The 57,671-nt window shown below is 41.4% G+C and carries 42 protein-coding genes (1 of these 42 cut by a window edge); 14 read left to right on the forward strand and 28 right to left on the reverse strand.

Features of this window, described 5'->3' with window-relative positions:
* Entirely contained in the window at window positions 1-621 is a 621-nt protein-coding gene (locus tag WA1_RS13150) for a Uma2 family endonuclease (RefSeq protein ID WP_017745210.1), read from the reverse strand.
* Between the two features lie 370 nt (window positions 622-991).
* Here WA1_RS13150 and WA1_RS13155 point away from each other — a divergent pair, with 370 nt between their 5' ends.
* Window positions 992-2,956, forward strand: a complete 1,965-nt coding sequence (locus tag WA1_RS13155; RefSeq protein WP_017745211.1) for a heavy metal translocating P-type ATPase — start codon at window positions 992-994, stop codon at window positions 2,954-2,956.
* Window positions 2,957-3,128: 172 nt separating this feature from the next.
* Here WA1_RS13155 and rpsU read toward each other — a convergent pair whose 3' ends face one another.
* The 4 genes from rpsU to mnmG all read right to left on the reverse strand — a co-directional run bounded on the left by rpsU (window position 3,129) and on the right by mnmG (window position 7,704).
* A complete protein-coding gene (rpsU, locus tag WA1_RS13160) occupies window positions 3,129-3,338 on the reverse strand; it encodes a 30S ribosomal protein S21 (protein WP_017745212.1) in 210 nt (69 codons plus the stop codon).
* A gap of 244 nt (window positions 3,339-3,582) precedes the next feature.
* Entirely contained in the window at window positions 3,583-3,876 is a 294-nt protein-coding gene (locus WA1_RS13165) for an RNA recognition motif domain-containing protein (RefSeq protein ID WP_017745213.1), read from the reverse strand.
* 254 nt (window positions 3,877-4,130) lie between these two features.
* The gene (locus WA1_RS13170) at window positions 4,131-5,471 is read right to left on the reverse strand and encodes a hypothetical protein (RefSeq protein ID WP_017745214.1); all 1,341 of its coding nucleotides are present in this window, start codon (window positions 5,469-5,471) and stop codon (window positions 4,131-4,133) included.
* Window positions 5,472-5,778: 307 nt separating this feature from the next.
* Window positions 5,779-7,704: a tRNA uridine-5-carboxymethylaminomethyl(34) synthesis enzyme MnmG gene (gene mnmG, locus WA1_RS13175; protein ID WP_017745215.1), complete on the reverse strand. Its 1,926-nt coding sequence runs from the start codon at window positions 7,702-7,704 to the stop codon at window positions 5,779-5,781.
* Here mnmG and WA1_RS59695 point away from each other — a divergent pair.
* The 3 genes from WA1_RS59695 to WA1_RS13185 all read left to right on the forward strand — a co-directional run bounded on the left by WA1_RS59695 (window position 7,703) and on the right by WA1_RS13185 (window position 10,411).
* A complete protein-coding gene (locus tag WA1_RS59695; RefSeq protein ID WP_017745216.1) occupies window positions 7,703-7,828 on the forward strand; it encodes a hypothetical protein in 126 nt (41 codons plus the stop codon). The genes mnmG and WA1_RS59695 overlap by 2 nt on opposite strands.
* A gap of 119 nt (window positions 7,829-7,947) precedes the next feature.
* Window positions 7,948-8,823: a D-alanyl-D-alanine carboxypeptidase family protein gene (locus WA1_RS13180; RefSeq protein ID WP_017745217.1), complete on the forward strand. Its 876-nt coding sequence runs from the start codon at window positions 7,948-7,950 to the stop codon at window positions 8,821-8,823.
* A 484-nt stretch (window positions 8,824-9,307) separates the two neighbouring features.
* Window positions 9,308-10,411, forward strand: coding sequence for a hypothetical protein (locus WA1_RS13185; RefSeq protein ID WP_017745218.1), 1,104 nt, complete (start codon window positions 9,308-9,310; stop codon window positions 10,409-10,411).
* A gap of 27 nt (window positions 10,412-10,438) precedes the next feature.
* Here WA1_RS13185 and WA1_RS13190 read toward each other — a convergent pair whose 3' ends face one another.
* Window positions 10,439-13,519, reverse strand: coding sequence for a response regulator (locus WA1_RS13190; protein ID WP_017745219.1), 3,081 nt, complete (start codon window positions 13,517-13,519; stop codon window positions 10,439-10,441).
* 307 nt (window positions 13,520-13,826) lie between these two features.
* Between WA1_RS13190 and WA1_RS13195 the strand changes: the two genes are divergently transcribed.
* Together WA1_RS13195 and WA1_RS13200 are read left to right on the forward strand one after the other, a co-directional pair.
* A complete protein-coding gene (locus tag WA1_RS13195; RefSeq protein ID WP_017745220.1) occupies window positions 13,827-14,390 on the forward strand; it encodes a TIGR04376 family protein in 564 nt (187 codons plus the stop codon).
* Window positions 14,391-14,791: 401 nt separating this feature from the next.
* Window positions 14,792-15,118, forward strand: coding sequence for a hypothetical protein (locus WA1_RS13200; RefSeq protein WP_017745221.1), 327 nt, complete (start codon window positions 14,792-14,794; stop codon window positions 15,116-15,118).
* Window positions 15,119-15,200: 82 nt separating this feature from the next.
* On the opposite strand, the gene WA1_RS13205 is transcribed toward WA1_RS13200, so the two are convergent.
* Window positions 15,201-15,518, reverse strand: coding sequence for an RNA recognition motif domain-containing protein (locus tag WA1_RS13205; RefSeq protein ID WP_017745222.1), 318 nt, complete (start codon window positions 15,516-15,518; stop codon window positions 15,201-15,203).
* 566 nt (window positions 15,519-16,084) lie between these two features.
* On the opposite strand from WA1_RS13205, the gene WA1_RS13210 reads away from it, so the two are divergent.
* Window positions 16,085-17,110, forward strand: coding sequence for an AraC family transcriptional regulator (locus tag WA1_RS13210; RefSeq protein WP_017745224.1), 1,026 nt, complete (start codon window positions 16,085-16,087; stop codon window positions 17,108-17,110).
* A gap of 29 nt (window positions 17,111-17,139) precedes the next feature.
* Here the strand turns inward: WA1_RS13210 and WA1_RS13215 are convergent, their stop codons facing one another.
* Together WA1_RS13215 and WA1_RS13220 are read right to left on the reverse strand one after the other, a co-directional pair.
* Window positions 17,140-20,361, reverse strand: coding sequence for a response regulator (locus WA1_RS13215; protein ID WP_017745225.1), 3,222 nt, complete (start codon window positions 20,359-20,361; stop codon window positions 17,140-17,142).
* A gap of 152 nt (window positions 20,362-20,513) precedes the next feature.
* Window positions 20,514-21,473: a hypothetical protein gene (locus tag WA1_RS13220; RefSeq protein ID WP_017745226.1), complete on the reverse strand. Its 960-nt coding sequence runs from the start codon at window positions 21,471-21,473 to the stop codon at window positions 20,514-20,516.
* 192 nt (window positions 21,474-21,665) lie between these two features.
* On the opposite strand from WA1_RS13220, the gene WA1_RS13225 reads away from it, so the two are divergent.
* From WA1_RS13225 to WA1_RS13235, 3 genes are read left to right on the forward strand one after another with little or no spacing between them, the layout of a single operon-like run.
* Window positions 21,666-23,144: a sensor histidine kinase gene (locus WA1_RS13225; RefSeq protein WP_017745227.1), complete on the forward strand. Its 1,479-nt coding sequence runs from the start codon at window positions 21,666-21,668 to the stop codon at window positions 23,142-23,144.
* A gap of 6 nt (window positions 23,145-23,150) precedes the next feature.
* Window positions 23,151-24,323, forward strand: coding sequence for a sigma-54-dependent transcriptional regulator (locus tag WA1_RS13230; protein ID WP_017745228.1), 1,173 nt, complete (start codon window positions 23,151-23,153; stop codon window positions 24,321-24,323).
* Entirely contained in the window at window positions 24,320-25,699 is a 1,380-nt protein-coding gene (locus WA1_RS13235; RefSeq protein WP_017745229.1) for an RNA polymerase factor sigma-54, read from the forward strand. The genes WA1_RS13230 and WA1_RS13235 overlap by 4 nt, the downstream gene beginning before the upstream one ends.
* Window positions 25,700-26,170: 471 nt before the next feature.
* Here the strand turns inward: WA1_RS13235 and WA1_RS13240 are convergent, their stop codons facing one another.
* The 3 genes from WA1_RS13240 to WA1_RS13250 form a co-directional block, all read right to left on the reverse strand.
* Window positions 26,171-27,436, reverse strand: coding sequence for an MFS transporter (locus WA1_RS13240; protein WP_017745231.1), 1,266 nt, complete (start codon window positions 27,434-27,436; stop codon window positions 26,171-26,173).
* 146 nt (window positions 27,437-27,582) lie between these two features.
* Complete coding sequence (locus tag WA1_RS13245; RefSeq protein ID WP_017745232.1) at window positions 27,583-28,782, reverse strand: ABC transporter permease; 1,200 nt, start codon at window positions 28,780-28,782, stop codon at window positions 27,583-27,585.
* Window positions 28,779-30,248 carry an efflux RND transporter periplasmic adaptor subunit gene (locus WA1_RS13250; protein WP_081402884.1) on the reverse strand — a complete coding sequence of 490 codons (1,470 nt, stop codon included), beginning with the start codon at window positions 30,246-30,248 and terminating at the stop codon, window positions 28,779-28,781. Before WA1_RS13250 ends, WA1_RS13245 begins: the two co-directional genes overlap by 4 nt.
* Window positions 30,249-30,825: 577 nt before the next feature.
* Between WA1_RS13250 and WA1_RS13255 the strand changes: the two genes are divergently transcribed.
* The 4 genes from WA1_RS13255 (at window position 30,826) to WA1_RS13270 (ending at window position 37,134) form a co-directional block, all read left to right on the forward strand.
* Window positions 30,826-32,358, forward strand: coding sequence for a SulP family inorganic anion transporter (locus tag WA1_RS13255; RefSeq protein WP_026134863.1), 1,533 nt, complete (start codon window positions 30,826-30,828; stop codon window positions 32,356-32,358).
* A gap of 152 nt (window positions 32,359-32,510) precedes the next feature.
* The gene (locus WA1_RS13260; protein WP_017745235.1) at window positions 32,511-34,343 is read left to right on the forward strand and encodes an NAD(P)H-quinone oxidoreductase subunit F; all 1,833 of its coding nucleotides are present in this window, start codon (window positions 32,511-32,513) and stop codon (window positions 34,341-34,343) included.
* A 128-nt stretch (window positions 34,344-34,471) separates the two neighbouring features.
* Complete coding sequence (locus WA1_RS13265) at window positions 34,472-35,950, forward strand: NADH-quinone oxidoreductase subunit M (RefSeq protein WP_017745236.1); 1,479 nt, start codon at window positions 34,472-34,474, stop codon at window positions 35,948-35,950.
* Window positions 35,951-36,003: 53 nt separating this feature from the next.
* Window positions 36,004-37,134, forward strand: coding sequence for a CO2 hydration protein (locus WA1_RS13270; protein ID WP_017745237.1), 1,131 nt, complete (start codon window positions 36,004-36,006; stop codon window positions 37,132-37,134).
* A 209-nt stretch (window positions 37,135-37,343) separates the two neighbouring features.
* Here WA1_RS13270 and WA1_RS13275 read toward each other — a convergent pair whose 3' ends face one another.
* The 16 genes from WA1_RS13275 to WA1_RS13350 all read right to left on the reverse strand — a co-directional run.
* A complete protein-coding gene (locus WA1_RS13275) occupies window positions 37,344-40,622 on the reverse strand; it encodes a type 2 lanthipeptide synthetase LanM family protein (protein WP_017745238.1) in 3,279 nt (1,092 codons plus the stop codon).
* A 189-nt stretch (window positions 40,623-40,811) separates the two neighbouring features.
* A complete protein-coding gene (locus WA1_RS13280; RefSeq protein WP_017745239.1) occupies window positions 40,812-41,165 on the reverse strand; it encodes an NHLP leader peptide family RiPP precursor in 354 nt (117 codons plus the stop codon).
* A 30-nt stretch (window positions 41,166-41,195) separates the two neighbouring features.
* Window positions 41,196-41,582 (reverse strand): NHLP leader peptide family RiPP precursor, encoded by a 387-nt coding sequence (locus WA1_RS13285; protein WP_017745240.1) that lies wholly within the window; start codon window positions 41,580-41,582, stop codon window positions 41,196-41,198.
* Window positions 41,583-41,729: 147 nt separating this feature from the next.
* A complete protein-coding gene (locus tag WA1_RS13290; RefSeq protein ID WP_017745241.1) occupies window positions 41,730-42,155 on the reverse strand; it encodes an NHLP leader peptide family RiPP precursor in 426 nt (141 codons plus the stop codon).
* 287 nt (window positions 42,156-42,442) lie between these two features.
* Window positions 42,443-42,856, reverse strand: coding sequence for an NHLP leader peptide family RiPP precursor (locus WA1_RS13295; protein WP_017745242.1), 414 nt, complete (start codon window positions 42,854-42,856; stop codon window positions 42,443-42,445).
* A gap of 359 nt (window positions 42,857-43,215) precedes the next feature.
* Complete coding sequence (locus WA1_RS13300) at window positions 43,216-44,643, reverse strand: radical SAM family RiPP maturation amino acid epimerase (RefSeq protein WP_158516636.1); 1,428 nt, start codon at window positions 44,641-44,643, stop codon at window positions 43,216-43,218.
* A gap of 455 nt (window positions 44,644-45,098) precedes the next feature.
* On the reverse strand, window positions 45,099-45,617 hold the full coding sequence (locus WA1_RS13305) for a hypothetical protein (RefSeq protein WP_017745244.1): 519 nt from the start codon (window positions 45,615-45,617) through the stop codon (window positions 45,099-45,101).
* A 284-nt stretch (window positions 45,618-45,901) separates the two neighbouring features.
* Complete coding sequence (locus WA1_RS13310) at window positions 45,902-46,927, reverse strand: aldo/keto reductase (protein ID WP_017745245.1); 1,026 nt, start codon at window positions 46,925-46,927, stop codon at window positions 45,902-45,904.
* A gap of 105 nt (window positions 46,928-47,032) precedes the next feature.
* Complete coding sequence (locus WA1_RS13315; RefSeq protein ID WP_272819127.1) at window positions 47,033-47,656, reverse strand: hypothetical protein; 624 nt, start codon at window positions 47,654-47,656, stop codon at window positions 47,033-47,035.
* A 122-nt stretch (window positions 47,657-47,778) separates the two neighbouring features.
* Window positions 47,779-51,798 carry a Pls/PosA family non-ribosomal peptide synthetase gene (locus WA1_RS13320; protein ID WP_017745247.1) on the reverse strand — a complete coding sequence of 1,340 codons (4,020 nt, stop codon included), beginning with the start codon at window positions 51,796-51,798 and terminating at the stop codon, window positions 47,779-47,781.
* 98 nt (window positions 51,799-51,896) lie between these two features.
* Window positions 51,897-53,363 carry a radical SAM family RiPP maturation amino acid epimerase gene (locus WA1_RS13325; RefSeq protein ID WP_017745248.1) on the reverse strand — a complete coding sequence of 489 codons (1,467 nt, stop codon included), beginning with the start codon at window positions 53,361-53,363 and terminating at the stop codon, window positions 51,897-51,899.
* A gap of 253 nt (window positions 53,364-53,616) precedes the next feature.
* Complete coding sequence (locus tag WA1_RS13330) at window positions 53,617-53,919, reverse strand: NHLP leader peptide family RiPP precursor (RefSeq protein ID WP_017745249.1); 303 nt, start codon at window positions 53,917-53,919, stop codon at window positions 53,617-53,619.
* Between the two features lie 75 nt (window positions 53,920-53,994).
* The gene (locus tag WA1_RS13335) at window positions 53,995-54,297 is read right to left on the reverse strand and encodes an NHLP leader peptide family RiPP precursor (RefSeq protein WP_017745249.1); all 303 of its coding nucleotides are present in this window, start codon (window positions 54,295-54,297) and stop codon (window positions 53,995-53,997) included.
* Between the two features lie 522 nt (window positions 54,298-54,819).
* Entirely contained in the window at window positions 54,820-55,851 is a 1,032-nt protein-coding gene (locus WA1_RS13340) for a hypothetical protein (RefSeq protein ID WP_272819128.1), read from the reverse strand.
* 309 nt (window positions 55,852-56,160) lie between these two features.
* Window positions 56,161-56,688: a tetratricopeptide repeat protein gene (locus tag WA1_RS13345; protein ID WP_017745251.1), complete on the reverse strand. Its 528-nt coding sequence runs from the start codon at window positions 56,686-56,688 to the stop codon at window positions 56,161-56,163.
* Between the two features lie 385 nt (window positions 56,689-57,073).
* On the reverse strand, window positions 57,074-57,671 hold the 3' end of the coding sequence (locus WA1_RS13350; protein ID WP_017745252.1) for an MBL fold metallo-hydrolase. The gene runs 884 nt beyond the window's last position; 598 of the gene's 1,482 nt are visible here — the last part of the coding sequence; its start codon lies beyond the right edge, outside the window; the stop codon is at window positions 57,074-57,076.

Genomic DNA, 57,671 nt, shown 5'->3' on the forward strand with positions numbered 1-57,671 from the left:
TTATGGCAGCAAATTTTGCACGGAAACACGACCAATTTCACATCCTGCAATAAATAATGGAATCGTTTCTGTGATTTGGTAGTCGTGGCGCTGCTGATAAGTTGGTTCTTCCGACAAGTTGACAGGTTCCGTGTAAACCTCTACTTGTTGCTCTATAAGGTTAACTATCCAATAAACAGGAATATTCGCACGAGCGTATATACGTTTTTTGAGAGTTCGGTCTCGCTCAAGTGTGGAATCAGAAACTTCAACAACCAAGGCAATATCTTTTGCACCAAGATGTTGGTCAAGGTAATCGCGAGTGTCACCTCGAACGATAACAACATCGGGTTCTGGCTCACTATTATCTAAAGTAATCGGTTCTTGTGTATCTACATACCATCCATCGGGTACAAGTTTCTCCAAAATATTCCGAGTCAACTTCGTAGCAACACGGTGTGGTGGATTTTTTGGCATTTTGGGTATGAGCCATCCTTCCAATAATTCTACTGGATCATCTTCAGTAAGGATGCCCTGACAAATCATTTGATGATACTGTTCAATACTGAAGCGCCAAATAGGCTCAGTCGGTACAGCCGGAATTTGCTGGAAATCTATGGCTTCGTTTTGAGTCGAGAACACAAGTTGTTAACTTGACTGCGTACTTTTGCTCCTTATTATAAGACTTTCCAGAGTACCGTTGCTTTTGATAGTTAAAATCTAACTTAAATTGTATGCCCTCTCATCTCTTCCCTCTGCGTCCTCTGCGTCTCAGCGGTTAAATAAATTACTTTTGAACCGAAGAGAACACAGAGAGCGCAGAGAGCGCAGAGAGTGAAGATGAGGAATTGCTCACTCTACGCTCATAAATAATCTTCACAGCACCGAAGGGAGTTTCTCAATCCAAAATCCAAAATCTAAAATCCAAAATGCTATGATTCCACAGATTGGGATTGACATTGACATTAATGTTAAGGTTTAGCGTGAGAGAGTCTATGTGGATTTCACTCTCATGCTTTACCCCCAGCGTTTAACCGAACTGACCAGGAAACATACAGATACCCTACCTGCAATCCTTTGCGGAGTCTTGTTATTTTTCGGATGGTTCGCCCTGCATCTCGGCTTTTTGGGATGGGCGTTGTTGCTGCTACCTGCAGCATATGTCATCGGTGGTTACGAAAGTGCGAAGGAAGGACTGACGACTCTTATTAAAGAAAAGGAACTTGATGTCGATTTACTGATGATTGTGGCAGCATTAGGTGCTGCTGCTCTGGGATTATGGCAAAGAGAGTATCACTTAATTATTGATGGAGCCGTCTTAATTCTGATCTTTGCCATTAGTGGTGCTTTAGAAAGCTATGCTATGCGACGAACAGAACGAAGCATTAAAAGTTTGATGAAGCTCGCTCAAGATACAGCAACTGTTTTGCGTTTTGGCAAAGAAGAAGTGGTTTCCATCAACCAGTTAAAGGTGGGAGATGAAATTATTGTCAAACCAGGAGAGATTGTTCCTACTGACGCATTGATAGTTTCTGGCTACAGTACTCTCAATCAAGCAGCTATTACGGGTGAGTCGATACCTATAGAGAAGACGGTGGGAGATGAAGTCTTTGCGGGTACACTCAACGGTTATGGTGGGCTGAAACTCCAAGTCCACCAACCACCTGAAAGTAGTTTGATTCAGCGCGTGATTCGTTTGGTAGAACAAGCACAAGACTCAGCGCCCCCTTCCCAACAATTTGTTGAGGGATTTGAACGGGGATATGCAAGGTTTATTGTCATAGCTGGATTGTTGCTAGCTATTTTGCCACCATTTATCTGGGGCTGGAATTGGGAAATTACCATTTATCGTGCTCTGACTTTTCTCGTTGTCGCTTCTCCCTGTGCATTGATGGCAGCAATTATGCCTACTTTGCTTTCTGGAATCGCTAATGGAGCAAGACAAGGTATTTTGTTTAAAAATGGTGCTCAATTAGAAATGATTAGTAAAGTCAGAGCGATCGCTTTTGACAAAACTGGTACGCTTACAACGGGACAAGTACAAGTGTCTCAGGTTATGCCTGCTCGTGAATACTCGGAAGCTGATGTCTTAAAAATAGCTGCATCTGTAGAAGCCTATTCCGAACACCCTATTGGAGAAGCGATTGTACAAGCAGCAAAAGAGTTAGATTGGTTACGTGCAACTGAGGTGAGAGCTATTCCCGGAAAGGGAATCGTGGGGATATTGAAGCCCTTATATGGGGCGGGGTTAGAATCTCAAGCGATCGTCGGGAAAGAAAAGTTTATACACCAGTATGTGTCTGACTTACCTAATGAATTGCAAGAATTAGCTCGCATTTCAGAGCAAGAAGGGAAAACAGTGGTTTGGGTAGCAATGGTTCCTACGATGAGTGTTTCCCCCACTCCCTCCCAACCCAAAATTATTGGTGCGATCGCAATTGCAGATGAAGTCAGATCGGAAGCAGCAACAGCAATTTCCCGTTTGAGAAAGCTAGGAGTTGAACAAATCGTCATGTTAACTGGTGACAACGAAGCGACTGCACGCAGTGTCGCTCGAGCAGTTGGAATTGACCAAATCCATGCAGAATTACTCCCAGAAGATAAACTCCACATTATTCGCCGTCTTCAACAAGAGTATCAGACAGTGGCAATGGTAGGGGATGGCATCAACGATGCACCAGCTTTAGCTCAAGCATCTGTAGGTATTGCCATGGGGAAAGTAGGTACAGATGTAGCTTTGGAAACCGCAGATATTGTGTTAATGGCAGATAGGTTAGAGAAGATTGAAGTCGCAATCCGTTTGGGTAAAAGAGCGCAGGCAATAGTTCGACAGAATATTGCGATCGCTCTTACGTCCATTGCCTTGCTCTTAGTTGGCAACTTTTTGGGAAGCATCAACTTACCCATTGGCGTGATAGGACATGAAGGTTCTACTGTAATTGTTACCTTAAGTGGTTTACGGTTGCTGAGAAAGTGACACCATTTTGGATTTTAGATTTTAGATTTTGGATTGAGAAAATCATGTCTAGACTTGATTTCGGCTAACTATCTGTCTGGGATGAAGGATAAAGGATGAAAAAAATTGGACACAAAACTCTCTAGTTTTCTCTGATGTCCACTTCACACTTCATCCTTCATACTTTATCCTTCTAGGTTTCTTTACTACTAGACTGATAGCGGTTACGGCGGCGGCGTTGATTGCGTAAAGCTTCCGCTTTGCGTTTCCGCTTTTCGATAGGTGTTTCAAAGTGTCTTTTTTTCCGTAAATCCGGCAAAATTCCTGCTTTGGAAACTTGTCGCTTAAATCGACGTAGGGCTGAATCGATCCCTTCTGTTTCTCCCAGGATGACTTGAGTCATTGGTTCTCCTATACCATTGTCTAACTTCGCGGTTTGAGTGATGGCGAGTTACTTAATTCGCCAGATAATAGAGCCAAATAGGCATTGAGTTGACCTCTCAGCCCCAATCTATAATAAAATTTTTTATGACCAGTCACGGATACCGTACTTCCACCATTATTATATTTAATGAAAAAAAGAAATTGATTCATTATTCATCAATCATCTGGTCACTGGTCACTGGTCACTGGTCACTGGTCAGATGTTAATAACGACTGCGGAAATTGTTCCGGTTACCACCAAAAGGTTTCTTCTCTTCACGCGGTCTTGCTTTATTAACTTTCAGGTCACGCCCCATCCATTCAGCACCGTCAAGACCTTCGATCGCTGCTGTTTCTTCAGCTTCGCTTGACATTTCTACAAATCCAAAGCCGCGCCGCCGACCGGTTTCGCGATCGGTAGGAATTTGAACGTCTTTGACTGTTCCATATTCTGCAAACACCTCTTTCAAGTCATCTGGTGTAACTTCGTAGGAAAGGTTGCCTACATAAATTGACATGATTGTCTCCAAAATCATCAAGTTGTAAAGAGCAATATTTCGGAGACAAGGCTGTAAAAATCAAGAGGGCAAAGCCTGTAAATTCTAATAACAAACATTGCAACCGAAATGACACTCGCTTATTAGCCTAGCATAAACTAAAACTTACAAAGGTCACATGGAGTGCTAAAATAAAACCAAAAATCAGACCCCCCAAACCCAACATCTGCACAAAATGCTTGGGGGATCGTGTTTTTTCTGTTTCATGACAACGACTAGAATGTTTGCCCAGCATAAATCGAGCGAACTTCACCGTTACGGCGAATGACAGCTTCTCCGTTGGCAACTTCCACAAGTGTCCAACCACTATAACCGATTGCTTCACCGACTTCAATGCGTTTAGTCACACCATTAATTTTAAATAAAGCGGCAGATTTGTTGCCTAATTCCATCAAACCTTCTAAAGTATGAGCACCAACAGCAGCATTTGGAGCAGAGACAGTTGCTACGATTTCTTGCTCTGCAATTGGGGCAGTAGCTGCGGGTAATTTTGATGGTGCAACGTTAGAGGGAGTGACAGATAGTATAGGTAAAGCAGGCTTTGAAACTTGTTGTACGGTGACTGGGTTTGTTTGTATTGCTACAGGCTTAATGTCATTGCGTACAGCTGCAAGAGCCGTGACAGTCATGGGCTTGGCAGCTAAGTGCGTTTTGATTGCGGCTGTTTTTACAGGTGCGGGTTTAGAAGCATAACCTAAAGTCTTTTTAGGATATGTTGCAACTGGCACTTGTGGCAAGGATCTCAGATTGGCAAGCATAGGTGAGGGTACATAGCGCATGGGCTGTGGCGCTTGGTACACCGGAATGTAAATTCGCTCGACAATAGTGGTTGAGCGACTGGGGGCTTTGTAAGTGTTATTAGCCGTAACAGGTATTGGCAAATTACCACCCAGGGGTTGATAAGCAATGTTTGTTTGGTTAGATGGAATTGCAGCAATTGTCGCTGGTTTGGTAGACCTAAGATTGCTCTTTGCTTCCTGTCTCTCAATCGCTGACAGCGCCCCTAGCATATAGCGAACCAAATCTTCTTCAACTTGTGCTCTTGTCGGTAACTTCGGCTGAACTTGCTGCGGCAATAGACTTTTCTGAAGGGATGTGGAAACCAAACGGTTGACTAACCCAGAGTTTAACATCCAAACCAAACTCGCGATCGCAGCACCTACACCAACTCCCAACCACAGCATGATGCTGAGCAGGTGACGGGATTTTTGTTGGCTGGGTTTATTAACTGGTTGGTGTGTAGCTGTAGCACCCACGACTACAGTACTGAGTGGGTTATGCCTAACTTTAGGAATAGGTTGTTGTGTCGGTTGGTTTTGTCTCTCTTGAAAGACAATTTGTGGTACTGTAATTGTTTGTACTCGGTGTGTATGCCCTCCATGCTGAACCGTTTGGCTCTGAAGAGTTTCTTGACCATACAAAATGTTGTCGATTTCAGCAAAGAGTTCATCCATCAAGCCATCAGCGTAGGTCTCGATTGACCAAGGCTGTTCGCTGACTATTAAATCTTCTGATGGTTCTGGAAGTATAAGATAAGTACTAGCTTTTTCTGACATGGCTATTTTTAATTGTGATTAGTGATTAGTGGTTAGTGGTTAGTAGTTAGTGGTTAGTGGTTAGTGGTTAGTGGTTAGTGGTAATTACTTTGACTGGTAAGCATTTTCCTACTAACAACCAACTACTATCTACTAACAACTAACAACCAACTACTAACAACTAACAACCACTCAACTTTAATCTGAATTGATGATGCCTATTAAATCATGCCGTTTATCATATCAGCCTCCATAATTTCACCAAAGTTTTCAGAAAATCTAAACGATGAAGGATGACAGTGACCAGTGACCAGTGACCAGTGACCAGTTAATTCGCTAATACTGACAACTCACTTTTGTTTTTATTTTTACGTATTTCTAAGTAGATTAGCAAGGCATTGACATCAGCTGGATTGACGCCGCCAATACGTGCGGCTTGACCGATTGTCAGGGGTTTGACTTTGTTGAGTTTTTCCCGTGCTTCTTTGGAAAGCGTCTCAATGGCATCATAATCCAAATCTGCGGGTAACTGGCGATGCGCCTGACGAGCAATTTGGTCGATTTGAGTTTGCTGTCTGTGCAGATAACCGGAATACTTGATGTCAATCTCCACCCCTTCTTGTTCGCTGCGATCGAGATTGGAGTTTGCCAAAGAGTGCCTGTTAAGATCTACGTAGTGGAATCCCGGACGGCGCAACAAATCTGCTAAGGTTATGGAACCTTTGATTGCTTGACCGATTGCTTCTGCGATCGCCCGCCCGATTTCATCGTGTTCTTTCACCCGTGTTGCATACAACCGTTCTTTTTCTGCTGCTATGTTCGCTTGCTTGCGAGTAAACAGATCCCAACGACGGTCATCAATCAAGCCAATTTCCCGTCCTAAGGGAGTCAACCTCTGGTCTGCATTATCGGACCGCAGTACTAATCTATACTCAGAACGACTCGTGAGCATCCGGTAAGGTTCCCGTAAATCCTTAGTACACAGATCGTCTACGAGTGTACCGATGTAACTTTGTTCTCGTGGAAAAACAATCATATCCTGACCGCGAACAAAGCGAGCTGCATTAATTCCTGCGACTAATCCCTGAGATGCTGCTTCTTCATAACCTGTTGTTCCGTTAACTTGTCCGGCACAGAACAGTCCTTCGATCTTCTTCGTCATCAATGTAGGATAACACTGAGTGGCAGGTATATAATCATACTCAACAGCATAAGCTGGGCGAAGCATGGTACAGTTTTCCAAACCGGGAAGACTGCGTAACATTTGCAGTTGTAAATTTTCCGGTAGCCCCGTGGAAAATCCTTGAATGTAAAGTTCGGGAATATCCCGTCCTTCTGGTTCAATAAAGATTTGGTGGCTTTCTTTGTCAGCAAAGCGCACAATTTTATCTTCAATACTGGGACAATAACGAGGTCCCTTAGCATCCACCCAACCCCCATAAACAGGTGACAGGTGCAAATTTTCCCGAATCAAGCGATGGGTTTCGGCTGTGGTGCGGGTAATATAACACGGTATCTGTTCCCGTCTTACCCATGCTTGTGGGTCAAAGCTGAACCACCGAACGTCTTCATCTCCAGGCTGGGGTGCCATCTTACTAAAATCGACTGACCGCTTATCCACTCGTGCAGGAGTTCCTGTTTTCAATCGTCCTGTTTCAAATCCCAGACGATTGAGGGTTTCTGTCAAACCTTCGGCTGGAAATTCTCCTGCGCGTCCGGCTGCCATGGATTTGTTACCAACCCAAATCCGTCCTCCCAAGAACGTACCTGTCGTCAAAATCACCGCTTTGCATTGGAAGGTAACACCAAAGTAAGTCTGAAGACCAATGACTTCATCATTAGCACCCAAGACTAAATCTGTGACCATAGCTTCACGAATCGTCAAGTTCTCCTGGTTTTCAACGATCCCCTTCATCACTGCAGCGTATTCTCTTTTATCTGTCTGAGCGCGTAATGCCCAAACTGCGGGTCCTCGTGAAGAGTTGAGAATGCGCTTTTGCAGATAAGTTCTGTCTGCCATTTTGCCAAGTTCCCCACCCAAGGCATCCACCTCATGAGTCAACTGGGATTTTGCCGGACCACCAACTGCTGGGTTGCAGGGCTGCCAAGCAATTTTATCTAAGTTGAGGGTTAACAGCAGGGTGCGACAGCCAAGGCGTGCGGTCGCAAGGGCTGCTTCGCAACCGGAGTGACCGGCACCGACAACAATAACGTCAAAAGCGTCTTGGAATTCAATGGAAGTGTGCAGGGTCATGGACTTAACAGAGCAGCAAGAACTCATACCTATTCTAGCTGTTATCAACAGTTCTGTTGATTATTGGTATTTGAGCTTAAAAGTCTCTCAATTCCGACAAGCGCTCTTTCGTAATATATATTAAGAAGGGGTTGCCAGACGTAGCTGTTGTTTACTCACGCAGTGTCTTCTTTTTCAAAAAATTTAGTCCGTTAATTACGCAAGAACCACTTTATTTGTGACGCAAGTTCAACATTATTCTAAATGAAGCGAAGTATAAAAAATTTAGCCTTTATCGCTATAATTACTTTCCTAGCTTGTACTCTGGTTGCAAGTCATGGAATTAACCGATATCAGTTGCGTGCAAGCCGTCAGTCTATAGAAAGTTGTGCGATCGCACCATCAAGCGATCCCAGAGAGCAGAAGCAATCTTGTCCAAATGCTCCTCCACTCAAGGTATCTCCTACCATTGTCCCTCCGCCTACTCCCAATCTCAGCTTGCCTGAAAAAGATCGGTTTTTAGCGCTAGTAACATATAAGTTGCCAACACTTCCTACACCCAATACATATGAATACACCTTATTACGTGCATATGGTGCTGCATTCGTAATTCAAGAAGCAGGGATTAAACTTCCGTCAAAAGTGGTATTTACAAGCGAGCAAGAAACCAAACAGTTTCAATCTAATCTGAACATGAGTAAAGTAAACAATACCAATAACTGTTATTTACAAAAATCAGCAGCAGATGCTTTAAACAGAGCAAGAGCAGAAGTACACATTTCTTTAAAATCTGGTTACGGCGCGAGTGATTGTACTCGCAGTTTTGCCACCAATTTAAGATTTTGGAACAAATATGCCACTGCCACAACTTTACAACGAGTGCGACAGGGTGCAGAAACAAATATTCTTGGTGTTGTTGCGCCACCTGGATCGTCACAGCATCTTTGGGGATTGGCGATCGACTTAGGTGTTAGTAATGCCTTCCAAGAATACACTTTAAATCAAAATGGTTGGTTTCGGACAGTAGAAAAAGATTCACCTCATTGGACTTATCTTGGTTTGCCTCCAGAAAAGTTAGCTGAGTTTGGTTTTATGAATAAAGTGGTTGGGGGCGTCGCCTATTGGTTGACACCCCTCTAACCGGATTCAGTTTGTGAGAAATCCGGGCTTTGATATTAAACCGCAACAGATAGTTCTTTGCGTGGCTTACTTTGACGTCAAAGCTATGCTGGTTAAGCAGCATACCCTGTTTTTTACTTTTTTTTGGTTAAGTCCCACTAGAGAAGCCGTTCTGAAGCGCTAAGTAAAAATTCTTGTTTTTTCTCAAAAATTGTATTTAAGTATACAAAAAATCTGAGAAAAGACAGAAAACTTAACAGGAAAATGATTCTTTTGACAGATAACGATTTTCATAAATAAAAATGACATTAATGACAGTTATGTTATTAGCTGGACATAAATAGATGTATAAAAGTTCTAATGTCTGTACAAAATGACATTTCTCAGAAGCGGAACTAAAGTTGATGGTTACTGTACTATCAAAAATGAATTGCTAGGCTAGGGTGTTTTTCTCAAAAGAGTAATGTGGCATAGCTTCTAAAAAACTTTTCGATTTACTGAATTTATGTTGTTATCCGTTAACATTTCCAAAACACCTTCATCTGAGTGCTTACTCAAGCATTGGGCAGAGCGTTATACAGTAGACGTATCTTCTCTCTCCAAAAATCCTAAATTTTATGGAGAATTGGTAAAAGCCGCTTGGCCAGAAGCTCGAGCCCTAACTACAGCTAAATTATTGAAGACTGTACTAGAGCGCACAAGTTATCGGGCAGTAATACAGGCAAAATCTCTCTACGAATATATTCCTGACATGATTGATTTTCAAGCGGAGCAGCGAATCTCTCAGTTTGCCTACAAAGTTTATCAAACGTTACTATCCTTTTACCAACAACAGTCTGGTATTGCTGTCACTCCTAGAGTCAAACAAATGACTTCAGGTAGTACTGAGGAAGTGGCTCTTGTGTTATCGACAATACCAAGCATAGAAAAGCTGGTTAATGAACTAGAACAATTGTTACTAAAATATCAGGATCAACACTTAATAACAAAAGATGGGCGTGTGCTTGGCTTTCTGACAACGCTGTTTAATTTCACTAACCAGTTACTGATTAATCAGTTGACACCAGTTGAGAAAGTGCTGCTGTGTCCCTACTTTAAGTTCCTTGAAGAACAAGTTGCTGTCCCTTGGCAGCGAGTCTGTGCCGCAGCCGCTCAGCATCCGCTAGGTTCACCAGCTTTAGCTCTAGTTGAGCAAATGTTCCCTATAGCGAATGAGATTAGTTCAGTAGTTTACTGCCGATTGTTACAATTATTACCCAATCATCATAGCTTAAGAGGCTCCTTAGGTCATCCAGAGGTAGCTCACTCTTGTCTTCGGGACTTAGATATGTTCCAGGCTTACTTATGGTTATGCGTGTTAGAGGAGAGTCTCAAACCTATAGAACAGGAACTAGTGCCTTTATGTGTGATGGTTATGCCGAGTGTGGGAGTGGAATGGGAAATGACGAATCAATGGAAAAGGCAATTAGTAGATGAAATAGAAAACCGCGTACAGCCGGAACAAAAGCCCCTTTTGCTGAATTACACTCAAGGTATGGAGTCAGCATTCTTTGCAGCGCGTCAGCGTCTAGGTCACCCTAGTGACATAGTAATCTATGTACCAGAGTAAGAAGGTTAGAGTTTTTGCTTTAGAAACCTAATCCCTGTCATGATTTTCCTCAACATAAGCCGGAGTGACATTGGCGATTATATCCAAACGAAAGCTTTCCACCAATCTGCTCAAAGTCTGAGCAAGAGACGAATGTTCTTCCGGAATTTCTTGAATAAGATTCAGAACAATAACATCATCCACAGCCATTGCTGCCCAATGCAGCCTTTTCACCCATTCCAAAGGCATAACCTTAAGAGCATCTTGTGCTAAATGCAAAGGCTGTGATAATAACTGATGTGAATTAAGTTGATTTTCTTCTGCATAGATATATTTCACACCTAAATATATTGCTATCTTTTCAAAAAGTATTTCTTCACGCAAAGGTTTAGGTATGAAATCATCACAACCTGCTTCTAATACCATCGATCTTTCCTCAGAAAAAGCATGAGCAGTGAGGGCAATAATTACAGTTGCTTGACCTTTTAAAGTAGCTTTAATCCTTTTGGTTGCTTCATATCCATCCATCACTGGCATTAGCATATCCATACAAATTAGATGTGGTTGCCATTGTTGCCAGACAGCAACTGCTTCTACTCCGTTCACTGCTGAACGCACTTCAAAACCAACTGACTCTAAAAGCCGAACGAGTAAAAGGCGGTTTTCTTCTACATCTTCCACAACTAGGATACGATACTGTGGTTGATTGGGTTGCAAAGTTATAACTCGTTTAGGCTTTGATGATTCAAGTAGATCCGTTTTCTGTGGTAAGCTGACTCGAATATTAAATCGAAAAATAGACCCTTCACCTGGGATACTCGTGACCAAAATATCTCCCCCCATCAGGCGTACAAATTGCTGACTGATTGGTAAACCCAAGCCAGTGCCTTCCATTGATTGACGACCTGTAGATGCTTGAACAAAGGGATCGAATATGGTCTGGAGTTCATCGGTGGCAATTCCATAACCCGTATCACGAATTTCAAAGATGAGGGATTGTGGATTTTGGATTGTGGATTTTGGATTTTGGATTGTGGATTGAAGATCGGATTCTGATACTTCCCCCTTGTCCCCAGTCTCTTGTCCCCAGTTCCTTGTCCCCAATCTCACGTGCAGCGTTACATTACCGTTTTGCGTAAATTTAATGGCATTTTCTAGTAAATTAATTAGAACTTGACGTAATTTACCTTCATCAGCAACAACATATCGAGGAACATCTGACAAACCTTCAAAGACAAGTTTTAATCCTTTCGCAGAAGCTTTAAGTTGCAGCATTTCTTTGATTGATTCAATAACCCAATGTAAATCAAATCTGTGTTCGTTAAGCGTAACTTTACCTGCCTCAATTTTGGACATTTCTAAAACATCATTAATGAGTGCTAATAAATGTTCTCCACTGCGATTAATAATTTCTAGATTTTTTAGGTGCTGTGAAGGTAAAGTATTTTCCCGAATCATGATCTGCGTAAAGCCGAGAATAGCATTGAGGGGAGTCCGCAATTCATGACTCATTTTTGCCAAAAATTGGCTTTTTGCACGGTTGGCAACTTCAGCTTGTTTTGCGGCGGCTTCTAGCGCTGAGTGAGAAAAGTCTAACACTGCCAGCATCAGTGTGTTCTTGAGTTCCTGTGCGGCGTCAATTTCCACTTGTTGCCAAGGTAAGGACTTCTCTCGAACAGTTTCTTTCCATAGTTCAAAAGATTTACGCGGTGATAGCCTGACGTTTCCGTGACTTTCAATGACCACGGGTTTATTGGGATTTCCTCCCCAGTTGACTGTGTGAATGACTTCCGGTCTAAACCAGAGTATGTGATAAGATGTCTGGTAAAGCAGAATAGAAATAGCAAGCAAGCCACTCGCAGTATCTTTAAAATCCTTTGCTAGTGGATAAATTTCAGAGAGATTATTTGTAAAAACAACTTCTTCTCTGTAAGTATTTATCAGCCAATTTAATAGATTTTGTACAGATTCTCTGGGTGGAGTTTTACCAATTAAGATTAATTCTTGACCTAAAGAAATTGCGGCTCCTGTTGCTCTAACTAAATCTAACAATCTCTGACTATTTCTCTGTAAAATTTGTCCAATTTCTTGAAGATGTTCCGAAACTTCTTGTTTTATTTGTTGTTGAAGTATCTGAATTTGTTGATGATAGCGTTCGATTGCCTCATTTTGCTTTTTTACTAGATAGACAGACATTAATTGTCCAATAAATTCACAATAATAACGGGTTTTGGAATCTATATACTTGGGTGAGGAGTGATGACAAACTATCATACCCCAAAGGTATTTTTCATTGACTAATGAAATGCATATAGAAGCTCCAACACCCATATTTTGACAGTATTCTCTATGTATGGGAGAAACACTTCTCAACAAAGAACCACTCAAGTCAAGAGGAGCATTGGTGAGAGGATTAAGAGCAGGTATAATTTCAACTGGTTGGTAGTTCAGATCGACAATGAGTCGCAACCAATTATCATAATAAAGTTTCCTTGCCTGTTTGGGAATGTCTGAAGCAGGATAATGTAAATCTAAGTAAGGTTCTAATCCTTCTTGTTTGTCTTCAGCAATCACAACTCCAGTACCGTCGAGTTCAAACCGATAAATCATGACTCTGTCATATCCGGTTATTCTCCTGATTTCCTTCACAATAAATTCTGTGGCTTCCTGGAAATCAGCAGCTTTTTTAATTTTTGAAATTGATGCTTTGACTTGATGATAAAAACTGAGTTCTCCTCTTTCTATAGAAGACATAGGTGGTTCAAGTTCTAAGATTAAACCCCCATCATTACGATGAAGCATCCCATCAAAGACTAAAACTTTGTTCTCGACTTCAACTAATAATCTTAAAGGATTAAAGACTTCTGCTTCAGCTTGAGAAATACAATTTTTTAAAATTTCTATTTGAGCAGGAGGAAATAAAATAGGTAAGTTTTGGTTAATTAATGATTCAGCAGGAATTTGGAAAAAGTTAGCTATATTATGACTGACTTGTAAAATTTTCAGTTCGGGTTCTTGTAAAACGAGAAGAAGACCATGAGGCTGAATTGAGCCTGGAATATGAATAGCTTCGCGATCGCAGTTTGTTAAATCTACCTCTTGTGTATTGACAAAGTTTATTATATCCATATTCTAAAATCTTAAGTTATGTCGAAACATAGGGGTTTGTAAATTATATAGTTTATTCTTAAAAATGTTTCTTGAGCTATAAAAACCATAGGAGCAATAGCAATAGTAAAATTACTGAATTCGATAGATTTTATTGCTAATGTTTTATGCGGTCACATCAATAATCTAAAACTCCTGTTTCTGAGGAAATCCGTCATCTACTTAGAGAAGTATATTTGAACGCAGTAGCAAGACTGACACAACCTGTTGTTCTCTCTGGACAAAAATTACTACAATAGAGAAACAACTAACCTCTGGAGTTCTAGCAGTGGGCTTATTTGATGACCTGAGTAGGTTTCTGGAAAACCGTTTAGAAGAATTCTTGCGAAACAATCCGCACTTGGAGTTAGAAGCGCTACTCGAGCAACTGCGGGAGCAAGAGGAAGATACGTTAAAATTGATTGCAGATTTACAATTGCAGGAAAAGCGATCGCAAGACGATGTTTTGTCCACTGCCCAAGAAATTCAAAAGTGGCATATCCGGGTAGAAAAGGCAAGAACTGCCAACAGACAAGATTTGGTAGCTGCAGCCCAACAGAGAGAAGCCGCCTTACTGCGTGAGGGAAACCAGCTGTGGGGACAAATGCAAGGGGTGAAAGAACGGATTACCCAAGCAAAGGAACTACTGAAAAAAATTCAACAGAGGCGACAGGAAGTACAAGCCAAAGCTACTGAAGCCCAAACAGCGCGTGCTGCTCAACAGAAATTGGAAACCGCAGGCTGGAATTCTACTAGTAGTTATTCTAGTAGCTATGATGACCTAGAAGAAAAATTCCGCCGTTGGGAAACCCAAGACGAGTTGGAACAGATGAAACGGAATATGGGGAAGTGAATTTCTCTGTAACGGTAAAGCGATTTCGGTTAGGGATTTCCAAGAAATAAACTATCCATCTTGTGGGGTGGGCGTCAAGACCCGCCGATCTGTAACGGGCGAGACGCCCGTCCCACAAGAGGCTCCTTTAAAGAGTAAATTGCTTTTCTGAGCATTAATGATAAAAATATTTTATATATTTAACTTATGTTAACTTAATCGTTATTTTGTTAACGATGCACGTTAGTGTACGCTTCCTTATTTTATAAATATGTTAAATATTCTATATCTAGTGCAGGTAGGCAGAAATGACTATGCAGTTGAAAAATCTCACTTCGGAGCTTATAAAATAAGCTTTAGTGCCTTTTGTCCTCAGCATAGCTTGCCTTTTTGTACTGGGTTAACATTATCCCAGAACGTTAATGCTTGATTTAAACAGCTTAGCTGAGCTTTCCCGTGTCAATTGTGTCAGTCTTTGTGCATTTCTAGTACCAGCTAACTTAGTTGCCACAATCGTTACGATGGTTCTAATTGCACTCGGTCGCTCACCACATCAAATATGGCGATCCGCAGCAGTTGCCAGTTTTCTCGCGTTAATCATGGTATTGCACGTATATACTTGGTTTGCAGTTGGTATCGTCATGGCTCCCACTTATATTTTGTTATTGCTAGCACTCTCTTGTTTACTAACCAATCTAGGGGCTATTCTCTTTCAACGACACTTTATAACAGTGACCAGTGACCAGTGACCAAGTGAAAATTCTATCAAAAAAGGCAGGCTTTTTGCCTGCCACAACGACTTTACAGTTATTTAATTCTTATTCTCAAATTTTAGTAGCGTCTGGAGTAACCACCACTGGTGTTTCCACGTCTACCGCCGCCACCACCATATGAAGAACCTCTGTCTTCACGTGGCTTAGCTTTGTTAACCTTTAGGTTACGACCCATCCATTCAGCCCCATCAAGTGATTCAATTGCTGTTGTTTCTTCTGCATCTGTTCCCATATCTACAAAGGCAAAACCTCTAACACGACCTGTTTCCCGATCTACGGGTAGTTGGACTCTTTTCACTGTTCCATATTCTGAAAAAACATGCCTAAGATCGTTCTCCTGAACTTCATAGGATAAATTACCGACGTAAATTGACATAAAACATCTCCTGAATCGATTGGCGCTGAGAGTTAGATTCGGAGATTACGCTTGTAAGTACCATGAGACAAACTGCAAAACCGAATATAAATCCTGTGAATTAAGAATAACACAACTTGGTAGTGATATTGTCATCGTTTGAAAAAATTGTAAAAATCGCTTAAAGTTAGGGACGACTAAAAGCTATTCTTATTAACAGTTACCAGTGACCAGTGACGAATTCATCGACCTACTTGAAAGTCACGAATTTGAATCATGAATCGGTTTATTTTCTTTCAGAAATGAGTCATAGTGTAAGCATTATATACGCGACCAGGGAGTAAGTATCTTTACTCAATACCTGGTCACTGGTCACTGGTCACTGGTCACTGGTTACTGGTCACTGGTCACTGGTCACTCGATTAACAATGGTTTCGGGTTGTTGAGCGACGATTAACTGGTTAGGTTGGGTTTGAATATTTTTCAGTTCCATCATAGCAAAAACTCCTTTGGGTTAAAATTGTGTTTGAATCTTTGTGTTACCGTGACAGATGCATTGCTGCTTGGCTATATTTCAAGAATGTGACATGATCAAAGAAGCTACTTTCTCTGTTTACCTCACCCGCAGCATTGTGCAATATGCAGTTGCAAAATATGGAGTCGATGCAAATAGCTTATGTGCGGCGGCGGGGATCGAAACTACCCTGCTGAACCAACCTGACGAGAGAATTCCAGGCGTGCTTCACAGTGCTGTGTGGCGAGAAGCGATTCAGCGTACAGGGGATGCAAATCTTGGGTTACACTTGGGTGAAGTTTTTAATCTGGCAGCGTTTGGCATTGTTGGCTATGTGGTGGTGAATTGTCAAACACTTGAGCAAGTTTTGGAAAAGCTTTCGCGATATACCCATTTGTTTAGCCAAGGTGTGTACATTCACTTTTCTGTATCTGAAGGGTTGGTGTTTTGCGACTGCGATATTGCGGATGACTTAAAAAACTACTTATTAAGTGAACCTCGGCAAGCAATTGAAAGTACTTTTTCATCTTTGCTGACAGCAACAAGAGTGTTGACAGGAAAACAGCTTCGTCTTCAAGCTGTTTGGTTTGGATATCCACGCCCTGTTCATACTTCCGAACACGATCGCATCTTTCAGACAAGTCCACAATTTTCAATGCCTACAAATCGTCTCATCTTTGATGCTAATTGCTTGAATTGGTCTGTTTTATCAGCTAACCTAAACCTTTTATCAGTCTTCGAGCAGCATGCAGAGGCAATGCTCAATACAATGGTTCACCAGGATAGCTATACTCGACAAGTGGTACAAGCGATCGCGCAACATCTGAAAGGGGAACTACCATCAATCAAAGCGATCGCTCACTCTCTAGCAATAAGTGTCCGCCAGTTGCAGCGAGAATTGCAAGCTGAAGGGAAATCTTACCAACAAATTCTTGACGAAACGCGCAAGGAATTAGCTTTGCGACATTTAAAGAACCCAAATACTCCAATTTATGATATAGCCTTTTTGTTAGGGTTTTCTGAACCGAGCGCTTTTAACCGAGCATTTAAGCGTTGGACGGGGCAAACCCCACGGAATTATCGTCAGGACTTACAATAGAAGGGCAGAAGATAGAAGGGAAGAAAAGTTCATTTATTTAACTGTTTATCGACAAGTTGCAAGATTTCTTTGAATTGATAGTTACGAGTTAGCTGTTTCAACTCAGTTATCAGAGATGTGTACTGTTTTGGAATTTGTTGAATGAGAAGAAAAACTTCATCATCGTCACACAAGAGTGCTGCTTGATGTAAATCGGCAATCCAAGTTGGAGACATGACCGATAGATTCTCAGCTGTTAATGAAACACAGGTAGATGGTTGTTCTTGTCTATGGATACTCGAAGATGACTCCTCATCATTAGCATAGATAAACTTCACTCCCAAATATTCTTCCATCTTGGCAAACAATTCGCTTTCTTGGAAAGGTTTGCGAATGAAGTCATTACATCCGGCTTGGATGGCAAGGATGCGATCGCTCGTTAATGCCTGAGCTGATAGAGCAATCACGATCGTCGATTGACCTTCCGCAGTAGAACGAATCTGCTGTGTTACTTCATACCCGTCCATTCCTGGCATCTGAATGTCCATCCAAATTAAATGGGGATGCCACTCTTGCCAAAGTCGGATACTTTCTTCTCCATCTTTGGCTCCTTGCACCTCAAACCCCATTTGAGTTAGCAACTTAAACAGTAGGTAACGGTTTTCTGGCTGGTCATCTACTACTAAAATTCGGTAAGATGGCTGTCCATCCGCCAGTCCGATGGCTCGACGCTGAGGTGACGATGTTGGCACGTCTGATGCTTTTGCCAACTGAACTTGAACCTCAACACTAAAAGTACTGCCCTGACCGGAAGTACTGGCTACTGTGATGGTACCACCCATTAAAGATGCATATCTGAGGCTAATTGTCAATCCCAGCCCCGTCCCTTCTGGCGACGCTCTGCCGGAATCGGTTTGAGTAAAGGCATCAAAGATAGTATCAAGTTCGTGTGATGCAATTCCAACCCCCGTATCTTCAACAGTGAACAGAAGAGTGTCAAGAAGCGGAGGTGTAGAGTTCTCCCGATCTGCCTGATTTTGCCCTTGTTTTGTTCCTCTGGTTGCTGTCAGAGTGACGCTACCTTTTGTAGTGAATTTGATAGCATTGCCCAGTAAATTTATCAAGATTTGGCGCAGTTTGTTAGCATCAGTTGTGATAAATTGTGGTAGATCTGAAGCAAGGTGAAGGTAAAGTTGCAAGCCTTTGGCATCAGCTCGCTGACGAAACATACTGTGTAAAGAAGACAGTAAGGTATGAAGGTCAAAACTACTTTCGTCTAACGTGATTCGTCCGGCTTCGATTTTTGATAAATCGAGAACATCATTGATGATGCTCAGCAAGTGCTTACCACTGCGATGAATAATCTGTAAGTTTTCTTGCTGTTCTGGCGTTAGGTGTGAGTCATGGCTCATAACCTGAGCAAAGCCTAAAATGATATTCAAGGGTGTCCGGAGTTCGTGACTCATGTTTGCGAGGAAAATACTTTTTGCTTTGTTTGCTACTTCTGCGGCTTCCTTTGCGTGTTGCAGTTCAACCTCAGTTTGTTTGCGATCGTTGATATCTCGATGCGTTCCCGACATCCGCAAGGGGTTCCCATTTTCATCCCAAGCAACGACTTTGCCGTAGTCTGCAATCCATTTCCATTCTCCAGATTTGCTTCGGAGTCGATAGTCAAACCCATAGCGAACTGAAAAATCTTTCAGGTGCGCCTCTAAGATTTCTTTTACCCAAACCATATCCTCAGGATGAACCAATAGTTCCCATGTACTGAAACCTTGGGAAAGTTCACTGGCATCGTAGCCCAGCATTTCAAAGTACTGAGGGCTGAAGTAGATTTCACCTGTGCTAAGATTCCAGTCCCATAACCCATCGCCCGATGCTTCGAGTGCCAGTTTCAATCGTTCTTCGCTAAGTTGCAATTCCGATGTTCGTTCGCGGACTCGTCTTTCTAATTCGGCATTTGTCTGTTGCAGTGCTAGTAATGAGGTTTGCAGTTGAGTTGCCATATCTCTAAATGAGTCTGCCAGTTCTCCCACTTCATCTTCTCGATATATAGTCACTGGATAATGAAAATCTCCATGAGCAACTTTCTTGAGTGCTGCATTCAAATTTTTTAAAGGACGGGTTATCCAATTAGATGTGAAGACGCCAATAGCTGTAGCAGAAAAAGCGGCTGCTACACATAACAATATAGTAGTATGTGTATGATCATTGATTTGTGCCATAAAATCTGACTCTGGCACTACAATAACAATTACCCAATCCAGTCCAAGTTTATCTTTATAAGGAATAACTTGCAAAAACTGGCGATGGTTGTGACTCCAAAAGCTCAATTGCTGACTTTTTTGAAAAAATTTGAAACTCCCAAACTTTGCTTGCAAATATTGGCTTGTTGCTTGAATCAAAGCGTCATGACTATCAGTTGCTTGGATACGCTCTAACTTGACACTTCCATTTTGCTGTTTGAAGGTAATTGAGTGTTGATTGCTTGAACTTCCTACCAAAAGTCCGTTGCGTTCAACAATAAAAACTTTTCCTGTTTGACCAATCTTTACAGTGGCTAAAAATTTCCGAAAGAAGGACAGATCGCAGGCAGTAGAGAAGACACCAAGCAGTTTCTTCGTTTTTGGCTTGTAGATGGGATAGTTGGCATTGAGAGACATATCCGAATTATCGGCAAGCACAAAAATTGGACTCCAAACGGGCTTTCCCACCGCAATGGCTGTTTGATACCAAGGTCGTTCTTTTAACTGAAATTGTCGAATTGTTGTTATACGACTGAGTTTTTTTCCGTGACTGTCTACAGCATCGTAATAAACTAAGCTAGGGTTAGAAAGGTCGGAACTCAACACGCTCAGTTGGGGGTTCCGATTGGCAACAATGAAATCGCCCCGTGGCGTACCTAGGATTATATGGCTGACAGTTTCAAATTGCGTGAGTTGGCTAAAAAGATAACGTTCTAACTCCGGGCGATTTTGTAAATCTATATATCCCAAACGAACAGCATCAGCATTTATACGGTTGATTTGCGGTGGGGTTGCTAAATAGTTTTTGAGGTACAAGTTGACGCGATCTCCCACCTCTGTCATCAACTGATTTGCCATCTCATCAACTGCTTGTTGCCCATTTTTAAAGGATAGATAGCCAACTAACGCGGTTGCAGTAATAATCTGTAACACGAATGGAACAATGAGCACCCAACTCAGGGAAAGATGATGACCTACACTGAGTTTAACATCCTGAGTATGAGAGGTTGGGGGTTGGTAGCTCATTGTTTTTGATCTAGCTAGTTGAACAATTCATCTAGAATAACCAATACTATAACTATTGCGCCTCCTTAACTACTTGAGTCATGCTGTCAATCAGTTCATGTATGCCATCATCTCCTGGTTGTTGAACGGTAGTTCACAATAGCTAAGGCTTGTTAGGGTTTGGTGGAGCGATAACGTTTTACGCCCGTTCCCGGAGCGATCGCCACATTCTGTCCGTTCACGGTTAACGTGGTTGCTTCTATCACTTGTCCATAGGTGTTGCGGGTGCCAAAGCCTTGAACCTGAACTTTGTCACTACCTTCAATTATACTGACAAGCCGATCGCCGACATGGGGCGGAAACTTCACCACCACACCAGAGGAGAGAATAACACCTTTGAGTTCTCCCCGATGCCCAACGAGCCAATGTCGAGCAATTCCATCTACAGAAAGACTGCTGTAGCTTACTCTGTTGGCTGGAGGTGAAGGGGGAACGGTAGGAGGTTGGTTAGCGATCGTCTGCTGAGTGCGGAGATTAACGATTTGGGTTGCTCGAATTTCCTGTCCAAATTGGGTGGGTGTACCAGCAACGCCGATGATGCTGACCTCATCATTTGGAGCGATCGCCTTGGTGAGTCGATCGCTCAGGTGGGGAGGAAACTTAACCTGAATCTTATTGTCAAGCAGTAGTCCATCAACTCTACCTTCAGGATTAAGCAGGTATTGCTGAACTCTGCCATTGTAAGTTGTAGTGTAGTCATTTGGTACAGGCGCACCCGGAGGAGTCGGATGTGCGGGATGAGCGTTCGCTACGGAAAATGCAAGTCCTCCAATTGTTGAGTGCTGGTTCAGGGTAAAAGAACCCCAAACACTAGCTAGAGCGATCGCGGCTCCCGCTACCCCACTGCTAATAATTAAGCGCAGATTGCGGCGACGGCTTTGGTCTTGTGTCTGTTTGAGATACATAAGTTGTAATGCCTCCTGAAGGCTATCGGGAGAAATGCCTGCCTCTGTAGCTGCTTGAATGAGTTCTGAGGGAATGTAGTCCTGGGATTTTTGCTCTTGGAGTTGTGCAGCCAGGGCTAATAGTTCTGTGGTGGAGGAATGAGAAATGCGATTATTAGAGCGATTCATATGTTGTTTTATAGAAGTAGGGACAGAAGTGGTGAGAGTGCATCACTAAAAGTCCACATGGTCACATAACAACTGTGCAAAAATCGTGCCAAAGATACAGATCGAAGCGAGAGTAGATTGGATTAAGATGAAAACTGGCATAGTATTTGCACTATCAAGTTTTATCGAACAATTTCCACAAATCAACCTGTTATGCTCCTGCAACGCTGGACTTTGCGACAGCAACTCACAATTTTGACAGTTTTGTTTCTCAGCCTCAGTGGATTAGCATTGTGGCTGGTTGTACAACTTTTTGAGAGCTTAGAAGGAACAGTTATTGCCCGCAATCAGCGTGAGCTTGCTAGCGCTAATACGCGTCTAATCCAACTGTTTTGGGAATCTCGCCTGCATCATACAGAAATCTCTGATAAGAGTTTAGAGAAATCATTACAGCAATTATCAACAGACGCTTTGGAAAATTTTCCCCGTGTGGAAGGAGGATTTTATCTTTTACAGCAGGATAGCTTACTGGGATACGCCTTCCCCACCCATGGTGGACTAGTGCCAAAAACAGATATCCCGCCTGCTGAACGGGACTCAATTTTGCAACTGGCACGACAGGCAACTAGTCAAGGCTTACCGCAAGAACTCGTGCTGCGGTCAAAGCTGGATATTTTGGTACTGCAAGCAGATCCACTACCACTGTGGGGATCTGTGTGGACAATGAAACGAATGCCACGACCTGAAGATGGACAGCAAAAAATTCTCAGTGGGCTGATAGTGCCGGGGATTTTGATTGTGGGTATGTGGACGTTTGCCATTGCAATGCAGCTGCAGTGGGGTATACAGCAACTGCAACACAGTCTCAAAGCAATGGAGGCAAATCCAGCAGAGCAAATACCGCCTCTACCTGCTGAGATGGGCTTGTTGGGAACTGCAATCAATACAATGCAGTTGCGCCGTCAGGATTTGGAGCACCGACTGCGTCGTGTCGATCGCTTAGCTTCCTTAGGACAACTGGTGGCGGGCGTTGCTCATGAAGTTCGTAATCCCCTTGCCAGTATACGGTTGAACCTGCAATATACAGAACGCCAACTACAGAAACAGGGGTTGACTCATCTTCCGATTGCGAGTTTACTCGAACAGGTAGATCGTCTGGAGCATTTGGTGCAGCGACTTTTGTATTTTGACCACAACCAGCAGGAAATTCCCACGGTGACTTCACTTGAGGCGATCGCACTTGAATCCATCGCCTTGCTGCGCTTGAAAGCAGAAGAATGCGGTGTTGATTTAGTTTATCATCCTTCTACCCAACTCTTACCGGAAATACCACTTCGTCGTCGCGAACTGGGACAGGTTCTGGTCAATTTGATTTTGAATGCAATTCAAGCAAGCCCTGAAAATGCACAGGTGACAGTCGGAACTGAAGAGGTATCAGAGAATAAGGAAGAAGGTAAGGCTCATCTAGTAGCATGGGTAGAGGATCGGGGACAGGGATTGTCTGCTGCCCAAAAAGAGCAAATTTTCGCTCCGTTTTATTCCACTAAACCTGATGGTACAGGACTAGGACTAGCTATCAGTCACGAGATTATGACACGCAATCAAGGATATATCGATGTGCGTTCTGAACCGGGGTGTACTCGCTTCAGCATTTACCTACCTGTTTGTAAAAATGCGAGGATGAGGAAATAAGGCGCAATGGCGAAGATTCTAGTTATTGACGACGAAAAAGCATTACGGCAGGCGATCGCCCAAATCTTGCACAGTGAGGGGTATGAAGTAGTCCAAGCAGCAGACGGAGAACAGGGATTAAAGTTATTGCAAGACTCCTCCTGTCGTCCCGATCTGGTGTTTTTGGATTTAAAAATGCCCAAAACTCAGGGAATGACGGTGTTGAAGCACTTGGAGCAAAAGCTGTTTGAGTTGCCTGTAATTGTAATGACGGCATATGGAACAAGTCGCACGGCTATCGAAGCGATGCAGTTGGGGGCTTACGATTATCTCACCAAACCGTTTGACTTAGACGAATTGGTAAATTTGACCGCGAAGGCATTAGCGCATCATCAAGAGCCAGTATACCAGGTGAGTGAGTCCACATTGCAGGTGGGACAGGAGGAATTATTGGGGCGATCGCCTGCGATGCAATCGGTATTTAAACTCATTGGTCGCGTTGCTCCCACAGACACAACGGTTCTAATTACTGGAGAATCGGGCACTGGCAAAGAACTAGTTGCTTCCACGCTTCATGCTACCAGTCCCCGCAGCAAAGCGCCATTGGTGAAAGTCAACTGCGCCGCATTGCCTGAACATTTGCTGGAAGCAGAACTTTTTGGTCACGAAAAAGGGGCGTTTACCGGAGCGAACCACCTGCGACTCGGACGGTTTGAGCAGGCAAATAGCGGCACAATTTTTCTGGACGAAGTGGGAGAACTCAGTCCCGCCATTCAGGGTAAGCTACTGCGGGTGTTACAGGATCGTTCCTTTGAACGCTTGGGTAGCAATCAGACACGTACAGTTGATGTGCGAATTATTGCGGCAACAAATCGCAATCTGGAGCAGATGGTACGGCAAAACCAGTTTCGGGAAGACCTTTTTTATCGCTTCAATGTCATGCGGCTTGAGTTACCACCTTTGCGCGATCGCCCAGAAGACTTGGAACAACTCACTCAAAACTTTCTTAGCATCATTGCTCTACGACGGGGATTAAAGCGGTTAGCGCTTGCTGAATCTGCAATGGAGAAGCTGAGAAATTATGCTTTTCCTGGCAATGTGCGCGAGTTGCAGAATACCCTAGAACGGGCAGGTATCTTCTCTGGTGGACGCATTATTTTGCCAGAACATATCATATTTAGCCAACAGGAAGAGGGATGAATAAACCAACATTAAGTTCTACTGCTTCCCCAGAAACCCATTTAGAGACGCAAGCGGTTCTCTATCCAATGCTGCGGCAGTTAGTGCAGCTGTTGCCTTGGAATCATCACCAGGTTCGAGAGCATCTGCAAGAACAAGCCAAACACAATCCATTTTTGCTGCATCAGCGCTCTACAAATCGGGAGGTATTGCTAGAGGACGTTTTCCCAAATTGGTACAGTCCGGTTGCAACTGAACCCAGTTTGCAAGAGCATTTGCGTGGACAGATTAGCGCTTTGAATTTGCCACTTAAACAGCGAGAAACGTTATTATACCTTACCCAGTGGCTCTCACCCTCTGGATATCTAGAAGAATCTCCTCAAGTCTGGGCAACCGGAAGCAGTTGGAGTGTGAGCGAGTTGGAAGCAGTTGTATCTCACCTGCAAAGTCTCGATCCACAGGGCGTAGGAGCGCGATCGCTGCAAGAATGTCTGCTGTTGCAACTTCAAGAACGACCCCATAGTCTGGCAGCACGACTGGTGAAAGATTATTTAGAAGATGTGGCGGATTGCGTTGGTAACTCAACTGAAGCAAGACAACAACGAGAATTGTTACTCTTGACGTTGCAACAACGGTTTGCAGTCCCTGATTCTGTCTTAGAATCGCCTATCAATTTGCCAGCGCTAGAAGCAGCAATTTTGGACATTCAGACGCTTGAACCTCGACCAGGAAGACACTTTAGCTATCGTCCTGCAAGCATCGTCACCCCTGATTTGAAAGCTGAACTCCATACAAACGGGTGGCACGTTTCTTTAACGTATGAGGTGAGTCAAGAATTTTACCTGGATGAAGAAGCGATCGCCTTACTTACCCGATCTCACAAGACAACGCGGGAAATCCAACAGTTAGAAAGATTACTAGAACAGGCACGGAGTTTACTGAAAGCAGTCAACCAGTGGCAGGAAAATTTACTCAAAGTCGGACAGTTTTTGGTAAATCGCCAGCAAGCGTTTCTTACAAGTAAAGACAGTTTAGATTTAGTTCCTACGCCGCAGCAACTCGTAGCTCAGTCAGTCGGACTTTCGGATGCTACCACGAGCCGCATTGTGCGAGAGCGCTACTTGTTGATTGGCGGACAACAAAGTCGAATTGTGCCGTTGCGATCGCTGTGTACTCCTGTTAGTGTCGGTGGACGTACACCCAAACAGATCCAACAATTGATTATTCAACTGATTCAACAAGAACCTCCGACGAAACCCTACAGCGATGATCGACTTGCCCAATTGTTACAGATGCGATTTAGAGTTGCGATCGCCCGACGAACTGTCGTCAAGTATCGTAAAATGGCAGGAATTGATTCATCCTACCTACGTAAGCTGAGTAAATCCAGAAATTAGGTAAGTATCGGGAGATTTCAAGAATTCCACAGACGCTCACTCTCTATTTTTATTTTAAATTTATAAGTTAAAGTCTTATATAGACTAATGAATGAGTATGCAATACTGCTCGGTTAAAATTTGTTATGTTCTTTGACAGTATTAATTTATCAAAAGGAAATATTCGATAGTAATGGGTTTACCCACTATCGGAAAAATGCACTTAAATGGAATCCCAACTACAGAGTGTTTGCCGCTCTCTGAATATTGACTCCAATGTACAAATGTTTGGGGAAGATAGGGCTTCCAAACAAACAAAAGGTAATGTGACGGTTGTCAAGTATGGGACTTCCAAATAAAAAAAGATCCAACTTTCTCTTGTGGTGCGGGCGCCCCCCCCGCCACTCATATAGAACGGGCGAGGACGCCCGTACCACAAGATTGGATAATTTATTTCTTGGAAATCCCTATCGTAAAATGGCTCTAATCGATTCATCCGGCATACGTAAGCTTAGATCTGGCTGAACGGGATATCGATTTTGTTTCGGGCATAAAGAACCAGAAAAATACCAGAGCGATCGCTGCGATCGCAGCCATGGTCAAAAAGCTAGCGTTGTATCCAGCGGATTTAGCAACAAAGCCAGCTAGGGAGTTGCTGAGGGACGCACCAATCCCAACAGCAGTCCCGATTGCTCCCTGCGCTAGATTGAAACGTCCCGTTCCTTTGGTCAAATCGGCGATTATCAAAAGCTGCATCACGTTAAAAATCCCTGCGCCTACACCATCTAATAATTGCACAGACACTAAGAAGAAAGGGTTGTCGTTGAGGGTATACAGCACACCACGAATTGGCAACACCAAAAACGCTAGCAAAAAGATGGGTTTGCGCTTGCTTCGACTGGCCCGCCGCCCGATTATAATTCCCAGGGGAATCATGACGAGTTGAGCCGTGACAATGCACGCAGACATGAACAACGGAGGACTGCCACCTTTGTGCTGAGCCAATACCTGACCTACTAAGGGTAGCATTGCTGCGTTGGCAAAGTGAAAAAGGACGGCACAGATGGCAAAAATTAGCAAGCGGCGATCGGTCAACAGGTATGTAACATTAGAAACACGCGTCTTTTCGCATAGCTTGTTTACAGGCGAATCGCTATCATCACCTCCTCGTGCTAGCCGATAGTCGATGTCCTGTTTGCGAATCTGTAGCGTACAAACAATTACGACTCCCGACATCAGTACAACGAAGTAGAAAATACTAACCTGACCAATAAACTGACCAATTAATCCTGCTAATAATGCTGCTGCTACATTTCCAGTCGAATTGAGGCTATGGTTGCGCCCAATGCGGCGCTCTATCCCCTGTCGCCCCACCAATCCCAGAGAAATAGAGGCAATTGTCGGACCAAAGAAGGCTCCAGCAATGGCGGTCAGAGATTGAGCCGTTGCAATTATGGGAAACAATGGAAAGGTGACGATAGCAATTGAACTAATGGCGATTAGCACAGCAGCCATAACGATGAGCGATCGCTTCTGACGTACTTGGTCAATTAATGCTCCGACGGGTGTTTGGGCAATCACCCCAGCCAATCCCGAAATCATCATAACCAACCCCACCTGAGCTGGATTCCAGTGTAGACTGGAGGTAAGGTATACCACCAGAAACGGTCCTACACCGCCATGAATATCTGCCAGAAACACGTTCAACCAGTCGAGTGCCCTAAGACTCTGCTCGCGTGATGCTGAGCGTACAACCATACCTCTCCTGTTACAGAAGTTTACAAAATTGGGTTACACAGTTCTTTGTGCAAAAACTGTGCCAACTTCTAGCTTGGAAAAGGGAGTAGGGAGTGGGGAGTGGGGAGTAGGGCAACCGAACAGAAAACAACGGGAGTTGAAAATAGTCAATCACTCCGTAATGCAGCAATGATATCAACCTTAGTGGCTTTTAGTGCGGGCAAGACACTAGAGCCAACCCCTACTGCGATCGCAGCGCCCATTGACAGGGCTGCATTACGGAGAGAAAACTGATAGGGGGTTTGGATAATGACTGTAGTTGCTGTCTGGGTTAAGCCATGGACGCTGATAATCGCCATAGTGCCACCGACAAAGCTGAGGAGGAGTGCTTCGATGATAAATTGCATCATGACCTCAAATTGAGTAGCCCCAAGTGCTCGTCGAATGCCAATCTCTTCAATACGTTCCAAAACAGAAGCGATCGTAATATTAGCAATACCGACACCACTAATTAAGAGAGCAATGACTCCCACAACAGCAAGTGCTTGTGTAGCAGATTGTTGAAGTTCTCGTTCCTTGAGCAAATCTGCTGTGTTATCAAACGTTTCTACAACCGTTTTAGGATGGCGCTTCGATAGCACTTGTTTGACCTTTTCTTTCAACTGTGGCATATCCTCCAGTTGATAAGGGCTAATATGGAAAGAACTAAACTGAAAATCTCCTGCCAAAGCACTTGCAAAGGTGGAAGGCAACCAGAGGGTACCAGATGTATCCCCAAATTCTTGACCGATTGATTTTGTTTCCACAACTCCAATCACGGTAAGACGGGTATTTGCTAGAAAGATTGCCTGGTTCAGAGGAGATTTCTCTCGAAATAGAGTTGCTGCCAATTTTTGATCGATAACTGCCACAGGGCGATACTGCTCAAAGTCAACTGTCTTAAAAAACCGTCCTTGGAGGATTGTACGTCCAGTTGTACTAATGTAATTTTGAGACACACCGTAGGTACGCAAATTTTTGACTTCATTGTCTTCATACTGTACGGAACTGAGACCATAAATTGAACTCACGGAACTGATTGAGCGCACGCTCGCAATACTGCGTTTGAGAGCAACTTCATCATCCTTGTTCAGATCGTCGCCAACAGCAAACCCTTCTTCTCTAATTATGTAAGGTATTAGGTAGGGTTTATCTCGATCTGCTAATTTGGCTTCAATCTGAGCATTAGTAATATCCGCAATATTCAATGTGGCGCTAATTGCTGCCACTCCCATAAATACTCCTAGTGTTGTCAATCCAGACCGCACTGGATTACTATGCAGTGATTTCCAAGTTAGGAAAAGGAGATCGGGAATAGAAATGCTCATCTTGATGTCTCCTGTATGGGAGAGTTTGGAGTCATTGTTTGGGTGGGCGCAACTTGGACAACTCGATCGCCTTCGCGTAAACCAGACTTGACCTCTACCGCAGTCAACGCTTGTAAACCAAGAGTCACTTCGCGTTTTTGTGCTCTACTTTCTCGATCCTTAACCCAGACAAAAGGTCGCTCTCCCGTCTGTAAGACCTCCAAAGGAATTATCAGTACGTTTATTCGTCGATCTTGAATTACCTCAACACTGACTTGACTACCCGGAATTAACGTCTTACTCGGCTGATCGAGTGAAACGATCGCATCTACCTTTGTCTGATTCCCAGAAGATGAACCCATAAAGGACGACCCAGAGTCACCACTAGATGTTGGATTGGTTGCTTGAGGAGAGAGATTAATCACCCTAGCGTTAAAAACTTTAGGGTTCGGACCGATTGTGCTGACACGAGCAACTTGATTGATGCGTACTTTAGCAGCGTTAAGTGTGGTCAGTTTTAGTCGCACAATTTCTTTCGCCGGGTTCCCCAAGGTCAGCAGTTTACTTTCTGTCTTGACTCCATTCCCTGAATTGACCTCTAGCTTAAGCACAATACCGTCTATTGGTGCTTTTAGGAAGCGATCGCTCAACTGTTGCTCAAGTTCCCGTAACTTCTCTTGACCTCGTCGCGTATCCAATGCTGCCTTGCGTTGTTCCGATTCCGCATCCTTCACTGCTGCAAGTGCTTCATTCACCTTTTGTTTATCGGTTTCTAGCTTATCTTCTGCATTCCTCAACGCTACACGAGCATCAGTTACCCTCTCTTCATTGCTTTCTAATTCTCGATCAGGAATGATGCCCAACTGCATCAGTTCTTGGGATCTTTTAAGCCGCTTCTGGGCGTTTTTCAATTTCTCAAACTCAGGGATCAGACCTCGCTCGAATGCTTGTTGGGACTCCCGGAACCGCATTTGAATATCTTTAAACGTCTTTTGTTTCTCCGCGACTACCTGTTGACGCCGAATTAAAGTCTCTTCGTTCTTTCTGTTTTCGAGCAGTTGTTCTGGAAATTTCTGTTCTACTTCGCGATCGCGCAGTACTAGTAAAGACTGTCCTGAGAACACTCTCTGTCCTTCTTTGACCAGAACTTGCTCCACAGTTACATCCTGTGGAGCTTTCAAAGTCTGCTGCCCACCTAGCTCAACAGTCCCTGCCTCAGTGACTGTGACTTCAACATTACCACGTTGAACTGGAATTAGACTGACCGCCACAGGAGATACTGGACGATGAAAGAAATAATTGTAAACAGCCCATCCACCCATTCCAAACAACACCACTCCCGTTGATGTCATGAGCCACTTAACTCCTGCTCGATATTTGCGCCGACTCTCAATTTCTATGAGACTCGCAGAATCCGACTGAGTCAGGATTGGTTTTATAGTATCGTTGCCTTGTTCCTCCACCCTTGACTCAAACCTCTGCCCCATAATTTGCTTCCCCCAATCTCATGACTTGCCATCTCCCCTTTTATAGCTCTGTCCAATTTCAGCATGGACATCATGATGTCAGGGAAAAGGATAGCTATAAAAATTGTAGACTTTTACTCGCTCGTTGGGTTCCTCTAGTCTCCCGAAGTTTAGTTTCACCAATTTTGCTTTGGGCGATCAAAATAATTTCTTTCTAGAAAATTTTTAATCAATGCTGAAAAAGTCTTTTTACATGAATTATGAGAATTTTTTCATAATTGATTTACGTTTTTTTCATGAAATCTTGCGGATAATTTTAAAAAATGAAGAAATGTAAATAGGAACTATAGCTGAAACTCAATGGAAAAAGATATCCGTTCTTGGGAGTAGGAGGTAGTTGCAACTGTGAAAAAGTGCTGTCTAAAGCGTTGATTTAGTATTCAACATGGGGAGTGGGGGAAAAAGAGTTTCTTTAATTCATAACAGGTTGCAACCGCTATCCGTGGGATTTCAACAGAAAAATGAAATTTCTTGACAAATTAATAACCCTTATTCAGGACTGCGAACTGTTCGTTAATTGCTATTGGAGGAAAAGCAAATGAGAAGTATACTCAATATGAAGAATCAAAATTTATTAACCAACGAAGTCCCAGCATCATTTGTTGTATTTTTGGTCGCCCTTCCTCTTTGTATGGGAATTGCCATTGCATCGGGAGTTCCGCCAGCCCGTGGTATAGTCACGGGAATAATAGGAGGGCTAGTTGTGAATGCTGTATCTGGTTCTCCGTTACTTGTCAGTGGACCAGCCGCAGGGCTTGCTGTCATTGTTGCAGAAGTCGTTCAGCAATATGGCATTGATATGCTCGGTCCCATACTTATCTTGGCTGGGGTCATCCAATTACTTGCAGGAGTCTTTAAACTCGGTCAGTTGTTTCGCGCCATGTCTCCTGCTGTCATATATGGAATGCTTTCAGGTATTGGCGTACTGATTTTGGCATCTCAGTTTCACGTCATGCTTGACGATAAACCCCGTTCCCACGGTTTGGAGAATTTGTTTACCATTCCCAAAACCATTTACAAAGCACTATTTCCAATGGATGGTAGCGCCCATCACATTGCTGCTTTATTAGGTATCGTCACCATTGCCATTCTGATTCTCTGGGAAAAATTCAAGCCACAGCGCCTCAAACTTATACCAGGCGCACTAGTCTCGATCGTTATTACAACAACAATTGCCACCACATATAAATTACCTGTTGACTATGTGGATGTTCCGTCCAACCTTCTAGAAGCTATTCAACTTCCATCTTTAAGCACCTTACCACGCCTCATTCATGCCCCCATCTTACTAGAAGCAATTGCGATCGCATTCATTGCCAGTGCAGAAAGCTTACTCTCAGCCGCCGCAGTTGATAAACTTCATAGCGGACCGAGAACCGATTTTGACCGGGAATTAGCAGCACAAGGATTTGGCAATATCCTGTGTGGAATACTTGGTGCTTTACCAATGACAGGCGTAATAGTTCGCAGTTCTGTTAACGTGGAAGCCGGTGCAAAAACAAGACTCTCTGCCATGCTACACGGACTTTGGTTGCTGATTTTAGTTATTGCAGCACCTGGACTCTTAAGAATAATTCCCACATCCGGTCTAGCAGCCATACTAGTTTATACTGGCTATAAATTGATAGAAGTAGAACACATTCAAAGCCTGAGGAAATACGGGCGTTTTCCTCTTGTCATCTTCTTTGCCACTTTAATTGCAATTGTCGCCACCGAACTTTTAACAGGAGTTCTGATTGGAATTGTCTTGACAGCAATTTCACTGATTTACAGAATTTCTAAGCTGAACATCCAAGTTCTTAGAGATGAAAAAAATCGACGAGTAGATATGTATCTAGAAGGCGCAGCAACATTTGTAAGACTGCCAAAACTGGCAAACATCTTAGACCACATCCCTCCAAAGACACAATTGCACGTTCATCTAGATAATTTAGCTTACATAGATCATTCCTGCCTTGACCTTTTCTCAACCTGGGCAAAACAACAAGAACAAACGGGTAGTTCCCTCATAGTTCAGTGGGATAGACTTTTAGAACGCAACCGAAAAGTTTATACCGCCGGACATTCTTAAGCAACAACCCAAAGAGTTATGACTTAACACTAACCAAAGCAGAGAATGTCAACAATGAACTGACGAAAAAACAGTAAAGTGTGCAGTGTGAAGTAAGGAGTAAAAGGTTCTTATAATTTCATCCTCGATCTTTCATTCTTCGCGAGGCATTCATGACAGAACTTCTCATTCAAACGACCTGGCTAATACCGTTCTACGGCTTGCTAGGAGCAATCCTCACCCTGCCGTGGTCAACGGGCATTATCCGGCGCACAGGTCCTCGCTTTGCTGCCTACTTCAATCTTGTCACGACTTTCAGCGCTTACATTCACGGTTTAGTCGTCTTCAGCGCCCTGTGGAACCAACCACCCCAAGAGTTCTTCATCCACTGGTTTAAAGTCGCGGATTTAGACCTATCATTTGCCCTAGAAATCTCATCAGTAAGCGTCGGGGCGATAGAACTCGTGACAGGTTTAAGTCTGTTAGCACAGTTATTTGCCCTAGGATACATGTCCAAGGACTATGGACTAGCTCGCTTCTTTGCTCTCATGGGATTTTTTGAAGGAGCAATGAGTGGTTTAGCACTTTCCAATTCCTTACTGCTATCTTACGGGTGGTTAGAATTGCTCACCCTATCAACATACTTACTAGTAGGGTTTTGGTACGCACAACCTTTAGTCATAACAGCCGCTCGTGATGCGTTTTTGACCAAACGAGTCGGAGACATTCTGCTACTGATGGGAGTTGTAGGGCTTTCAACTTTAACAGATAGCACAAACTTTCCTGATTTATATCAATGGGCGCAAACAACACATTTACCATCACAAACACTCGCACTATTATGCTTGGCACTTATAGCAGGTCCAACAGGAAAATGCGCTCAATTCCCCCTCCATTTGTGGCTTGATGAAGCAATGGAAGCGCCCGCTCCAGCATCAGTTTTGCGGAACTCCCTCGTTGTTTCTTGCGGTGCTTATGTGTTGGTAAAACTTCAACCAATTCTATCCATTTCACCTATTGCCCTCACAACTTTAGTTGTTATTGGTACAATCACTGCTGTTGGTTCCTCACTTGTTGCCATTTCTCAAATCGATATCAAACGCGCTCTTTCTCACTCCACAAGCGCATACATGGGGTTGGTGTTTATTGCAGTGGGAATGCAATCCACAAACTTTGCCCTCATGGTGATTTTAGCTCATGCGATCGCCAAAGCTTTGTTATTTATGAGTATTAGTTGTGTCATCACAACAACCAACACCCAAGACCTTACAGAAATGGGAGGGTTAGGAAAAACCATGCCCATTACAGCCAGTGCTTTTGCCATAGGTACAGCTGGAATCATTGGATTATTACCACTGAGCAGTTTTGAGACTTTTTCACAAGAAATTGAGCCATTGCAGTTCAATGCTCTTTGGTTAGCGAGTATCCTACTTCTCGTGAATGCTCTCACCGCATTTAACCTCACTCGCGTGTTTCGTTTAGTTTTCTTAGGTTCATCTCAAGCCAAAACTCGTCGTGCGCCTGAAGTAGGATGGCAAATGGCATTACCAATGGTTATTTTAGCAGTAACTACTTTATGTGTACCCTTCATGCTGCGAAGTCTCGATCTGATACCATCATGGAAAGCCATGAATATCTCAGAAACCTTGCTGCAACTGCTATCTCTCGTTTTAGGTTGTGGAATTGGAGCACTCATTAAACTGCGACGAGTTTGGTTAAGACCGGCACAAAAAACAGCAAAATTCTTCCATGAGATGCTAGCTTACGATTTCTATATCAGTCAGATTTACCGTATCAGTGTTGTTTTTGCTGTAAAGCAGTTGTCCAAATTCACAGCTTGGTTCGATCGCTTCATTCTAGATGGCTCGGTAAACTTATTAGGATTAGGCACCGTTTTTAGCGGTCAAAGCCTGAAATACAGCGTCTCTGGAAAATCTCAAATTTACGTTCTCACAATTTTATTAGGTCTCAGCTTTTTAACTATTTTCTCAATTGTTAGTGGTTAGTTGTTGGTTGTTAGTAGCTCTGAACCACTGTAAAAGCGCAATGCCTTGCGCCCCTACGAACTTCTACTCCCTACTCCCTACTCCCTACTCCCTACTCCCTACTCCCTACTCCCTACTCCCTACTCTCTATGCTCAGTCCCTTAATTTGGATACCAGCACTGAGTGCTGCTGTCATCGCATTTTTTCCAAAAGTGACATCTCAAATTGCACGATGGATTGCCTTTGCGATCGCACTTCTGCTCTTAATTTGGTCAATCTTTTTAGGTAGCCAATTTCAATTAGTTAATTCCGATTGGCAATTTCAAGAGTACATTCCTTGGCTGGAAACATTAGGCATCAATTACCATTTAGGAATCGATGGTTTATCTCTACCCTTGCTTATTCTCAATGGATTCCTGACAAGCATTGCTATTTACACGACTCATCCCCTCACCCATCGACCCCGATTTTTCTATACACTCATCTTGCTTTTAAATGCGGGGATATCCGGTGCTTTTTTAGCTCAAGATTTGCTGTTGTTCTTCCTATTTTACGAAATAGAATTGATTCCTTTGTATTTACTGATTGCTATCTGGGGAGGAGATCGTCGTGAATATGCAGCTACAAAATTTTTGATTTATACTGCAATTTCTGGCATTCTCATACTTGCAGCTTTTCTGGGATTAGTTAGTATGAGTGGTGCTACCAGTTTTGATTACAATCCCTCAGTTTCAAGTGCTCTACCTTTAGCAACTCAAATCCCTCTTCTCTTGACAATTTTGCTGGGATTTGCTATTAAAACACCTCTTATTCCTTTCCACACATGGTTACCAGACGCCCATGTTGAAGCATCCACACCTGTATCCATACTGTTAGCAGGAATTCTTTTAAAGTTAGGCGCTTACGGTTTTTTACGGTTTGGCTTGGGTTTATTTCCCGAAGCATGGTCAGCTCTTGCACCCTGGTTTGCAACTTGGGCAGTTGTCAGTGTTCTTTATGGAGTTATTGTAGCGATCGCGCAAACAGATATGAAGAAGATGATAGCCTATAGTTCTATCGGACACATGGGTTATGTCTTGCTTGGTGCGGCGGCTGCAACCCCCATAAGTTTAATGGGTGCGATCGTTCAAATGGTTAGTCACGGATTAATATCTAGCTTGCTCTTTCTCTTAGTAGGTATTGTTTACGACAAGACCTGCAGCCGCAATCTTAATATCCTCAAAGGATTACTCAACCCAGAACAAGGTTTACCTGTCATTGGAACCCTCATGATAGTAGCAGTTATGGCAAGTGCAGGTATCCCCGGAATGGCAGGTTTTGTTGCTGAGTTTTTGTGTTTTCGAGGTAGTTTTTCCGTCTTTCCCGTACAAACACTGCTTTGTATGGTTGGTACGGGATTAACTGCTGTGTACTTCTTAATGCTAGTCAACCGCGCTTTCTTTGGTCGTCTTCCTGAAGCCATGGCTGAACTACCCCCTGTAAAATGGTCAGAACGCATTCCTGCAGCTATATTAGCAGCAATTATCATCCTACTCGGAATCCAACCAGGTTGGCTCATTAGTAAAAGCGAAGCAACCACATCTGCAATGAAAATTACCAGTTCTGAATTATTGACCAGTGACCAGTGACCAGTGACCAGTGACCAGCGATCGCTGTTTATTACTTTGCTAGGATAAAAACGATGATTGTTACTCTTACAAAACTCAACCCGTCTTCCCATCCCCTCAAAGAATACATTCACCGTTTGGAAACCGGAGAAAGTCTCTTATATGATTCCGTAGAAAATTTGCCAGAAGTTGTTGGAATTTTACACAGTTATGCATTTGTATTAGATGCCTATTCCAAAAATCTTCTCTACATTGCTAACAATGTATTCCTAGAACCCTTTCCTCTCTTGAAATACCTGAATGGTGAAGCTACACCTAAAAATTTACTCCGCTATGTATGGGACGATCGCTTGAATTTTGAATATGCAGAATATTGCACTAAAACAATGTTTTGGCATGGTGGTGGCAGTTTAGATACCTACTTAAATTCCCCAGAATTTGAGCAAGCAGCCCAACAAGCAATACTTGCGAAATTTGAAGGTAATTTATTATTCAAAGGCTTTCATCATTTATTCAGCGCTTTCTTTCCAGAACAAATTAGGCAATTAGCATATTACAGTGCTATGGGTCAATTCTGGAGAGTGATGAGCGATCTCTTTAGTGAGTTATCCCAGCTTTACAACCGTCAGGAAATTACTTCCATTTCTCAAGTGACGGAGTATATCCAGTCCGGTTTAACTGTAGCAGCTAAATCACCCATTACCTATAGTGTTCGTATTCGCGAAAAACTTTACAAAATTATTCCAGAAACAGCAGGGTTAAAATTTTTGCAAGATGTAGCTGTACCTTATGTGGAATCGATTTTCTTTCGAGGAACACCTTTTTTTGGCACAACTTCCTACAATGCACAAGCATGGCAAATACCTCAAGATTTGTCTGAGTTTGCTTATGGTGTACTTTATGCTGATCCTCTCATAACAGGTGGTGCAGGAATTCCTCCTACTTTGCTCATGCAAGATTTACGCCATTTCTTACCTCATTACCTGCATGAAATATATATGCGATCGCCTCGAAAAGAAGACAATCTCCGCGTCCAAATTTGCCGCAGCTTTCAGAAATCCATGTTTTGTGTCGCAACGGCTGCTATTAGAGGGCGATCGCCTTATCCATTAAACACCAAAGAAGCTTATCAACAACAAACTAATCGCATATATCTGGAAAGTTGGATGAATCGCTTTCTTGGTTCTCGTTTGCCCAATATCTAGAGGTGCATCACATTAATTTTGAGGGGATTAAGAATCCCGGTTTCTTAAACAAACCGGGATTCTGAAGAACGCAGCCCCTTAAAATCAATGTGGTCAAATACTTTTATCTAATAATTTTCTTCTACTCTCTGCGTAGCTAAAAAAGTGACTTTAGATACTAAGTATTACCTCGAACAGAATGCCAAGAACTATGAGGTTTTGTTTTTGGTTTATGAGCAACAATCAAATAGCAAAATCGAGGGTAATAATTTTGGATAGCTAAGTCTTAATAATCCATAGCCAATGCCAGCCATTCCATTGAATAAACTAGGATTATACATATCGTTATAATGCCTAGAGAACAGATAGAAAGAGCCATTTTGTTGGGCTTTGCTTACAACTGATGCTGCTCGTTGTTGTGCATCTTTTAGTAAACTTGGGCGTGAGAGCCGATTAGAAGCTTCTAGCAAGATATCAATAATACCAAAGTTACCACAACAAAGCCGATCAACTCTGTCAAAACTACTTTTTTGGGTTGTATTTAAACCAATTTCAACTTCTTGACGAATTTCACTAGTGTCAAGTACTGCGAGACTACCCAAACGAGCTAAAACAATGCCAGCTGCACCATGATTCCAGCCAGTCGTAAATGAGTTATTTGTATCGCTCAAGCCCATCCAATTGCCTGCTTCTGGAACAAAGAGACTGCGTTCATAAGCGATCGCCTCTTTTGCACCTAAGAAAAAACTACCAGCTAAAGTGATATCATATAATCTCAGCAAGGCGTAGGCGATACCAGACGCTCCATGACTAAACCCTGCCAAAAGTTTTTTTTCTGCGGTGTCCCAAGTTTTAATACCCACATCACTGGCAATTTCCTGCTTCAATATATGATTTCCACAGGTAATAGCCAGTTCTAAATACATTGCCTCTCCAGTAGCTTTGTGCAAGGCTAGGAATGATAAAATCGCACCTGCAGAGCCTGAACTAATATTTAACTCTTGATCTTTGCTAATGATCTCTGTTGTGATTAAACTAGCAACCTGTTTGGCATTATCTAACAACGTTGGCTCATCTAGCAGGTTACTAATCTGCACTAGTGCATAGATAATTGAGCCTAATCCTACGCAAGCGCCAATATTAACAGATTCGGTTAATTCTGTTGGCTTCTCTGGGCTTAAATTTTCTAAATATTGGCGTAATGGTTGCAACCCCTTGAGGGCTAAACTACGATATTGGTTATCCTTTGTGACTGTCCATAGTGCCGCCAAAAATAGAGCAATACCACAGCTACCGTCATATAAATGATAGCCTAGTACTTTTAACTGAAATCGTTTGACTGTTGGGACATATTCCAATCCAATCCAAGCAGCACTATCATCAGCATAAAATGTTTGCAATTGAATTTTTTTAGCGATCGCAATTGCTTGCTCTAAACATTGCTCCTGACTTAATGGTGTAATATTCTCAGGAGTTGACTCGGGTTGTCCAAGACTGACAGACAAAGTACCTTCTAAATCATTGCCAATACTAGTATCAAAAGCACCTCGAATCACTTCTATTTGTCGTGTTAAGTCAGTTTCACTAAGTTGTTGAATTCGAGTCACAACATCTGGATAGGTAGGTGCCATACAATCTGCAAAAGACACTGTTGACAATCCAGCAAATAATTGATTGCTATCTGTAAAAGCGCTAAAATAGGGAATATCCATCTGCACCATTGAACACAGTTCTTGCTGTAACAATGGCCAAAATAAAGGTTTAGTTTCCTCTGTGAGATAAGCTCGACTGAGAAGCTCAAGTTTAATATTGTAATCAATTCCGTCTTTTAAATATTCAGGTCTTTGAGCATTATTTAATATAGAAGCATAAGTCTGAGTTCCACGAAAGAGGAGCCGAATCCGTTGATGATAAAAATTTAATAGAGGACTATTAGCACTTAACAGAACTTCTTGATGACTAATTATGAGACGATATATTTTTTGGAATCCTATGATTAAATTTTCTACATAATTATCCGGAGACACATAGGTTTCTCCTAACGATGGGAGATGACTATTACCAAAATCTATTGGAACTGGTTCATATTTAAGATGCATTGTATCGGTGTTAATGTCGATAAAAATGGGATGTTCGTATTTAGTATCTTGTTCATCATTTACCGCTAAGGGACTGAGATCGTAGACCAATTTTCCACCTAATGCTAGATGCCATTGTGGTAGCAGATGAGTCTGTAATACAGAATTTTGCACAAGAAATTGAAGAGCTAACTCAAGTGCGGTTTGAGGTTGATTAGAATTTTCTTTCTCCTTAATTCTTGGGTGCATTATCGTCTCTAAATCAATGATAACTGGATGTTCCCCACAAGCTATCAGGTTTTCAACATGGCAATCATTACCTCTCAGAATATACAACAAACCTAATAACATTCCAGTTCGCTGGTAAAAGCGTTGAACGGCTTTCTTGTCTTCACACGGTGAAGATTCTACAAACTCAACCCATCCATAATTGGGACGGTTTAAGATTTTTAAGCATTTAAATGGTAAATCAATTTCTTGTTGGTTAAACCAAGATAAGAAATTGAAGTATGCTTCATCTATATGTAAACCTTTCGGTTTATATACTAATTTTAAGCCAGAGGCAAAGGTAATAATCATCACGGTATGATGATCGTTGTGAGGATCGGAAAGATTGCATTTTATTTCGACAACCTGTCCTAAATCTGCATCTGGCTGGAATATTTGCTGAATCTTGGTATAATCTGTAGCTAATTGCGACAAAAATTCTTCAACAGCATCAAGCCAAAAATTTATCTTTGTTGCTAGGTGTCTTGCTAAGACAGGGTATTCCTGAAAAAAAGCTATGAGTCCATTATCATTGAGCATCTGCTTGATAAATGCTTCATAACGATCGCGACTGACAGTATTTTCTGATTGTTTCAGAATATAAGCGATCGCGGATTGTCTAGTTGCTCGAAAACCAGAAAACTTTATCTCCGCAGCATGAGCGCCTATCTCAGAAAAAGCAATCAACAATCTCCGTTCTAGCATCGCATGAGCCGTGTCTGAAAGCTGGTGATAATTTTGTCCTGTTCGCGCAGCTAATTTTTGTCTGGCTATGTAAACGAAGGGTAGAAAGAGTTCTTCAAAAGGAATCGGTTCTTGAAGGTCAATGCAACTATACTGTACTTCTGGTAAAAAAGCAATTGTAGCTACCTTCATGCCTTCATTTAATGTTTCTGTCCAAGCAGGTAAATTGATTTGATCGACTAGAGAAACAGGAGCAACAGCACGGCGAGCATCTTCTAATGTCAATCCATCCCAAGCTAGGCGATTTTCAAACTTTTTGTCATCTCCTCTAGCAGTAGATTCACGCCATTTTTCTATCCTGGTCTTTACTAAATCATCAAATTTTTTTGTACTATTTACTACAAATTTAGAGCTAAGACGCTCAGATAGTGTACTAGCTTGTTCTACAATACTAACTAATTGTTTACGAGAAAATTCCATAAGATATCCAAAAAGTGTTGATTCTATAGATTGACTTGTTGAAGTCGATGAAACGCTGTTTCAAAAAAACTTAGTAAACTGTTGTGCATTAACAATGCACAACAGTAAAGCAGAAGGCAAGAAGCCGCAGCTTTATCAATCACCTAAGCAATTGTTAGCTTTACCCTAGGTTGCAGTAAGACAGAATTTCTAGCTAAACCATCCCTTAATTGCTTTTGATATTTTTGGGGCTTGTTTAACAGTATATATTGTAACAACTGTAAAGAGAACTCCTCCCGCTACAGCCTCTAATTCAGACTCAGAAAGAACACCGTCACGAATCAGTTCATCAATATCAATTGGCAACAATAAATAGAGATGCTTTGGACTTTGTTGTAGAACCTGAACTGTTAAATCTTCTGGTAACTCTGCACCTAGTTCTTCTGACAACAGTGCTTTAGGATTACTTAACAAGCGTTGCTTATAAGCAGGGTCTTCTATTGCTTTAGCAATGATGCGCTCTTGTAAATCTTGAGGATTTAAGGCTTCAGAATTTGTAGTCATGATTGATTCTCCTGTAGTAGATAAACTCTTTTATTTTTTCCGTTTCAGTTGCGCCGTCTTTCTAAGAGAATATTCGATAGAATACTGTATGCTTGTAAAAATAGATACTTGAGCAGCTGTGTTTGCAACTAGCGAAAGTACCCCTCCTCCTGCTACAGCCTCTAGTTCTGATTCAGAAAGAATACCCTCACGAACTAGTTCATCAATATCAAATGGCAACAACAAATAGAGTTGCTTTGGACTCTGTTGTAAAACCTGAACTGACAAATCTGCTGGTAACTCAATATCTAACTCTTCTTCTAATACTGCTTTGGCATCGCTTAATAAACGTTGTTTATAAGCAGGGTTTTCTATCGCCTTAGCAATGATACGCTCTTGCAAATCTTGGGAATTTAATGCTTCAGAATTTGTAGTCATGGTTGATTACTCAAGTGAATAATTGTTGTGTTTTCTACAGGTAATGTAGTGTTAAGGAATTAAAAAATGCAAAATTATTGTTTAATAGTGTGCATTAGGAACGTAACACACACTATTAAATTTGCAGATATTAATTCTTAATTCTTATTACCCTTTTCGGCTTCTTACGGCACTATACAAGGCACTAGCAAGAGAGGTCACTGTTGCAACAACACCTGACACACCTTGGGAAACATCTGATTTGCTTTTTGCATTAACACTGTTATGCAAAGCCTTTGTCACTTTGATAAGTCTAGCGCTACCACCTGCTACTGCTTCTAGTTCTTCTTGAGTGATTAGACCTTCACGAATCATATCATCAATATCCACTGGTAACAATAGATAAAGATGTTTTGCACTTTGCTGTAGCACTTGAATTGTGACATCTTCTCCTAATTTGTCACCTAACTCTTCTTCTACTACTGCTTTAGCATCACTCAACAAACGCTGTTTGTAATTAGGGTCTTCTATTGCTTTGACAATAATGCGCTCTTCTAAAGTTTGGGAATTAAATTCTTCAAAGTTCGTAGTCATGGTTGATTCTCCAATGTGATTGGTGTATTTGAGAATACATTTGATAGATATCAAATGGTTCAAAGTTAAGGAGTCACGATTAAAAGACTCATTTCATCTAGCTTTGAGGCTAAAATTCTATACCTCATTCAGGTTGTAAGCAACTGCTTTTTGCTTAATTTCTACTAATTTTTCTTTGAAAAAAGTGAATCTAAGCTTAGATTTACTGTAAGAATTCAAGAAAATTTAGAAGATTTTGATGTTATTTATTGTATTACAAGAAACTTGAGAAAGTTCCTCTGCCATTTCTATTTAGGAGGGGTAGTAGCTCTTCGTGATAAGACAACTGTGCTTACAATAGCTACTGCACTCTTTAAACCGGCTTCAATGTTTTTTAGGTTCCGTGATGTTTGTTTGAAATCTATGGAAGTACTTCTAATAATAGATCTACCACCTGCTACCACTTCTAATTCTTCTTGAGAGATCAAACCATCACGAATCATTTCATCAATATCTGCTGGTAACAACAAATAAAGATTTTTTGCACTTTGCTGCAACACCTCAATGGTGATATTTTCTCCTAATTTGTCGCCTAACTCTTCTTCTACTACTGCTTTAGCATTGCTGATTAAGCGCTGCTTGTAAGCTGGATCTTCCATAGCCTTGGTAATAATGCGCTCTTCCAAAGTTTGAGGATTAAGCTCTTCAGAAGTCTTAGTCATAATTGAATCTCCAATTTATTAAGGTTGTTCCAATCAGGTAAATTGTACTGGCAGAATGAGTTGCAGTTGTTTATCTCTGATTACCTTTATATTAAATGTATTAACTAAAGCTGTAAATCTCAAATATTTAGTATTAACTACTTTTTATTTATTTCTATTTAATCTAAAAAATCTTAGTCAAGAGCAAGGATACTGGTTAAATATCAATACTACTCGGATAAGCAGAAATTAGAACCCCGATTTCTTGACTAAACCGGGGTTCTGACACCTCAATTATTGTATTCCTTGAAGTCTTTTCCTCACGATTGCATTTTTGATTTCCTGAAAGATTACATTGTATGAGAAGAAAAAAACTTGATTTACTGAATGAAGCCCTGCTTAAAAATTTCGTTTAAGTAATACAATGTTTCAGTTAAATCAATTTCCTTTTCTTTTTCCAGTAACAATGCTATTTCTCCAGCAGTTAGACACTTTTTGAATGTCAATTCAACTATTTCTTTAAGCTGTGGTGTGCTATTAAAGCTGTGCTTCACCGAGCGAGATAACAAGTAAAAATTATCTTCAGATTTCTCATATTTTAAGTCGAGTCGAAACTGTATCCGATCTTCCAAGCTCAACGTTAGTGGCATATGCTTCTTAATCATTTGCTTTAAAACTGTATGCAGTTCGGAAGCCGTACTAAAGGTAGCTTTATCGTAAACACGATAGCCTAGTGGCCATGTTTCATCGGCATTACATGGACTGACAAGCTGAACACTAAGGTCTACCATGTTTAACAAGAACCCAGAAACACAAGCAATAGTGTCAGAAACACCAGAATCAGAAGAAAGAAAATGATTTGACGTTTCTATTCGCTTGCGAAAACGCTCCTCACGCGCTCTCCCAGCGTAGGCTTTCACGCCCAAAGCCTCATCATTTTGGCAAATAAGCTCAACAGACATCAATTCTTCAGCACTAAACTCCTCATGAACTCTATTAAACTCTTTTAGAGTTAGGAGGGAAAAACGTTCCACTTCGCCATTTTTTTCTTTAGACAACTTCAATAGGTTTTTAGTTCGTTGGGGATTCCTTATTGCCGATGCTGTAGTAGTCTGGGGAAATTTACCTAAGATTGCATGAAAATCAATCAAGAACTGCTCATAATCTGGATTGTCTAGAGGATCGGTTGCCCAATAACAAAATCCTTGACTTGCTCCTGTACCCATAACTTCCTTGAGAACCTCTAGTACTTCACGCCAAAGACGAGCATTTTCTTGACTGTAATAAAAGATACCTTCTAAACGCGGCGCTGCTACTCCACAAAACCAACATCCAACTGAACAGCCTTTGGAAAGCTCTATAGCGAAAGGGGAATGAACAATACTATGCGCTTTTTCAAAACCAAATTCGCTAAATGTACGGCGGATTTGGCGCTCTCGCCAGCCTCTAAATAACGGGTCAAGTGGAACTGCTTGTTCCCGTATCTTATTCTGGTATTGGATGCTCTCACTGATATATGCGTCGTATTGTTTTACTTTAAGAGGAACTGGTGTATCTGGCTCATAAGTTTTGAGAAACTCCATATCCCATAAGAGCCTAATTTCTTCTGGATCTATGTCAAGGTTATATTTACGCGTAACGCCATAAGGATCAAACGGAAGTGTTTCTCGAAATTGACGATCGGCTGACCATCTTTCGAGAAACCGTTTGATCTTTGCTATAGTTGCGACATAATCTGTATCAAGATTCTTTTGCTCACTCAACAAGAGTTTTATATCCCCTGTTTGTAATCCTTGTTCGATAGACATGGTTGTCATTTTCCAATCTATTTTGTCTGGTATTTGCATATCTCATCGCCCGGTATTTTTATAAAATTGGGATGCTCTTCTCTCAGAAAAAAATAATCAGAGTCAGATTTTAGAACCCTGATTTAATCAAACGTGAGTTCTGAGGAGTGCTTTGTCGAACTCATGTTAATCAAAGTTTGCAGCTTTAGCAAAAGCCCGTAACTTTTTCAGTTATTGCACTCTCCTAGAGTGATAAAATTAACGCTCGTAAGGAGAAAGAAGGAAGACCGTGCGTTGTATCCCCATCAATAAATTGAGGGGATTTTCAGAGTGAAAAACCTTTATGAATCCATCAATAAATTGAGGGGCTTTTGACCCATTTGTCAGAAGAAAGAGAGTTAGACTTTGAGATATAAACGAAAATCCCAACCTTCTTCCCTCTTTCCTCTTCCTTCTTCCTTATTTTGGTAAGATAATTACCCTCTTACAAAAACTTTAGTTTTTGCTGCTACAGCTGAGTTGACAGCTACAAGTACCTGTTTATTAACTACCACCTGCGAATTGACAACTGATGGTATTCGTCGAACGCCTCCCTGTAGTGCTTCCATTTCTTCCAGAGTCGATGCAGTAAGAAAATCAGCATTTTCACTTTTATACTCAGGAGGAGCAGATAAAACAATATATTGCCAATTTTCAGTATTCTGAACAAGAACTATTTCTTTTCCTGGCTGGAGCGACAGGGATTGTATGAATACCATCAGTTCATTATAGTCATGAGTAGAAAAATCTTCCGAAAGAATAAAGTATTGGCGCTTCAAGGTGTTTTCTACTACCTGAATTTCTATTGTTTCAGGAATATTTTCTACACCAGCTTCTTGTAAAATTCTTTTTGGTTCAGCAATAAACGTTGTTTTATATTGTAAATCTCCCCAAGCTTTTGCAATTGTATCTGCAATAATAATTCTGTTTTGATGACTGTTAAACCAAGTAGCCATTTTGTTGCTCCGTTAGTAAAAGAGTGTTGTTAATAAATCAGTATATGAGTAAAAAAATAATTTTCAATGCCATATTTTTAGTCACTAGTAACTTATTTATGAGTCACTTATTTATGTAATTAAAAATCATTCTTAAAATTTATTTTTTGGGATTCCTTAAAGGATTTCCAAGAAATAAATTACCACTACTTGTGGGACGGGCGTCCCCGCCCGTCTTATACTAGTGGCGGGCTGTGAGCACCAGACCACAAGAAATTTTGGGAGAATTTATTCTTTGGGATTCCCTAAGTTTGAGGTTGTCGAAGGAGTCGTAATAATTGAGAGGGGTTGATTTGATTCATACTCAATCCGTAACGAATCATATCGCTATAGATATTGAGATATTCAATCTCAGCAGGAGAAAGTTTACCTTTTTTTATGGCGGCGATCGCAGCATCAATTTCTTCTCGGTTCGTTACACCCATCAGTGCGACATCTACACAGTTTTGTGATAGAGAATAACGATAAAAATCAGGTACGTCAGGTCGCCAACACCACTCAGGTAATGTTGAAGGTGGAATGTAGAGGGGACCTGAATGAGAGCCTATAGATTTAAAGGTAAGGACTCCCGGACGTTGTGGATCTTGTGAATCTAAATTTGCAAATATTTTTTTCTGTGCTGTTCGATGAGCAGCATTATGTCTCACCATCACCACATCTAAAAAAGGACTGTTTAGCCATTCTTGAGCGCGATCGAGATTGTGAAATGATGCACCAATATAGCGAACAGCACCCATCTTTTTAAGGCGTTCAGATACACCATAGGTCTCTTCTACATATTTTTGATATACCGTATTTGGACCTCGCAGATAAGGAGAATGATCTAAGCAATCTTTTATGACTGCACTGTCGCGATCGCCAACCCATCCCCAAAATAATACATCAATGTAATCAATCCCTAATTCTTCAAACTGATCTGTAAGAGTACCAAATAAAGATTCTGGACTCTTAATATAGGTGACAGCTGCTAAAACTACTTTTTCTCGAACAGAAGAGCCGCGCCCACAAAGTTGGTGCAACCCATATGCCATATTTTGATAAATGAAATGATGCAAATCACTGGAATAGAAAAAAAGGTTAATTCCTTGGTCAAAAGCATAGAGTGTATCTTCACTCGAAATACCACCTCCGCCGCCTATTCCCAAACAACTTACTGTTAAATCAGTACGACCTAGTTTGCGATAAAAAGGTAGAGGATATTTTTGTGAAAGAAGATTGCTTTCACTAGATAGACTATTATCAGATTTAACTACAGAAATGGTCTGTTCCATAAACCTAAGTTTTGATTAATTTAAAACGTACTAAAAGGACGTTGACTTTGTCAAAAAATATGCTATTTGAGACCTTCAAAGCAGGGAAGAAGAGCTTTATTCATATTATCGTTTGTCGATAATAGTAGTTGTTGCTTGTGGCGATAAGCCAACACAAGCTGCTAGTTGCTCTAAAGCGACTCGTTCGCGTGTATTCGTATTTAGCATTTCTGTCACGGCTGCAACAAAATCAGGATTGGCAATATGATTAATTGTCCTTCGAGGGTTTGTTTGAGGATGGAGACTTGCGACACGCAAATCGCCAGTCAATTTTTGCATCTGGTAAGCGGCAATTATCGAGGCTTGACGTGCTTGCAAATAGTCAACGTAAGATTGTACAACAGCTACTCGTTTTAAACGCTTTTCTTCATTCCAACGAGTTTTGACAACAGATAATTGTTTGGTTGCAGTAAAGATTTTAATCGGGTCGATTGTGACAGTTATGGATAGCTCTTCATCGCTTATAAACGAGTTATCGGTTGATGTAGATAATTCGAGAGTCATTAGGTCATTAAAGGAACTTAATCCCATTGCAGCTTTTGTCTCCTGTATTTGAGCAGAATTACGTTCAGCAATGGTAACGAGTTCATCAATATTTTTGATATCCTGCTGTGTAATCTCAATTTGGAGGGCTTCAATTTCATTATTGGTATTGGAATTGTCTTTGGATGCAATTACTCTCAGAGGCATACCGACAAGTGTAGCGGTAAAAAATATTGTGAAACTTTGAACAAAACCTCTGAAAAGCCATTTTGACAATATCCTGGTGGAAAAAGAGAATGCAAATTTATTCTGCTTCATCATCAATTCCTTTAGTTCTCAACTGACCGCGATGGAATCCCTTGCCAGTGACTCTTAAATGGCAGCATTTCGCCCTTCATAACCAAAGATAGAGCATCCAATTTTGCACCAGCCTCCATCTCTGAGTCGTACAACACTACAGAACGAGGACCAACAGTACAACCTCGACCTATCCTCAATTTAGACATTTTCATGACTCTGTCTTCAAATAAATGCGTTTGAAGCGATGTTAAATTGGCGATCGCAGCATCATCTGCAATGCGAACTAAGTCAAATTCGGTTAAGAATGTGGTCTCCATATAAACTCGCCGACCGATACTAGCACCAAACAGATGCAAAAGCGGTGCTAGCAGTGGTGTCCCAGTAAACCACTTCAGTAAAAATGGTACAGCTACACTTTCGTATAACCCAGTGATTAACTCTGTGCGCCGTACAAAGTTAGACCAGAGTGGTTCCACACGGGGTCGATAGCGCCCGACTGTAATCCATTTCAACATAGCAACTAATATAGTGACTAGCAGCAAAGATGTGAAGTACAATATTGGCCACAGAGTTATTAGCATTGGTTTTGATACTACTGAAATCAGCCAAGATATCCCTAAAATGTTCTGGATGACCAGCACGTACATTAGTGTCGGCGGTAAAATAACTCGCAGAAACTCTATCGCCAAACGACCAGCAACTAGCTGAATAGATGGTCGGAAAGTCATGCTTTCGTCAAAGCACTCATTTTGCTGACGGCGTGGTAGAAAAATTGCTGGTGAACCAAGCCATGATGTACCAGATTTCACGAACCAAGTCGGTGGTACAGACTGTACACCAATCAAGCTATTATCGCCAAGATATGTGTTGTCCGGTATTAGAGCCGCATTACCCACAAAGGAACGACAACCAAGTTCAGTAGTTCCCAAGGCTATGAAACCGTTGTAGTATCTCGCAGAACCAATCGTGGCAAAGTCAGCAACAAAACTTTCAGCACCCACCGTTAGTAGGTTGGGATCGATGTGTGATACTGTCGAAACTTCTGACCTTGGCCCGATTTTGGCTCCTAACAGACGCAGCCAAGGGGCTGTATAAAGTGTAGCGTAGAGCGTGTTGGTGACTGCTAGACTGATAAATATTAGTTTGTCAACCAACCACTTACGCAAACCAAAACCAGATTGCTCGGGAAAAATGCCAGGGCGGCTAGTTGGCATAAGCAACCACTTCCCAAGGGCGACTAACGTACAGGCGGTAAGTACATACAAGAGACCTGCGATTGGTGTAAACACAAGCCCTTTGAGTGCGTCCCCTTGGGATATAACGTATTCAAATACTAATCCCGGCATAAAGATCGTCACGGGCAAAATATTGAGCAGGACTAGTCCAGCCACAAAACCTACCCACAACACTGGCGACCACTTAAGAACAGGTGTTTTCCGAACAGAAATTTCGGTCACGACTGGATCGACATCAGTGGTACGCTGAGAAGGCGAACCAGCCCAAGCCTCATTATCTGGAATTATTTGGTCTTGCGCCACCAGGGATTGTTCAGCCAGTAGCACTCCCCGACCAATACTGCTACCAAGCATAACAACTGAGTTGGTACCAATGAAACTATGAGCACCAATCTGGATGGGTGCTTGATACAGCCAACCATCCTCAACAATAAAAGGTTGTATTTGAACGCTGTAGCCGATGCTAACTTCGTCTGCGATCGCGATCAAATCCGGTAGATGTAGGTCTTTAGTACCTATATGGCATCCTTTACCGATGCGTCCACCCAACAACCGAACATAAAAGGGCATCAGGGGCGATCCTGCTAGATAATCGAGTGGCGCTAGCTCTAAAATCTTTCTTACTAACCACCAACGGCAATAATACCAACTCCACAACGGATAACGACCGGGGCGGAACCGACCGATAAGTAGCCATTTGGCTATTATTGGTAGTATTATGGTAATTGGTAACCAAGCAATTGAAAGCAGAATAACATTAGCACATACCTGGAGTGGTGATGACCAATTATAAGTGTCCCCTAACAGCAATATCAATGGAACTCCAAGAATAGCAAACAGAAGATAGAGCAATAATATCTGTACACCTCCGCAGAACCACACCTGTAGGTTGCTGTGATGTCGCACTGTACGAACCTGTGACTTAGTAGGTGCTTGAGAAGTAATTGACTGACTTTGCTGTTGCTGGATGCTCTCGATGTGGTTTGCTAGAGAACGGATAGTTGCATGAGAGTACAGATCGGCTATCGAAAGGTTCTGTAATGCTGGATTGAGTCTTAAATTCGAGATAGTTCGAGCAGCAAATAGAGAATGACCACCAAGATCCTCAAAGAAATTTTCTTCAACTGAGATATTGTTGTTCCCAAAAACATGACCCCAACTATTAGCTAGTTCTTGCTCAAGCTGTGTAGCTGGCGGTACATAGTTTCCAGAGTTTTGCCTGAGCCGTGCAGTGGTTGGTGTCGGTAGATTAGAATGGTCTGCTTTACCGTTAGGTAGTGTCGGAATGGCATCCAAAATTTCGATGAATGCTGGCACCATGTAACTAGGCAAACGGCTATTGAGTGATGTGTACAAACGATGTTTCAGAGCTTCGTGGTCAGCAACAGGAATACGCAGTTTGATATAAGCTGCTAGTTCTTTGACTGCATCATCAATAGATACAAGGGAGACAATAGCGTTCTCAATTTCCTGATTTTCTAGTAAAATTGCTTCAATTTCTGCAAGTTCGATCCGATAACCGCGTATTTTCACTTGGCGATCGATACGTCCCAGATATTCTATTTCGCCGTCTGGTGTGACCCGACCCAGATCGCCACTCCGATATAGTTTTTCTTCTTTATAACTTGGCTCAAACGGATTGGGGATAAACTTAGAGGCAGTTTGTTCTGGAAGATTAACATAACCTTGGGTGACACCAATTCCACCAATGCAGATTTCCCCAATCTCACCTTGGGGTACTTCTTGCAGATCCTCATTTAAAATATAAACGCTGTAATGCGGTAACGGTTTACCAATAGTCACTGCTTTTTCTGGTATTAGCTCAGTCCAGAGAGCCGTAATCGTCGTCTCTGTTGGACCGTAAGTATTAAGCATCCGCCGACCAGAATGACTCCAACGCTTGACTAGATCGTGAGGACAGGCTTCACCACCAACTATTAAGGTATGTATTGTTGGTATATCCTTATCTATTGTTGCCAATAGTGTAGGCACACAGTAAAGCATTGTTACCTTCTGCTCAATCAAAAAATCAGCAAGGTCTGAACCGATTTTGCGATGATCTGTTGGTCCGACAATTAAGGTAGCTCCAACAGCGAAGGTCGGCCAAATTTCCTCAACCGAGAAATCAAAGGCGATAATTATACCTTGATAAACCCGATCCCAACTGCTCACACCATAGATCGGTGTACATATTGAGATAAAACTGCATATGTTTAAATGGTTGACAGCAACACCCTTGGGTCGCCCAGTCGAGCCTGAAGTGTAGATAATGTAACAGAGTTCGTCTTCGTGGTCTAACAATGCAATCCGCGTCTTTGGCTGGACTGCAACATCTGTTGTCACAGCATCCAGCATCAAGACCCGACAAGAAACTCCAGCAGTTAGCTCACTCAAGTTCGTGGTACTCACGAGCAGATCGAGTGATGCGTTTTTAGCAATGAACGTTATTCTGTCTTGAGGAAAAGACGAATCCAGAGGTACAAAAGCACCACCGCTCTTGAGTATAGCTAGCAGAGTTACATAGGTGTTTACTGAGCGTTCGAGTAGAATACCAATTCTGTTACCTTGGCTGATACCTTCATGGATGAAATAGTTAGCTAATTGGTTAGCTCGTGCATCAAGTTCAGCATAACTGAGACTTTCTGTCTCATAGATGAGAGCAATAGCATTAGCATCGATATCACATCGGTTTTCAAAAAAGTAATGCAGACGCTGTGGTATTACTTTGTGACTGAAGTCGTCAAATTTAGTATTGATGAATTTGACGATTTTGGTATTACTTTGTTTGTTTGACCAACGATATTTAGTGTCCATTCAAAATCTTTTTAGTTGTCCTCAAAATAGTTAACGAACATTCTCATGAAATCCTAATCAGCTACTACAATCAACTCGATCTATCGAACTTACACTTCTCAGAGTTGAGGCTCAGAGTCTAAAACTCCATGCTTAAATAAAACATTAAGATAGTAAGATATATGTGCTGATGACACTCCTTTGCTAGCAAATAATTGAGTAATTTCTACGGTAGTATGATTGCCTTGATGGATAATTGCACCCAACTCTTTCCAGAAGGGATCGTGGCGGAACTTAAAAGTTTTAATGCGAGTTGAAACTTGAAAACCATCAACAAGAGCTTCGTATGTGAGATCGCGACGAAAGCGTATCAAGTCACCAAGCCTCACCATCTGTGACATATTATCCTGAATCATCCTCTCAATTAAAGTTTTGAGGTCATCAGCATTCACAAAAGTTCCGAGATCGTAAACTATATAACCCAATGGCCAGCGTTTATCAGCATTACAAGGACTGATCAGCTTGACACTACGCTCAACCATATTGAATAAAAATCCTGAAACACAAGCAATTGTCCCCTGTTTGTGAGACTCTTCATCGATTTTACCTTGTTGAAGATTGCGTTCTCTTTGCCTCCCTGCATGAGCTTTCTCAGCACCTTCTGCCCCATCATTCAAGAATTCTATTTGTACTCCCAATAACTCCTCAGGACTAAACTCTTGATGAACTTGCTCTAACATTTTTAAAGAAGGAATTGAGAAGCGATTGCAGATGCCATTTTTCTCTTTTGATAACTTTAAAAGAGAGCGCGTCATCTCTGGATTTTTCATCGGTTGAGCTGTCGTAGTTTGGGGAAGATATCCCGTAACAGCATGAAAATCAATACAGAACTTTTCATAATCTGGGTTGTCAAGGGGATCTGTTGCCCAATAACAAAAACCATTCCCTGCCGCATCCCCTAAAAAGCTTTTCATGACTTCAAGCACCTCACGCCATAATTTGGCGTTTTCGACAGTATAGAAGAAGATATCAGTGAGACGCGGCGCTGATACGGCACAAAAGCGACAACCAATTGAACAACCCTTGCTCAGTTCAAAACAAACTGGAATATGCTGAATGACTTTGTGAAAAGCTGGATTAAATTGACTAGCAGTACGTGCAATTTGCCGTTCTCGCCACACTCGAATATGGGGATCGCTTGGAGCAGATTCAGGCTCATTTGTTGCTTTGTCTAGCCTTTCATAAAACTCATTACTAAGTTTCAATAGTAAAAAACTTGATGTTTCTTGTTTCCACTTACTAGCACAATCTTTATCCCACTTTGGTCTGACATCTTCAGGATTAAGTTTCAAACCATACCGTACAAAAGTAGCATAGGGGTCTTTAAGAACTTGTTTGCGAAATTCTTGATCTGCTTCCCACCGTTCGATAAAACGCTTAACTTGGCTGAACTTGGATAATAGTTTTGGATCGATCCGATCAATTGTCTCAAAACTATCATAGTTATCTATGCAGTATTCTTTAATATTGAAAGGTGGAGGAATTAACTGCACTTCCACCTGCTGACTAATTTCTTGAGTTTGCATAGTCGTTAGGAGTTATATCAAAAAGTACGAAATCTTAGCCTTGGTGTTGCTTTCACAAGCAATACTTATTTACACAATCTTTCTCGTCGTTTTTTAACTGTTGAGCATAGCTGACAAAAAAATCAGGCGATCGCACGATTATTGCATCAGTTACTCCCTTCCTGTTAGAAAATTACCTATGGGCGTAGGGTGGGCATTGCCCACCAACGAAATCATAAACTTTTTGGGCTTTTATTTTCGCAATAACCCTAGATTAGGCTATGACAAAGAATTTATTTTTTTTCCTGGAAGCTATATAACCTCCTGCAACTTGCTCGAGTGCTTCATCGCTGAGTTCTTCATCAACCTCTGGTACGGGGGGAATTACCAAATAGATATTTTTGGTATCTTCTTGAACTACGTGAATCCGCAATTCTTCAGGTAGAGTTGTTCCAAGTTCTCTTGCTACAACTGCTCTGGGATTAGATATTAGCTCTTGTCTAAATGAAGCATTCTGCCAAGTTTTTGCAATGATGCTTGCATTAAACTCTTCACGTGAAAATTGTTGTCCAGTCATGAGATGGCTCCTTAATAAAGACGACTTTGGCAAACAAGACTAGTTCTCAGAATTCTGATGTTCAATAACCCTAGATTAGGCTATGACAAAGAATTTATTTTTTTTCCTGGAAGCTATATAACCTCCTGCAACTTGCTCGAGTGCTTCATCACTGAGTTCTTCATCAACCTCTGGTACGGGGGGAATTACCAAATAGATATTTTTGGTATCCTCTTGAACTACGTGAATCCGCAATTCCTCAGGTAGAGTTGTTCCAAGTTCCCTTGCTACAACTGCTCTGGGATTAGATATTAGCTCTTGTCTAAATGAAGCATTCTGCCAAGTTTTTGCAATGATGCTTGCATTAAACTCTTCACGTGAAAATTGTTGTCCAGTCATGAGATGGCTCCTTAATAAAGACGACTTTTGTAGAACAGAGTAACCACACCAATATCCTCTGATTACCTTGAGTGATCATCGGTAATTTATATTCTTTCTGATGGGCTGAAAGTAACATCAGACACATGGAGTGGATATTTCCTTAGACCACATGAATTTTTAATTCATCAAGCATTAACAATACATATTTTTCCTGGTATATTGCTTGAGTATGTGCTTGCAATTTTGTTGTAAAATTTGCTTGCTTTTCTCAGTTTTTAGCAATAAAAAAAGAAGAATTTGTATTAGATAATGTATTTGGGTTATCTAAGTTATAACTATAAATTACAGTGTATATATGATAAGAACAATGCATGATTATTTGATGAGAATACACATTTTATAGACACAGGTAAGTAGGAGGATGATATTCCAGAATATTTTGGCGATTGTAATTTTTTATCAACAAAAATCTCCCCGAATTTCTCGAAAGAATTGGGGAGTTAATCCTTGTAGTATTCATATAAGTAGCAAATATGTTTCCTATTGCTTGCAGACAAACTTATGACCAAACGCTAAATATCCCTTTGCCTCTAAATGTCCATTTGGATGATAAGCTATCTTTATATGGTTTAAGTTTCTAAAACAAATGCTAAACCATTTTGATCCAAGAAAGCTTGACGCTTTACTCAAACCGTCTGACCATAATTCTGGATAAAACTTCTCGTCAGAGTATCCAGACCAATTGAGAACAGCATTACGTTTTTCAGGTGTACATAATCCTTGTTCTACCAGACAATCTAAAAGTAATTGCCATTTGGGTTCAAGCCGCGAGTTTTGAGTTTTTAATAGACACTCTAGACCTATCTTAGGAAAAACACTAGTTCCTATATCAAAGTTCAACACTATTGCATCTACAAAGTCAGCAAGCAATTGAATTATTTTTTTGAGAGGTTGGACTGAATATGTCCAACCAATTTGACTAAGATAATCTTCAAGTATCTCAACAGGAATACCACCAATATTAACTCTTACAGCATCCAAGTTTCGAGAAAACATAGCTCCGACATAAAGCACCTGGGAGCTATTTGGTAAGGAGTTTACACAAATACCTAGATTTTTTTCGACTAGAGGTGAAATACCATGTTCAAATAATAGCCCCAAAGCAGTTGTTATAATCTGTAGTTGTTCATGATTAATTTTAGATCTTTCCGTACTATGTTTTTCCAAGTGAAATTCTTTTAAACCTAAAAATAAACTGGGTATTGGTAATTTGTGCTGTTGTTCATCAAGATCGAATTCCAGCCAAATATTTTCTATGGTTCCAAATAACAGAGAGTTGGGTTGATAACAAAAAGAGCAAAAATCTTGAATTCGTTTCCATATAGAATTAGTAAAAATTATATTTTGCAGATTCACAATTGAATCTAGCTCACTAAAAGTATTGTGACTTCCATCTAAATTTGTGGTGAGAACCGAAAAGTCTACTTTAGAGTTATTAGCACCCAAACGGCACTCAAATAACCCTTCTGAGGAGGGGAGAAAATTTCTTGCTATTGGTTGGATATGAGACAAAGCTTCGGGAGAAACCAATTCAGGTGAAAGGTGAGGTACAACAACCTGAAGATAGTTTTCTAATGTATAGCTATTCATGGCAGAAAATATGGGACAAATAGAGTAAAGATAGCGAAAATAAACATTTTTGTCGTAACGCGTTGAGGTTAATTGTGCGCTAAAGTACAATACACCTTACTTAATATTTTTGACAAATAGGCTCTTACAGTATGTAATTTTGTTTTACTTTTCTTGGTGGAAGTCATAACTTATGATTGCAGTAGCCGTCTAGGAAGAACAATGCCTAATTATTTGATAGGAATGCACATTTTATAGATTAAAGCTTTGAAACATAAATTTCATCTGATAGTATTTTAGCATCTGATTATGATAGTTTGTTTCATCTCCTATTTCTTTATATAGTTTTGCTAATAGTTTCACTGGTTGTTCATCAGTGGGTATAATTTCTGTAGCTAATATCAGATTTTCCTGTGCTAACTGATATTGACCCTGTTCTAGATAAATTTTACCGAGTATTTTGTGGGTCTTAGCTTTTGTTGATTCATCAGTCAGTGCTTTCTCAAAAAAGCTAATCGCTGTTTGATAATTTTTATTTTTCATAAAGAGAAGACCTATGTTAAAGCTTAATTCAGGATAATTTTCTAGTTGGGCAACTTCAGCAGAAGTTTGGCATCTTTTCAGTGCCTCTATGCGATGTTCACTAATATATTGGAAATCTAGGTGTTCATCTAAGTAAATTAGAGTAGCATTTTTCCAGCCTAATTTATGCCAAACATGAAGTTGAGAAGAATGTTCTTCTGTGATAATAGTTTTTATTTTTTGTTTTGTTCTATTCATAAATTTGTGTTTGTGTAAAGGTATTGAACTATCAAATAAATTATGATGCAATACTACTCGGTTAAGAGTTATTCGCGCTGTAAGAAACCCGGTTTCTCAAAGAAACCGGGTTTCTGTTCCGGCTTATTCGAGCAGTATTAAATTCTGATGGGCAAACCAATTATTAGGTTTACTCTCTTCTTCTCTTCCTTCGCGCTCTTTGCGTCTTTGCGGTTTGTTCATCACCCCTCAAATTCAACGTGGTAGACCACTGTCCACCACACCAACTTTGCTAGGTTATTAAAAAACCACAAAGACGCAAAGAGCACAAAGTAAGAGGGAAAAAAGATGAGTTTGAATGTTGTTTTACCTAGCAAACTTAGTGTGGTGGACTACTAGTAGTCTGTTAACTCACATTCGTTGTCATCACTAGCTGCTCATTGAGGTTTTGTGGGGAGACCCTAATCAGAGTGTTTCCTAGCTTCATCATTGCTGTTTTCTTTTCATGCTGAACCTGATTTTTTCCATATTCTTTTCCCCATGTTTCGACTTCTTTGTATAAGACAGTTTCAAAAACTTTCTCATGTGGAAATTTAAGAGCTAAAGGAGAAATGCTCAGTGATTTAAGATCGGGGCGTATAGCACCATGAGTACTAGCTACATATAATTTTTCAAACGCACGTAAATATCCACCAGTTCCAGGATAATCCCAAGTTTTTTCACCTTTTAAAACTCCGTAAAAACTCGAAGCTGTAATGATATTAAACACATTAGCTAAAGGATTAGTTCCTCTTCTGCATTGAATAGTTTCTTCAGAAAAGTCAAAATACCATTTTTGAGAAATATCTGGAAATACTATTTCTAACTGGTATATAACCTCCCAATGGACATACTCTCCAAATAAATCATTTTTATGTTCCATGAAAAATGTTGGTAGATTCAAGCAAACCTCCTCTTCAATTGTCTTTCTCATCTCATGAAGATTGTACTTGTCTGGGTTTCTA

It is taken from the genome of Scytonema hofmannii PCC 7110 (assembly GCF_000346485.2).
Classification (GTDB): domain Bacteria; phylum Cyanobacteriota; class Cyanobacteriia; order Cyanobacteriales; family Nostocaceae; genus Scytonema; species Scytonema hofmannii.

Excerpts from the sequence above, each read along its gene's own strand:
- WA1_RS13165 (WP_017745213.1), bottom strand. The coding sequence starts at position 3,876 with ATGTCAATTTATGTAGGCAACCTTTCCTACGAAGTTACACCAGATGAC.
- WA1_RS13290 (WP_017745241.1), bottom strand. The coding sequence starts at position 42,155 with ATGACTACGAACTTTGAAGAATTTAATTCCCAAACTTTAGAAGAGCGC.
- WA1_RS13315 (WP_272819127.1), bottom strand. The coding sequence starts at position 47,656 with ATGCCTCTGAGAGTAATTGCATCCAAAGACAATTCCAATACCAATAAT.
- WA1_RS13285 (WP_017745240.1), bottom strand. The coding sequence starts at position 41,582 with ATGACTACAAATTCTGAAGCATTAAATTCCCAAGATTTGCAAGAGCGT.
- mnmG (WP_017745215.1), bottom strand. The coding sequence starts at position 7,704 with ATGACCCTGCACACTTCCATTGAATTCCAAGACGCTTTTGACGTTATT.
- WA1_RS13335 (WP_017745249.1), bottom strand. The coding sequence starts at position 54,297 with ATGACTGGACAACAATTTTCACGTGAAGAGTTTAATGCAAGCATCATT.
- WA1_RS13280 (WP_017745239.1), bottom strand. The coding sequence starts at position 41,165 with ATGACTACAAATTCTGAAGCCTTAAATCCTCAAGATTTACAAGAGCGC.
- WA1_RS13305 (WP_017745244.1), bottom strand. The coding sequence starts at position 45,617 with ATGGCTACTTGGTTTAACAGTCATCAAAACAGAATTATTATTGCAGAT.
- WA1_RS13300 (WP_158516636.1), bottom strand. The coding sequence starts at position 44,643 with ATGTCTATCGAACAAGGATTACAAACAGGGGATATAAAACTCTTGTTG.
- WA1_RS13325 (WP_017745248.1), bottom strand. The coding sequence starts at position 53,363 with ATGCAAACTCAAGAAATTAGTCAGCAGGTGGAAGTGCAGTTAATTCCT.
- WA1_RS13295 (WP_017745242.1), bottom strand. The coding sequence starts at position 42,856 with ATGACTAAGACTTCTGAAGAGCTTAATCCTCAAACTTTGGAAGAGCGC.
- WA1_RS13320 (WP_017745247.1), bottom strand. The coding sequence starts at position 51,798 with ATGGACACTAAATATCGTTGGTCAAACAAACAAAGTAATACCAAAATC.
- WA1_RS13225 (WP_017745227.1), top strand. The coding sequence starts at position 21,666 with ATGCTCCTGCAACGCTGGACTTTGCGACAGCAACTCACAATTTTGACA.
- WA1_RS13180 (WP_017745217.1), top strand. The coding sequence starts at position 7,948 with ATGAAGCGAAGTATAAAAAATTTAGCCTTTATCGCTATAATTACTTTC.
- WA1_RS13205 (WP_017745222.1), bottom strand. The coding sequence starts at position 15,518 with ATGTCAATTTACGTCGGTAATTTATCCTATGAAGTTCAGGAGAACGAT.
- WA1_RS13200 (WP_017745221.1), top strand. The coding sequence starts at position 14,792 with ATGCTTGATTTAAACAGCTTAGCTGAGCTTTCCCGTGTCAATTGTGTC.
- WA1_RS13345 (WP_017745251.1), bottom strand. The coding sequence starts at position 56,688 with ATGAATAGAACAAAACAAAAAATAAAAACTATTATCACAGAAGAACAT.
- WA1_RS13245 (WP_017745232.1), bottom strand. The coding sequence starts at position 28,782 with ATGAGCATTTCTATTCCCGATCTCCTTTTCCTAACTTGGAAATCACTG.
- WA1_RS13210 (WP_017745224.1), top strand. The coding sequence starts at position 16,085 with ATGATCAAAGAAGCTACTTTCTCTGTTTACCTCACCCGCAGCATTGTG.
- WA1_RS13235 (WP_017745229.1), top strand. The coding sequence starts at position 24,320 with ATGAATAAACCAACATTAAGTTCTACTGCTTCCCCAGAAACCCATTTA.
- WA1_RS13185 (WP_017745218.1), top strand. The coding sequence starts at position 9,308 with ATGTTGTTATCCGTTAACATTTCCAAAACACCTTCATCTGAGTGCTTA.
- rpsU (WP_017745212.1), bottom strand. The coding sequence starts at position 3,338 with ATGACTCAAGTCATCCTGGGAGAAACAGAAGGGATCGATTCAGCCCTA.
- WA1_RS59695 (WP_017745216.1), top strand. The coding sequence starts at position 7,703 with ATGGACTTAACAGAGCAGCAAGAACTCATACCTATTCTAGCTGTTATC.
- WA1_RS13230 (WP_017745228.1), top strand. The coding sequence starts at position 23,151 with ATGGCGAAGATTCTAGTTATTGACGACGAAAAAGCATTACGGCAGGCG.
- WA1_RS13330 (WP_017745249.1), bottom strand. The coding sequence starts at position 53,919 with ATGACTGGACAACAATTTTCACGTGAAGAGTTTAATGCAAGCATCATT.
- WA1_RS13170 (WP_017745214.1), bottom strand. The coding sequence starts at position 5,471 with ATGTCAGAAAAAGCTAGTACTTATCTTATACTTCCAGAACCATCAGAA.
- WA1_RS13155 (WP_017745211.1), top strand. The coding sequence starts at position 992 with ATGCTTTACCCCCAGCGTTTAACCGAACTGACCAGGAAACATACAGAT.
- WA1_RS13215 (WP_017745225.1), bottom strand. The coding sequence starts at position 20,361 with ATGAGCTACCAACCCCCAACCTCTCATACTCAGGATGTTAAACTCAGT.
- WA1_RS13240 (WP_017745231.1), bottom strand. The coding sequence starts at position 27,436 with ATGGTTGTACGCTCAGCATCACGCGAGCAGAGTCTTAGGGCACTCGAC.
- WA1_RS13220 (WP_017745226.1), bottom strand. The coding sequence starts at position 21,473 with ATGAATCGCTCTAATAATCGCATTTCTCATTCCTCCACCACAGAACTA.
- WA1_RS13275 (WP_017745238.1), bottom strand. The coding sequence starts at position 40,622 with ATGGAATTTTCTCGTAAACAATTAGTTAGTATTGTAGAACAAGCTAGT.
- WA1_RS13255 (WP_026134863.1), top strand. The coding sequence starts at position 30,826 with ATGAGAAGTATACTCAATATGAAGAATCAAAATTTATTAACCAACGAA.
- WA1_RS13265 (WP_017745236.1), top strand. The coding sequence starts at position 34,472 with ATGCTCAGTCCCTTAATTTGGATACCAGCACTGAGTGCTGCTGTCATC.
- WA1_RS13260 (WP_017745235.1), top strand. The coding sequence starts at position 32,511 with ATGACAGAACTTCTCATTCAAACGACCTGGCTAATACCGTTCTACGGC.
- WA1_RS13270 (WP_017745237.1), top strand. The coding sequence starts at position 36,004 with ATGATTGTTACTCTTACAAAACTCAACCCGTCTTCCCATCCCCTCAAA.
- WA1_RS13310 (WP_017745245.1), bottom strand. The coding sequence starts at position 46,927 with ATGGAACAGACCATTTCTGTAGTTAAATCTGATAATAGTCTATCTAGT.
- WA1_RS13250 (WP_081402884.1), bottom strand. The coding sequence starts at position 30,248 with ATGGGGCAGAGGTTTGAGTCAAGGGTGGAGGAACAAGGCAACGATACT.
- WA1_RS13190 (WP_017745219.1), bottom strand. The coding sequence starts at position 13,519 with ATGGATATAATAAACTTTGTCAATACACAAGAGGTAGATTTAACAAAC.